Origin of the sequence: Gracilimonas sp. (genome assembly GCF_017641085.1) — a bacterium.
Classification (GTDB): domain Bacteria; phylum Bacteroidota; class Rhodothermia; order Balneolales; family Balneolaceae; genus Gracilimonas.
Map to the genome: position 1 here is coordinate 57,672 of NZ_JAEPPI010000001.1, position 57,671 is coordinate 115,342.

Here is a 57,671-nt window from a genome sequence, read left to right on the forward strand (position 1 = left end):
AACACCGTTCAGGCTGCGGCCTAAAAACCGTTCGGCCAGTTCATGAAAACGCTGGGGGCGATCGCTCACGTAGCAACGGAACTCTCCACCGGATTCATTCAGCAAACCTAATTCATCCAGTTTGGCTTTTGCGGATTCTGCGATGGATTCTGCCGAGTCAATAATTTCAATGTTTCCATCCTTCAGAACCTTAGGAATAATGTCCTTAAACAGCGGGTAATGTGTGCATCCCAAAATAAGAGATTGGATTCCGCTTTCATCAAAATGATCCAGGTAATGATGTAAAGTCTGCAGGGCCACATCGTTATCAATCCAGCCTTCCTCGGCCAATGGGACTAAAATAGGGCAAGCTTGTTGCGTTACCGTTATGGTTGGGTCATAAGCATGAATGGACTTGGAATACGCCTGAGAGTTAACGGTGGCTAAGGTGCCAATCACCCCAACATGATCATGATTTGGCAGAGAAACCGCATTTTTAGTTCCGGCAGTTATTACGTCTAAAACAGGAATGTCGCCGGCAGCCTGTATAATCTCTTCCTTGGCCGAGGCCGAAACTGTATTACAGGCAATCAGAATCATCTTTACGCCACGCTTCAATAAAAAATGGGTAATTTCAAGAGCATAGGAACGCACGGTTTCTTCCGATTTGATACCATAAGGAACCCGGGCTGTATCACCGAAATAAATGATATCTTCGTTGGGTAAAGCATCAATCACGGCCTTGGCTACGGTAAGTCCGCCAATACCTGAGTCAAAAATTCCAATGGGTGCGTTCTTTAAATCTTGCAAATGAGTACCTGGTAGTGAATTATTTGTTGCCAGAAGGTATTCAATTCTTAAATCTTAATACAAGGATTCGTAGATTGTTCCGAACAAATACCAAAGTAGTTATCAAATAATGAAAATCGAAGAAATCCAAAATGATGAGCTCAAATCCGCCTGCGAAAAGTTTGGCGTACTCAGGCTCTATGTATTTGGGTCGGTTGCAGCAGGGCTGTCTGAGGACAATAGCGATATTGATTTTCTTGTTGAATTTAAAAGATCTGACTTTGCCGGAGCATTTGATCAGTTTATGGGATTGAAAAATAGACTTGAAGAAATCTACAACTGCCCTGTGGATTTGCTGACTATGAAGAAGTTTCGAAATCCTGTATTTCATAAAGAAATTGATCGATCGAAATCATTGGTTTATGCCTCATAGTATCAGAAAGCTACTTATCGATATCGTTCTTTCCTGTGAAGAAATTACAGAATTCACGGAAGGCAAAAGGTTGGAAGATTTTCAAAACAACAGGATGCTACAGCTTGCTTTAGAAAGAGAGTTTGAAATCATTGGCGAAGCCTTGTCGCGATTGTCAAGAATTGATGAAGATAATCTGGAACAGAAAATTCCTGAATATAGAAAAATCATTGATTTCAGGAATATTATATCCCACGGATATGATGTAATTGACGAATTGGCACTATGGGATTTTGTAAAGAATAAAGTTCCCGAACTGCTTGAGAAGACCAGAAATTATTAGACCCAAAACCTGTTTAATGACATTACTTAGAATATTATTTCTGGCATTAATTCTTATCAACCCCGTTTTTGCTCAGGATATAGACACTCTCAAAGCCGATCTCGGAGATATTGTGGTAGTTGGTTATGAGGGGAACCGAAGCCTGATGGAGACACCCGGCGCCATCACCAATGTGAAGCCCGAACTTATCGGTGGATTTGATGAGGGATCTTTGCTGTATGGTTTGAATACAGTGCCCGGCGTTCGTATTGAACAGCGCGCCCCGGGAAGTTACCGGGTAGCCATACGCGGAAGTTCTCTGCGTGCTCCTTTTGGAGTCCGGAATGTGAAAATCTACTGGAATGGTATTCCATTTACGGAGCCTTCCGGAAGCACTTTCCTGAATCTTTTGGATGTGATTAATATGCAGGAAGTGGAAGTGATTAAAGGTCCGGCCGGTAGTATTTACGGAGCTGGAAACGGGGGAGCTCTTTTGCTGGAAAGCCGGCAGTCGAATCAAAATGAGGTGGGAGCAGGTTTGATGCTGGGTTCATACGGCATGCAGCGTTATACGGCTTATGCCCAAAATCAATTTGATGAAGGAAGCCTTCGGTTCAACTATTCCAACCAGCATGCCGATGGATACCGGGATCAAACATTTTTCAACCGGCAGACGGCTGAGCTTTCCGGACGGTTTCAGCTGAATGACAGGCAGATCATTAAGACCAGTTTCCTGTATTCGGATCTGAACTACGGAATTCCGGGAGGTTTGACGCTGGAGCAATATCAAAATGATCCGAGTCAGGCACGGCCGGGAAACCCCTTTGTTCTGGGGAGCGTGGAATCGAATGCGAGTATTGATCAGCAATCTTTTTTAGCGGGCATTAGTCATGATGTGCAGATCACCGATGACATTTCAAATCTGACTAATGTATATGGAACCTTCAGTGCCTTTGAAAATCCCTTCAATCTGGATTACAAAAAAGACAGCCGGAAATCGGGCGGTGGACGAACCCGCTTTTACTTTGACACGGATATCGGGGAGGTGAGAACGCGGTTTACGGTTGGGGGTGAATTTCAGGCGGCTAATTATGCGGCCCGAAATTTTGAAAATGACACCAGCAAAGTGGGCGCGTTAAACTTTGACGATGAAATTAAGATTGAATCTTCGTTGCTGTTCTTCAATACTGAAATGGACCTGCCCGCTGACTTTTATCTCACGGCCGGACTCAGTTACAACCGGCTGGAATACAGTTTGAACCGCCTGGTTACGAATCTTCCCGGTGATACAACCGGGCTTGCGCGCAAAACTTTTGATCCGGAAATCATCCCAAGAATTGGGTTGCTGAAGAAATTCAGCCCGGCGCTTTCCCTGCATGGGAGTATCAGCTATGGATTTTCACCCCCAACCATCGAAGAGTTCAGAACCAATGAAGGCAGTATCGCTTTAGATTTAGAAGCGGAACAGGGAACCAATTTTGAAGTTGGGGCCCGTGGTACCGTTGTTAGCGCGCACTTTACTTACGATGTTACAGCTTTCTATTTCAAGCTGGAAGAAACCATTGTACAGCAGCAGTCGGATCGTAATTCGACCGTTATTTTCAGAAATGCCGGGGCCACCGATCAGTATGGGGTGGAGCTGGCTGCCAACTGGCAAATGATTCGAAATCCGGCGGCCTTTCTCCAGCAACTTGATTGGAGCCTGTCGTACACCTACCACGATTTTGAATTTGTGAATTACGTGAAAGACGGAAATGATTATTCCGGCAATAAACTGACGGGCGTTGCTCCTCATACCGTTGTGTCAACGATTACAGCCCGAACGGAACCCGGATTCTACGGGAACCTGTCCTATAACTTCACCGATGAAATTCCCCTGAATGATGCCAATTCCGTGTATTCCAACCCTTATCACCTGGTGCAGACCAAAGTGGGACTCAGAAAGGAACTCATCGACAACTGGACCTTCGATTTCTTTGTGGGGATAGACAACCTGCTGGATGAAAAGTACAGCCTGGGTAACGACCTGAATGCTTTTGGTGAACGCTACTACCAGCCGGCCGCTCCCCGAAACTGGTTTGGCGGGGTGAAGGTGAATGTTGAATTTTAAATGATGAATGTTAAATGGAGCTTGCTCAAGCCCAATTTAACATTCAAAATTCATCATTTAGAATTTTTTTGCTAACACCACCGTCTTCTTAAACGTCTTATTCTTTCCTTCAGCACTATTGTAGGCTTCAAAGAGTACAATGTATATACCCACCCGGTTTTTGGAGCCGTTGTCTTTTAACCCATCCCAAATCAGGGAGCCTTCGAAGCCTGCTTGCTTGCCATCGGCCAGCTTGCGGACTTCCCGCCCATAACGATCAAAAATGCGGACGCGTAACAGGTAGTCCGGTTCTTCCAGTTTATAGTTAATGAAGAGGTTATCCTCGAAGCCATCATCATCCGGAGAAAAGGGATTTGGGGAGAAGGTGATACCGGTATTATCCGGGCCGGCTCCGGCTTGCTGAAAGATGGAGTTCTGTCGCCCCGGTGTTCCGCCACTTACAGCGGTGCTGGAGCTCCAGTTGGTTGCATCATTACTTGGTCCGTCAGGATCAATACGTTCCAGGGCCACACCGTCAACGTCATATAGATTCGGGTTGTGCCAGCTTTCATTATAAAACACCGAGTCGATGACCGCTCCGGTACTATCTGCCAGGTAAATGGCATCCCCAGAAGAAGCCAGGCTTAAATTCGACCGGTCGGCCCGGATAAAGAACGATTCACTTTCATCTTCCAGCTCAAAATATTTGGCCAGCCGACTTTCACTGAAAACCGAGGTTTGATCTTCAGCATAAAACACAACGGTTCCGCTAGCCGGAATCCATCGGAACTCAGAAGAGAAAGGATGCACAGACCGGATCTCGTTATTCTCGTCCGGTTTATCGTGAATAAAAAACCCTTCCAGAGAAACGGCGTAATCCGCCCGATTGTAGAATTCCACATATTCGGTTTGATCGGGGAGGTTGTCATCTGAATTAGCCAGAGGGTCGAACAGAATTTCGTTAATCACCACGTTGCCTTTGGAAAGAGGCTGAGACACTTCAATTGACAGCTCCCCGGACGCATTCCCCCGGAAATCAGTTGCCTGCCCAAAAGAAATGGTCAAAGGCTCTCCGGTTGGGTAGGCAACATCCCCGATGATGAGGATATTCGCATTTTCTTCATTGTATTCAGTGATGGTGGCGGGCTCATCATTTACAGTTATTGGTCCCGTACCGGAGGAGCGAACAAATTCTGAAAAAGCCACATAGATTTTACCGTCAGTCTGCAGCCTGGCAAAAACAATTTCAGGTGGGGTTTGGTCGGGTTGATAGATCGAACTTTGTGCACCGGCGCTGCTGCCTGATTCAGAAGTGCTGGAAGCCCAGTTGCCGGCATCGTTCGATGCCGATTCAGGATCTTTTCGTTCCAGTGAAACACCGGGTTCATTTCCTCCCCAGGTCTCCTTGTAAAACAAACTGTCAACAATCATCCCGTTTTCGTCTTTGATGACTATGGCATCTTCATCATCATTCAGGGAAGGAAATCCTGAAAGATAAACCACATTTCCATCTGCTTTAGCTTTGGCAAGGGCGCTGCCTGTGGCAAAATCTTCAGAATCGGTAAGCACCACATACTCATTACTTTTGATAATGGTTCCTTCCGGAATAGTGGCGGAACCGGTGGCATCAGAAAAAATCCAGCCGGTGAGGTTGAAATTATTGGCCGTTCGGTTGTAGAGCTCGATAAACTCTGCTGATTCTGCACTCGCCCTGCGGTATAGGATTTCATTAATAATGACATCCCTTCGGGTAACCGGAGAAAAAACCGTGTACTCAAGATCTGCTGAAGCTGAAGTCATGGTGTTTCCGAAAATATCCCGTTGATTCTGAACGGTAATGGTGAACGAGTCGCCACTGGATAAAGAAGTGCTCAGGACTAAGGTCACCCTGTCTCCACCATAGTTTGTCACTTCAGCAATCGATAAAGGTGAGGAGATGGTATAGTTGAAAATATCTGTGGCTAAAGCAGAATCAATCCGTTCATTAAAAATCAGTCGAACGGAGTCAGCCGAAGCGATAAACGCACTTTCAAGTACAGGCGCTTCAGTATCCTGTTCAATCTCGTTAGCGAACCCGGGGGTGGCTTTTACTTCGGAAGGAGAGTCGCCCCAGTTTTCTTTATAAATCGACGGGAAATCGGGACTTCTGCGCTCCAACGAAACTCCTTCTCCACCCCAGTCGGATGTATAGGTTAAAGAGTCGATCAATTCTCCGGCAGCGTTGCGGATTACAATGGCATCGGTGCTATTATTCAATGAAGGAAACCGGCTGCCGAGAATGATAGTTGGCCGGTTCGGGAAAAGTTCGAGAAAGGAACTGTCCGGGGCAAGAATGAGGTAGGAGTTAAGGGTGAGTTCAAGGCCGGAAGCGGTAATTTCCCTGCGATTTCCCGTATTGTCATTCACCGTCCAGTTACGCAGGTCGTAGTTTTTGTTGGTTGGATTATACAGTTCAATAAACTCGGTGTAATTTTCTTCCGGTTCATACATAAACTCGTTTATAACTACATCATCCCTTCCGGCTTCGGCCAGATCGATAAGGAAAAATTCAGCTACCAAATCCTCGGAGGTATTTCCAAACACGTCCATTTGACTGCCAACCCTGAGCTGATAGGCAGTTCCGGTTTCTGCTCTGGGGATTTTAGCCGGGAAAGAAATTATTACCGTGTCAGGTGCAAGGTAGTTAAATGAATCAGGGCTGACTAAATTACCGGTAGTATTTGAAACGGCGGAGAAATCGTAATTTTCGGGATTGGTGGCCGGCACCGGCTGCACCCGTTCGTTAAAAATAAGCTGAAGCGTGCTGTCATTTACAACTAACAACGATTGAATTTCGGGAGGCTCCTCATCTTGCGGGATTTGATTGGGAACCCCGGGTGTGGCTGCCTCTTCAGCAGGAGAAGTACCCCAGTTTTCTTTAAAAGTTGCAGCGAAATCAAACGACCTTCGTTCAACAGAAGCTTCGTCTCCGCCCCAGCCGGAGGTGTAAGTAAGGGAATCCAGAAGTGTCCCGGATGCGTCTCGGAATACAATGGCATCGGTGGAATTATTAAGCGAAGAAAACCGGCTGCCGATGACGAGAGCAGGAATGCCGGGATAAGATTCAAGCAGGGTACTGTCTGGTGTAAGCACCAGGTAGGAGTTGGGAGGGAAGGTATAGGTGGTATCCGAGATCCGTCGCCTGTTTCCCGTGTTGTCATTAAAGGTCCACTGTTTCAGGTTAAAGGCGCTGTCGGTTCGGTTCACCAATTCCACGAATTCCGAAAAACCTTCAGCGGGATCGTACATAAATTCACTGATGGCTACTTCTCCCGAATCAGGATGTGCATATTCAATCAGGAAAAATGAGGAACTCAGGGAAGACGATACATTGCCAAATACATCGGATTGACCGGAGATGTCGAGTTGATAGTTGGTGCCGGAAGGGTCACTCTCCAAAACGTTATCAAACTGAAGCAATACCGTATCCGGTGGAAAGAGTGTGGCTGATTGAATACCCGGGATGGCTCCGGTAAAGGAAGATTCGGCAGAGAGATCGTAGTTATCTGTTGCTGTAGCTGCTTGTGGACTGATTCTCTCTGAGTAGATTACACGGATGGCATCCTCAGCAGTAAGGGAAACATCGGTTATTTGTGGAGGGGATGAATCTGCGGGGATTTCATTTTCCCGGCCGGGGGTCGCCAGGTTCTCAGAAGGGGAGTTTCCCCAGTTTTCCCGGTAAATTCCGGTTACCGTTTCTGTTCTTCTTTCCAGGGAGATTTCCTCACCACCCCAATTGTCTTCATAACTCAGAGAGTCAATAACCAGTCCATTTTGGTTTTTGATGACGATGGCATCGGAGCTGTTATTCAGGGATGAAAAACGACTTCCCATATCAATGAGCGAAATGTTTGGAAAGGAAACGGCTAAAAGACTATCAGGAGCGAGGACAACATATTTGCCAGCGGGAAGAACAAAGCTGTTTGTGGTGAGTACTTCATCATCGCCGGTATTGTCACTGAAGGTCCAGTTTTGGAGGTTGAATGAACTGTCCGAATGGTTGTAAAGCTCCACAAACTCCGAAAATCCGTCACCGGGATCATACATAAATTCATTAATCACCACCTGATTGGGCTCGGCTGAAAAAATCACATAGTAATTGAAGTCCGTTTCACGATCAGCACTATTCCCAAAAATATCGGTGAGGTTGCTGACCGCTAATGTCCAGCTGCCATCGTATTCCTGAAGTTCGGTATCCAGCAAAATACGTAACGAATCCGGTGCTATTTGCTGAATGGATGATATTCCGGGTATGGGTGGTGTTAATGCATCTGCCTCAGGGTTTTGGCTTATGGAATAGTTGTTGAGGTCCTGCGCTGAGGAAGCTTCTGCCCGTTCAGAAATGACCAAAAGCAAAGTCTGACTGTCTTCCACTTCCAGAGATGAAATGAAAGGCGGTTTGTTATCGGGCTGAACCTGGTTGGGAAATCCCGGCGTTCCGAAATCTGCGCTCGGGCTGTCTCCCCAGTTCTCTTTATAAACAGAGGAAACCGTTGAGCTTCTGCGTTCCAGTGCCACATCTTCCCCTCCCCAGTCATCATCATATTCCAGGGAATCGATAAGGCCGCCGGATTCATCAAAAAGTCGAATTTGGTCTCCGCCATTATTGAAGGCCGGGAGAGAAGCCTGAAGATATACCGCTTCGCCATAGTATGTATTTAAGGCGGAAGTATCGGATGAGATGACTACAAAGCTATCGGGCAGGAGGGTGAAATTTGAAAAAGAAATGGTACTGAGTGAGTTATTATCTCCAAGCTGCCAGTTCCTCAGATTTAAAAATCGGGAAGAAGTATTTCGAAGTTCCACATATTCGGCTGTGCCCGGCGGCGGGTCTTTCATGAACTCATTGACGATTACATCCCCGGTTTGGTAACCATCATACACAAAAAACGAGAAGGTGGTATCGGCTAAGGTGGTTTCATTGGCGCTGTCATCAATACCGGAAATAGTAAGGGAATTTGGTCCGGTGGAGATGGCCGAAGAAAACGTAATACGTGCGGTATCGCCACTTTGATGACTCACAGATTGAGGAGTTAATTCGCCGGGATTCAAAATAAAATCAGAGGTTTGGACGGAGGAAAAATCAATATCCCTGGAAAAGATGATATCAACTTCAGTATCACTGACCAAAGAAACGGAAGTAACTTCAACAGGGGGAATGTCAATTTTGAAGTCGTAGTAAAACAGGTTAGAACGGGTAGAAGAATATGTGTTCTTAAATCCGAAATAAGAGGTGGAAGTATAGGTGTTGTCGGCTCCGGTATCTTCCACGGAAAGCACGCCTGCATAGCCTTCAGCAACTTCGAGCGTCCAGTTTCCGGAAGCATTGCGGGTTACTTTTACACGATAATCTCCGCCGGAGCTGATATCGGTAGTTCCGGTCAGCACTTCCGCTGATTCGCTGCCATTGCTGATTCTGAATAGCCGGAATACATCTCCACTGCCATTTTCGCCACCCCTTAGTTTGTATCCGTTCAGAGAAGATGTCAGGTCCTGATTGTCGCTCATCAGGTAGATCTCGGCTTTGTTACCGTTTGATGGGCTAAATCCGTCTAAACGAACGAAAAACTCCCAGAAGCCGATGGTATTGGTGGAAGGTATGCTCAGGTAAGAAATGCCGGCACCGGATACATTTTGCTGTAGCAGGATGTTTTCGTTTTCTTCTGTGAAGATGAAATTCCCCGTATCACCAGACCAGTCAGAGATATCCTGATCGGAAAAGTCATCCTCAAAATTTGCCGACTGCCCCAAAATGATGCAGGGCAATCCCCACAATATCATAAAAAAAAGTACCCTCATGCTCCCGAATATTTGTTTAGCCAATTAAAACAATTGTTTAATGACTTGCAGGAAAAAATATCCCGGTAAAAAAAAGAGGGTAAAAGGATGTTCCACCTTTTACCCCTGGAAGGACATTGAGAATGTTGTGTCATTCTCAAGGCAATGATTAGTTTTCTCTTTTGTTAGCTGTTTAGTTAGAGCGATGAAACGCGCACTCCTTACAGATTTTTTGTACTTTTTTAGAAGTTTTTTCAAACACACCTAAATCATTAAAAATCAGTAACGCATATGCGAAGTCTTCCTTTTTCTATCGAAAATTTAAACGGCGGATTCATGAAAGTGGAGGGAATTCTGCGCGTAGAAGGAGAGAATCTGGTGTTTGAATTCCAGAAAAAAGACGCTGTGGTTGAGGCCTATCAGTCTGAACTTCGGACTGAAACCATACCGCTATCGGAGCTGGATATGCTGGAGTATAAAAAGGGATGGTTTAGCGGGAAGCTGATTTTGCATGGCAAAAGGGCATCGTCTTTTGGGGATTTGCCGGGTAAGGAATTAACTGAACGTGTATTAAAAGTGAAACGGAAGCACCGAAATGTAGCAGCCAGCATCTCATCCAATCTGAACCTGAAGCTTTCCGAACAAAAACTAAACGAGCTGGAAGATTAAACCATGAGCATTCCTTTTAACTATTCGATGTATGAAACCGAAGATGTAAAAGTGGAGGTTAAGGAGGTAAAGGGAATTCTGAGCTTCCTGGATGGAGAATTGCTATTTGAATACAAAGTGTATGATATGATGGGGAACGGATTGAGTAACCTGAGCAAGTTTTCCATACAGCTCGACCACATCAAAAAGATACAGTACAAGAAAGGGCTCCTGTTTTTTACCGGAGGCAAATTGATTATCGAAGCCAACCAATGGGCATTTTTTGAACCATTGCCGGGTAGTGAGCAGGGAAAGATTAAATTGAATATCAAACGAAACGATAAGAACGAGGCAATCCGGTTTTCAACCAAATTAAACCTGTATATGTCGCAGAAACGCCTTGGGGATATGGAAGAATAATTCAGTTTGCCCCAATCAAATCATAGAGACACAAGATTTTCTGTCTCTACGATGGTTTTCAAGGGCAAAATTATTCTATTTCAGGAATCCTTTTTTAGTCAGCAATTCCGCATTTAAAATGGCACCGCCGGCTGCACCCCGAATGGTGTTGTGAGCCATAGCCACAAAGCTGACATCAAATACTTCGGCTTTTCTCAATCGCCCTAAATGCAGCTGCATCCCATTCTCCCAATCTGCATGGAGGCGGGGTTGTGGGTAATATTCATTGTCGTGAAGGTTATAGAGTGCTTTCGGTGAGAAAGGCAGATCCAATTCGGAAACAGGATTCTGGTAGTTTTGGTAGGCTTTTTTCAGCTCGTCCAAATCAGTCGGAGGGTTTTCCAGCTTCACGGTAGCTGAAATCATATGTCCGTTGATAGACGGAACACGGGTTGCTGTCGCCTGAACCTTAAATTCGGGAAGGTTAAGGGATTCGCCGGACAAAGTACTCAGTAATTTTCGTGTTTCAGGTCCAACCTTAGGCTCTTCTCCGGAAATAAAAGGAACCACGTTACCAAGAATATCCAGGCTGGCCACACCGGGATATCCGGCTCCTGAAACTGCCTGCATGGTTGTAAGGATAAGGGCTTCAATTCCAAATGAATCAAACAATGGTTTTAGCGCCAGCGATAACGGCACGGCCACACAATTCGGGTTGGTCACAATCCAGCCCTTCCCATCTTTACTGAACGACTGTGTTTTAATAAGGTCGGTATGATCCGGGTTGATTTCCGGTATCAGCAGCGGAACCGTGGGGTCCTGCCGGTAGTTTTTTGCATTGGAAATGACCGGAATCCCGGCTTCCGCAAAAGCTTTTTCGATATCACCGGCAACGGATGAATCCAGCCCGGAAAACACAAAATCCATGTTACTAAATTCGCCGGGTTCACAATTTTTGACAACGGTGTCCATGATATGCTCGGGCAACACCACATCTTCAATCCAGTTGGCAGCATCTTTATACTTTTTTCCGGCCGAACGTTCTGAAGCTCCAAGGGCTTCGATTTCAAACCAGGGGTGCCCCTGAAGCAAGCGAATAAATTTTTGGCCAACAGCGCCTGTAGCGCCCAGAATTCCAACTTTCATCATGATTGTTGAGTGAGTGGTTAAATCAAAATTTTGTGAGCCTTAAAAATAAACATTCTTCACCCTTTATGTGATAGTTTTATTGAAGGTTTTTTTGATTGACATAGGCAGGTAAGAAGGAGTGTATGTTGTTAAACTGGTCAGTAATAGAACGCGGATGAAACAGGTAGGGCAAATATTCGCGGACTATTAATAGGATATCAGCTATTCTTCATTCATAAACAACATTGTCGTCATTCCGGCCCTGAGCCGGAATCTGAAATAGCCCCGATATTTTGTTGAAACATGATTGGATTTTATCAGCGAACATCAGCCCTATCCACTCATCCGTGTTCTATAAAGAAGAGACTTGAACCCTGATTTACAGGATAAAGGGAATACAATGATGAATTAACCGTTCAACGCTCAATGTTGAATGTTCCTTGTTCGGTGTTATCTTTGGAGCCATGAAATTCATATATGAAACGCTCGAAGCTAAATCTCCCAAATTCTATGCCTGGCTGGTGTTGGGGTTACTATCCCTTATCTATATCTCCAGCTTTGTGGACCGGCAGATTGTGGCCGTGTTGGGAACGGCCATCCGTGATGACCTTGGCTTCAGCAATACGCAAATCGGGGTGTTGTACGGGCCGGCTTTTTCCCTGATTTATGCCATCTGCGGAATATTCATGGGATGGTTTGCCGATCAGTTTTCCCGTAAGCGAATTATCCTGACAGGTTTATTAATTTGGAGCCTGATGACGGTGGCCAGCGGATTTGCCAGCTCGTTCCTTTTTCTGGTTACGGCCCGGTTTTTTGTAGGGGTAAGTCAGTCGGCATTGAGTCCGGCGGTATATTCGTTGCTGGCCGATTACTTTCCGCCCGAAAAAAGGGCAAGGGTATTCTCATTATATGCATCCGGGATATTTGTAGGGGTAGGACTTTCATTTCTGATTGGCGGTTCTTTTGCTGAACTCTACGACTGGCGGATAGCCATGAAAACTGTAGGCTGGCCGGGACTGGTTTTAGTAGTCATTGGCTTTTTGTTAATTCGTGAGCCGAAACGCAATTCAGGCAAAAGTGAGTGCTCGGCAATGCAATTCTTCAGCGTGCTGAAATTCATTCTCCAAAAGAAAACGGTGCGTTATCATCTGGCGGGTTTTTCCCTTCTGGCCCTCAGCGGATACACCATTCTCGCTTTTATCGGGACGGTGCTTAACGACACTTTTGAAATGCCTTCGCTAATTTCTCAATACGGCTGGTTTATGTTTGCAACCGGGGTTAGTGTAAATGCATCCGGCTGGCTGGCTGATTACTTTGCTAAAAAATGGGGAGCTGAAAAGCGTTTTGTGATGGGAATCGTAGCAGCCCTGGGTGGACTCCCATTATATTATTTCGGGTTGATGGCCGAGTCGGCTTTGACGGCATTCTTACTGGTGGGATTCGCCAACGTCGTATCCTCTTCCTATAACGGAGTGGCCGCTGCGCTCATCCAATATTTTGTAAAATCCGATATGCGCGGGATGGCCGGCGCGGTGTATTTGTTTGTGGTGAGCATCGTGGGTTTTGGAATTGGTCCTCCCGTAACCGGCTGGATGATCGATCATATTTTTACCGGTGTTTACGGACCCTCGAAAGCACTGCTGTTGGTATTTACCGTTTGCGGGCTTTTAGCCACCTATTGCTTTATACAGGCTATGAAGAGCTACGCAAAAGATGTGTTGGAATAAGCGATTATGGTTTTGTATGGGAGTATTAAATTTAGCCAATGATAACGGTTATTATTTGTATTTCATCCCCTCCTGTGTATTTTTGCGGCCCATAATTGATGTATGAAGGAAGCAGTATTACCCCTTTTCTTATTGTTGGCTTTTCAGGTACTCTGTGCTACAGGTGTGCAAGGCCAAACTATAGGTGAACAGAATTTTGTAGTCACACAGTTTGGTCTTAAAGACGGGCTTCCCCAAAGCTCCGTTAATGATATCATTCAAACGAAAGATGGTTACCTATGGATGGCTACCTATGGGGGATTGGTGCGTTTTGATGGCAATTCATTTACGGTATTCAATAAGTCTAACTTAAAAGGATTGGCGACTGAGCGTATCCTCGAATTATATGAAGACCGGAAGGGGGGGATTTGGTTATTTCTGGAAGGTGATTTGGGGTATGTACAGCGATATATAGGCGGCAAGATAGAAACGTATGATTTTGGAAAGCAAGGAGGCAGCCGGATTGAGTTAAACGAAGATGAGAGGGGAGTGCTCTGGGCGACTGCGTATGGAGATACCTATCGTTTTACAGGAACTGAATTTGAAAAGAAAGAACTAATTGTTGATTCTGATTTAGCCGAAGTAATCAAGAATGATAGTTCAGGTATTTGGCTTGCATACGAGTATAAAATTGTGAAGACGGCAGGCGACAGTGTTATTCAGATAGAGGATTACGAGAACGAGGAAAAGAACGCCCATCTTGGATATATAGAAGTTATTGAATACCCAAAGCACTCAGGCCAGCTGTTCATCGGAACGGTTGATAATGGGGTGCTCATTCAAAATGGAAATTCCCGTCAGGTATTTGATACAGAAAACGGGGCAAGCAACAATAATTTTGTTCGGTTTGAGAGATTTGATGAAGAGAAACTCATCATTAATTTCCCCGGCGACATCCTTATTTGGGAAGAAGATAAATTCAGGCAAATGACCCCGATTCCCGGGCAGCTGAATGTTATTTATCGGAGTGTTTTAAAGGATAACGAAGGGAATTATTGGTTTGGGACAGACGGAGATGGATTATTTAAACTCCGGTCAACTCCAATTCATATGATCGACATAGATCAGGGCTTAAATAATGAGAAAATGCTTTCTCTGGCTCAATTAAACGATGGAAAAGCTCTTTTTGCAACTAATTGCGGGGGTATTTACTATTGGGACGGACTCAAAGCTACCTATCCAAATTTAAACGAAATATTCGAAGGAAAATGTAACTGGGCAGTATATCAGGATACAAAAGAAAGAATTTGGATTGGTTCAAATGATTTACGTTATCTCCCGACTTTGGAAGGACCGGCTAAAACTTTTGGTGATGAAGATGGATTCACTGCAGGTAGAGTTTTTGGAATATCAGAAGATACAAAGGGTCAAATTTGGGTGCTCACTGATGATGGGGTATTTGTTTACAAGGGAGATTATTTTAAGAATCTGACAATAGAAGACGGGCTTTACTACAATAGTGTCCGAACGATATTTGAAGATAGCCGTGGAAGAATGTGGATTGGTACAAGGGCCGGCTTAAACAGAATCGATGGCGGGGAAATGAAAAAAATTGAATTATTGAGTAATGAACCGGGCTCTTTTCAAGAAAAACAACCACCGGTTCGCGCAATTTTTGAAGATGGCAATGGCTACATCTGGGTAGGAACATATGGCAATGGACTTTTCAGGATTGACGGGAATGAGGTTTTAAATATTACCGAAGAGGATGGTTTATATGACAATATTATCTCACACATTGTTGAAGATGAAGAGGGTAATTTTTGGATGGGCAGTAATCGTGGCATATCGAGTGTTAATAGAAGCGACTTGAATGGCTTTTTGGACGGTGAAATTGATCACATACCATCCAATTCTTACGGAGCAGCTGATGGCATGAATTCTGCCGAAACAAACGGGGGATTTCAGCCAAGTACTTTTACCGATTCTTTAGGTCGTATTTATTTTCCTACCGTAGCCGGCGTAGCTGTGGTAAACCCCGGGTTAGTCAGGAAAAATGAGGTGTCACCGCGGGTTTATATCGAAAAGCTAAATACAGATGAGGGGCCTGTTGAGCTTTCTTCTGGTATATCACTATCCTACAACACTTCATATTTGGAAATTTTATATACAGCTATAAGCTTTTCAGAACCTGGAAAGGTGGAGTTCCGGTATAAAATGGAAGGTTTGAATGATGACTGGATCGAGGTAGGAAATCGAAGAGAAGCACTCTACTCAAAGATCCCGCCCGGCAATTATACGTTTAGAGTGATTGCCGGTAATAGCGATGGAGTTTGGAATATGGAGGGAGCTTCATTAGCCATTACGGTTATACCGCCTTTCTGGCAAACAGGCTGGTTCTATACCTTAATGGGGTTATTGATCATTGGTACAATTGGTCTTATCTATTATTTGAGAATAGAGCAGCTGAAAAGACAGAATGCACGACAAAAGCGCTTTACCGAACAGCTTATTGAATCGGAGGAGCAGGAAAGAAAGCGGATTGCATCTGAACTACACGATAGTCTTGGCCAGCAAATTTTAGTTATAAAAAACAGGGCAGAGCTTGCTCGAAAATTTGTTGATCAACCTGCGGAACTGGACGAACAGCTTGATGAAATTATGCAAAGTGCGGTTACCTCTATTGAGGACGTCCGGTCTATTTCTCATGGATTACGTCCGGTTCACCTTGAGAAATTTGGACTCACTGAAGCTTTGAACAATTTATGCAGTCAGGTTCAGGACTCCTCTTCTATAGAATGGAGTTACCATGTGGACGATATTGATGAGGTGATATCCAAAGACAAAGAAATCAACTTCTACAGAGTTATTCAGGAAGGGATAACCAATATTTTCAAACATTCAAAAGCTACAGAAGCATCTGTAATTATCCGAAGGGCAGAACCAGGATTAAAAGCTATGATATGGGATAATGGTATTGGATTTGACCCTGGCGATAAATTAAATGCAGGTGGGCTTGGTCTGTCAGGAATGAATGAAAGGGTTGAAACTCTCGGGGGTACCTTATCCGTTAATTCGGGAAAAACGGAAGAAACTACAATTACAATAGTTATACCGGTTAAAGAATGGGCAATGTCGTAAAAACGTTGATAGCTGATGACCATCCTCTGATGATGAAAGGACTTCAGCAGGTTTTGGAAGGCCATGAGGATTTTGAAATTATAACTGCCGAGAACGGGAAGGAGGCTTTGGATCATATTCGCAAACAAAGCCCTCAAATTGCCATACTCGATATTGAAATGCCGGAGCTAACAGGCTTTGAAGTAGCTAAACAGGTGCATCAAGAGGGAATTCAGATCGATATCATCTTTCTGACTATGTACAAAGACGAGTCCATGTTTAATAAAGCCATGGATGTTGGGGTAAAAGGGTACGTGCTGAAGGAAAACACCGCTTTGGAAATTTTTAAATGTATTAAAACAGTATTGAGTGGTAAACACTATTTGAGCCCGGCTTTGTCCGATTTTCTGATCAAACGAAATGAAAAGCTTCTTACCCCGGCCACTGACAAGGATGGTTTGAACCTGCTTACTAAAACCGAGAAAAAAGTCATCAAGCAAGTGGCCGATATGAAAACGAGCCAGGAAATAGCTGATGAATTCAATGTCAGTATAAAAACGGTACAAAATCACCGCAATAATATTTGCAACAAACTTGGACTTAGCGGAGCTCACGCCCTTCTGAAATTCGCAGTCGAACACGCTTCAAAGGTATAATTAACGAATTTATAGGTATAAGTACCTATGCGAATGAGTACTCCTGCCTATTGTATTCGTGGAGAGAGGAGAGCATTTTAGTTTGATATGGGTAAGGGTTGAAGCCGAAACGTTGGCTCTTTTCGTGTAAAACCCTTCAAAATAAATCCAATGAATGAAAACAAAGATCAGTCCGAAGTGCGTCGGTGATCCTTGGGAATCATCTCTCCTACGGTGGTCCAACCTTAATAGAAAAACAAATCTGTATGAGTTTCTATGGAAAGACAACCAAGGGAACTAAAAAGAACTACCAATTAACAATACATACTAATAGGGTATAAAATGAAAATCGATAACATGAAAAACGTTAAAACATTATTAAGCATGGTGTTATTTGCGGGGTTGCTGATTACATCCTGTCAAAAATCACCAACCTCTGCAGTTGATGAACCAGAGATGAATGCTGTAAGTGGATTATCTGGTGATAATGTTGCTCATAACGAGGCACCCTCAACGGCCTCTTCAAATGGAGTAATCATTATTGATTCTTTTGATGAGGGGGCACAATCTGTTGGCCCACTTACAGGATTTTTTGCAAGTCAAAGAACCGGTCGTGATTTATACGAAGGATCAGGTCCAATAGGTGACAGAAGAGAATTGGCCGGATCAGAAAACTCACCAGGAACAGTCAATTTATCTGTTTCCGGTTCAACTCCAGGGGAAATGGTTGCAGCATACAGCGGCTCATCGACTCACTCATCTTTAATTGACTTACGGTATGGAAGCTGTTCAGATCCGATCCTTAGCGGTCAAAAAAGAAGCATCGTTTGGGGCGAGGTTACTTGTGACCCTACTACGTATCAACTTAATCTTGATCTTTCGGGCTTGACAAGTTTTGAAATTGATTTCACCAATATGCAAGGCGGGTCAAAGTGGAGTGCAGGCATTTATCTTTCTTCAGGGACAGGAAATAATTTCTTCTATCGAGAAGTTGAAATTCCTTTTCAAACAACACCATTTACTTTTACTGTTTCAGCATCTGATTTTTCTGGTATAACAGAAGCAGACCTTGCTGATATAGACGGTATTATTGTGAATATGGGGAACAATGGTAATGTAGCCAGTGGTGGGAATGTGACCATCAGTGAAGTGCGGGCTAATGTGGAAAGTGCTGAGCCGGTTACAAATGTGTATATAAGCGATTCTTCGGTGGATACATATGATCCCATATTTCCTTCTTCAGCTGATCCAAATTGGGTAACAACGGTATGTTATCAGGAAAATGATTTTGGTCTGACAGCAAACTGGGTAAATCCACATAAAGCATATGAAGTTGGAACACATCCTTGGGAAAATGGAACCGTTGATGCTAAATGGATTAACTCATACAACAGCATTGATTCACGAGGTCCTGGTGGGCATAACTGGAGTAAGTACGAGACTAATGTATCCGGAAACGGGGATTTTGTTGTTCAACTAATAGCTGATAACTGCTCTTGGGTATATCTGTCTGAGCCCGATGGAAGTAATCCTGAATTAGTTGGTTATCAGGCAACATCAAGTCCTGGACAATTCAGCCTAGATTTAGATGGTGATCATAAACTTACATTTGTCATATTCGATGGTGGTGGACTTGCAGGGGGTAAATTCAGATTGGAAACTACTGAATCGTTCGGCGGAACGCCTCCTCCTCCAATTGAGCCAACCAATACAGCTCCGATAGCCAACGCCGGCTCCGATATTTCTAAAGATGCGACCGGTTCCACGACACCTGTAACCCTGGATGGTTCAGGATCTTCTGACCCGGACGGAGATACTTTAACCTACAGCTGGTCGGATGGTTCATCTGTAGTTTCAACAGATGCTTCCTTTACTGCAGACCTTGCTGATGGCGAATACACCTTTACCCTCACAGTTTCGGATGGCGAAGCTACTGACTCAGATGATGTGACTGTAACCGTTCTTAATACTACTCCTTCAGCCAATGCAGGAGCAGATCAAACAGCAGAAGCAACCGGCCCGACCACCCCCGTTACATTGAGTGGTAGTGGTACTGATGCCGACGGTGACGATCTTACTTACTCTTGGTCTAATGGTGACACCGGTGCAACTACGATTGTGAATCTGGGTGTAGGTGAACATACCTTTACTCTGACAGTTACTGATGAGCAAGGTGCTGCTGGCAGCGATGAAGTGATTATTGAAATCACTGATACAACTGCTCCTGTAATTTCTTACAGTCAGCAAACAGATAAGTTGTGGCCACCAAACCATAAAATGGTATTAGTTGCTACCGGAATTACCGCAACAGACCTTGTAGATGGAGCTGTTGATGTGGAAGTTACCGTGTCAAGCAGCGAATCTTCGAATGGAAAAGGAGACGGTAATACTGATTCTGATTATGAGATACAGGCTAATCCGAATGGTTCTTATGATGTATATGTACGAGCTGAACGCAGTGGAAAAGGCGGCGGCAGAACCTATTCCATTCTGATGACTACCATTGATGCAGCCGGAAATGAAAGTTCTGAAAGCTTTGATGTTAGCGTAGCCAAAAGTCAGGGTCGTACTAAATAAACAAGTTAGCAGAACTGGCACTATATATTTCTTATAGGCTATTGAAAGAGACATTTGCGTAAGCAGATGTCTCTTTTTCTTTATGAGGTACTTAGGTGAAAAATCAACTTCCTGGGTACAAGTACCTATACGAATGAGTACTCCTGCCTATTGTATTCGGGAAGACCTAAGGGGATTTTAAGTTCAAATGGGTAAATACCGAATCGTTGGCTCTTTTCGTGCATACGCCCTCCTCAACGAAATAATTTCATTGAATGAAAATCATGATCGTGGATGATCACGCAGCTATGCGACGACTTCTGGGAAACATCTTAACACTGGGCTATAAGGACTTCTCAAATGGCAAACACACGCTCGAGCTGGTTGAATGCGAGAGCGGTGAAGAAGCTATCGAGCAATTCCCAAAAACCCGGCCGGATGTTATACTCATGGATTTTCAACTGACAAAGATGAATGGGATTGAAGCGGCTGAAGCTATTCTTCAACAAGATTCATCAGCTAAAATCCTGTTTGTAACCAGCTACAATAGTTCCTCATTACGGGACAAAGCAAGACATCTATCCACGTTAGGCTTCATGTCAAAAAATAATCTTTCAGACATCATGCCCATGCTGTCTTCTCAACATCATATACCCGATACGTTATGAAAAAACTGATCCTTCTTTTATCTCTGTTATTGTTAAATGTTACTTCTTTATGGGCCCAGTTCGGGCCTCCGCCATCCGGGCCGATTGCTGATTTTGTTGAGATCAGTGGAACCCTGGAAGTCGGTGAAACCCTGACCGGCAGGTATGAATATAATGACCCGAATGGTTTTCCCGAAGATGGGTCAACCTACCAGTGGTACCGGGCCGATGACGAATTTGGAAGTGGGTGGACGGCAATTACCGGAGCTACGGATACTCTATACACCCTGGTAGTGGCCGATGATGGGAAATACATCAGTTTTGAAGTGACTCCTTCTAACGGCACGGACACCGGTATGCCGGCAGAAAGTATGTTGGAAGGACCGGTTGGTGGTGGTTCAGGCGGCGGAGGAAATACCCCTCCGGTGGCTAGCAATGTATCTTTTTCAGGGACTTTAGAAGTGGGATCAACATTAACCGGTTCCTATGATTATAGCGATGCCGATAGTGATCCCGAAAGTGGCTCTGTATATACATGGAACCGTAGTGATGATGGAGCAGGGAGCGGGAAGACTCCAATTCCGACAGCCGATGCAGCTACCTACACGTTGACAAGCGCTGATGAAGGTAAATACATTAGTTTTTCGGTGATCCCAGGTGATGGCACCGAAGCAGGTACTCAGGAGGAAAGTGCACTTCAGGGTCCTGTTGCAGCTGAGCCAACAACACCTGCGGTTAGCTTTGCCGGAGGTACCGGAAGTGAAGCCGACCCATACCAGGTGGGAACGCTCGAGCAGCTGCAAGCCTTGAAAGACAGCCCTTCTTTACATTTTGTATTGAATAATGATTTGGATGCATCAGCAACCTCCACATGGAACTCAGGGGAAGGATTTGTACCCATTGGCGGTAGTTCACCCTTTACCGGAAGTTTTGACGGACAGGGATTTGTAATTACAGGATTGACTGTTAACCGCTCCACGGAAGATTATGCAGGCCTGTTTGCCGTTATTGGTGATGGCGGATCAGTCAAGAACATTGGTTTGGAACAACTTTCAATAACCGGAGGTGGAAATACCGGGGGACTGGCCGGTGAGAATAACGGAACCATTTCCGGTAGTTATGCCGATGGAGATGTGGATGGATCAGCGATAGTAGGGGGACTTGTTGGGCTAAACAATTCCAGTATAACGGAAAGCTATTCAGCCGGAACGGTAGCCGGAACACAAGACATCGGCGGCCTGGTCGGACTTCATAGTCTGGGCACCATCTCAAAAAGTTACTCTGCCAGTAATGCCACCGGAAGCGCGAATAATGTAGGTGGGCTTATTGGTTTTAGTTATGATAATGTGGAGAACAGTTTCGCCACCGGTTCTGTAAGTGGAGATACTAATGTAGGTGGTTTTGCGGGTAATTATAACAGCGGAACTGTTACGAAGAGTTTTTCTGCGGGATCTGTTACAGGATCTTCTAATGTTGGGGGTTTTATTGGTCAAAAATATATCTCTGCAGCAGCCACTAATTCCTTTTGGGATACCCAAAGCAGTGGTCAGGCTGCCGCTACAGGTACTGGTAGTACTACCGGAATTACTGGTAAAACAACCACCGAAATGCAAACCCAAAGCACCTTCACGGGTGCCGGCTGGGACTTGACCGATATCTGGGTGATGAGCGGATATCCTTCGCTTAAGGCATTTGTGGGGAATACTGCTCCGGTTGTGACCAATGCCGTTGCGGACTTTTCGGTAAACGAGGATAGCTCTGTAGACCCCATCAATTTCACCGATGTATTTAGTGATAACGAAGAAAATGATGCGGATTTGACGTACTCATTGGTATCAAACTCCAATACCTCGTTAGTACTCACCTCGGTTGACAATACGCAGGATATCCTGGGCTTTCTTTTGCAATCGAATGCTAATGGAACAACTGATATCACGATTCAGGCTGAAGACAGCGAAGGGTTGACCGTACAGGAAAGCTTTACGATAACTGTGAACGCGGTTAATGATGGTCCTGTATTTACTTTAGCCGGAGACCAATCTTCTAACGAGGACGCTGGCGAACAAACAGTAGAAAACTTTTTGACGGTTAGTTCTAAAGGAGCAGCAGACGAGTCTGCGCAGGTTTTAAGTTTAGCTGTTGAGTCGGATAATGAAGCCTTATTCTCAGCTCAGCCATCCATTGATCTCAACACAGGAACTCTTAACTACACGGCTTCGTCCGATAGTAGTGGCACGGCTACCGTTACGGTAACACTGAGTGACGACGGCGGTGCAGGAAATGGTGGTACCGATCAAACGGTAAAAACATTTCTAATCACAGTAAACCCTGTTAATGATGCGCCATATGCGAAAATTACCTATGGAAACCCTGTTGTTCTAAATACTTCAGGGTTATTTTCACAGGCTCTTTTTATAGCATATTTTGAGCCAGGACCTTCTAATGAATCCGGTCAGAAGCCTTTGGAATATGCTGTTAGTACTGAGGATTCAAGTTTGTTTGAGGTCCAACCAGAGATCGTAATTGCTGGTACCGGATATTCAGGTGGTTACGAATACGCGGGTACGTTAACATTTACTCCTTTACAAGATACAACCGGAGTCGCTGTAGTTAGCGTTAAAGTAATTGATGATGGAGGTACAGATAATGGGGGAGAAGATAGTTATGAAATAGGATTTACCATCACTATTAATCAGGGTAACAGAGCACCTTTGGCATCCAATGCCGGAATAACCGGCTATCCAAAAACAGGAAAAACCATTGCGGCTACCTATGATTTTAGTGATGCTGATGGCGATGCGAATGCAGGAGCAAGTTTCCAGTGGTACCGACAAACTACAGAATGGGTTAATTCCAGTGAGGTTAAATCTGAAACAAAGATTGTCGGGGCGATAGACTCTTTATATACCATCACAACGGAGGATACTTTTAGCGAGTTACGTGTAGAGGTTATCCCATTTGATGGTACGGCTTATGGCGATACCGTTACAAGTGATCATGTAAAGGCAATTCCTTTTGAAGGCGGTACCGGAACGGAAGCTGATCCGTACCTGATCTCCACGGCAGCTCAGCTGAATGCAATGAGAGATGTGTATTCCGAACAACCCTATACTTTAGATGGACATTTTAAACTGATAAATGATATCAACCTTAATGTAGCCCCTTATAACCAAGGTGAAGGATGGGTTCCTGTTTCAAGAGGTGTGGGTATTAATTTTACAGGGACTTTAGATGGCAATAACCATGCGATTGATGGGCTATACATAAATAATAGTACCAATGAATATGTTGGGTTGATTGGGTTCCATTTAGGAACTGTACGCGATTTAAAGCTTACAAATGTAAATGTTACAGCCTCTAATGATTATGTTACTGGAGCCATTGGCTATGTATCGGGTGGTGTGGTTTCTAATGTGCATGTAACAGGTTCGGTTACATCTACATTCCCTTCCACAGGTGGTGTAGGCGGTATCGCCGGAGCGCTATGGAATGATGGATCTATTACAGAAAGTTCTTTTGATGGGACGGTTACCGGAACCGAAGTTGGTGGTATTGCCGGTGATATTGAATCTGATGGGGATGATAATACATTCATTAGCAAAAGCTATTCAACCGGATCAGTTTCAGGCGAAAGAGCTGGTGGTATTGTAGGTAGTGTAACTGATGGAGGTACAATTTCCGACAGTTATTCACTGGCAACAGTATCAGGAAGTACTTTTGAAGGCGGTATTGTTGGCTTTAATGGAGCAACCCAAACCCATAATTACTTTGCAGGCACACTTTCAGACGTAGAGTCCAACGCCTACTGGAACACAGGTGGTGAGCAAACTACTGATGTTTCCACCGCTGCCATGAAAGACTCTCTTACTTTTTCAAATGCAGGCTTTGATTTTGCCAATACCTGGGCAATTGTAACAGGAGACTCTGTGAGTTATCCGTATTTACGGGCCAACCTGCAAAACCCCAAGCCGGGAATTCAGTCTTCAAATACTCCACCGGTTATCACATCCGTGAGTATAGTTGGTGAATTTAAAGTAGGAGAGACGATTACTGCTGAATATACCTATACCGATGCAGACGGCGACGCTGTATACGCGAGTTATACTTGGAATATCAATGATGGAGGATCCGATACGGAAGTAGGTACGGGGTCAACCTATACGATTAAAGAAAATGATAAGTTTGATTATATAAGTGTAATAATTCAATTAAGTGATGTTAGATCAACTGTAGTTAAACATTCATCAGAACATTTAGTGCACCTTTTTGAAAGTGGATTAGGTACAGAGGAAAGCCCATATCTTATTGCCACGGCCGACCAACTCAATGCAATAAGAGATGTGAACAGAACTGGTTTTGGTTTTAATTTGGACCTTCATTATAAACTGATTTCGGACATAGATCTAAACGTTTCTCCTTACAACCAAGGTGAAGGGTGGGTTCCACTCTTCGATGAGAATTCTAATGATTTCACAGGTAACCTAGACGGAAATAATCACTCTATTAGCGGTCTTTTTATCGATATCAACGATGCTGGGAGTGTAGGGTTGGTCGGAAATCTGGAGGGAACAGTTAAAAACTTGAGGCTTATTGATGTGAATATTTCAAGCTATCAATCTTTAAATACTGGAGCTATTGGTTCAATAAATGGAGGTGAAGTTTCCAATATTCATGTAACTGGTACGATAAGTACAACAGGTGCAACAAGTGGATTTGTAGGTGGCATAGCAGGATATTTGAAGAGTAACGGATCCATCACAGAAAGTTTATTTTCCGGTGATGTTTCAGGTTCAAATATTTATAAATCGGTAGGCGGGCTGGCTGGTCAAATGGTTTCTCTAGATGGAAACACGACCATCAGCAAAAGCTATTCAACAGGATCAGTTTCAGGGGGGAAACCAGGAGCTATTGTAGGCGATTCCTATGGTGGAACGATCTCTGACAGTTATTCACTTTCCAATATTATAAACACCCTCACTAGTGATGGTAGTATAATTGGGTCTGGCGATATAACTCTGGCCAATACCTACTTTGCAGGCACACTTTCTGGCGTAGAAACCAATGTCCTTTGGAATTCAAACGGTATTGAAACTTCGGGATTAACAGAATCGGCAATGAGAGATTCGATTTCATTTGCCAATGCGGGTTTTGATTTCACAAATACCTGGACAATCATGACCGGAGACTCTGTGAGTTATCCTTACTTACAAAATAATCCTCAGAGCCCAATTCCGGGTAAAGTAGAAGCGATTACAGCTCCTCTTTCATTATCTTTATCAATCCCAATGAGTGCCGTTCCGGGTTCGGAAATTGTTCTGTATGGCTCCGGGTTTAGCAAATCACCCTCCGAACATTCAGTTATGTTAACAAAAGTTGGAGAAACTTCAGGTACCTCTGTAGTTCCCAAATCAGTTGCAGGAACAACACTTTTGACTATTAATCTGCCGGTAAATATGACGGGAGGAAAATATCAGGTCAGTGTTACCAATGAAAAAGGAACAGCTACTTTAGCAAAGACATTTTCCGTGATCGTTAAAGAAGGTAATGTAAGGTTAGATAGCCTGAATGCATCGGTGGCTGGTGTTGGTTTGTCAACTTCCAGTTTTGGAGATGTAGATGCAGATGGCGACGATGACCTTTTTATTTCCGGTGTAGATGGCGATAACTCATTTATATCTTCGATTTACCTTAATGATGGAGTAGGTCATTTTACCGAAAGCACAAGTGATCTGGTTGGTTTGTACTATGGCTCCTCTGAATTTGGTGATATGGACGGTGATGGAGATCTGGATATCATCATGACAGGGCAGGAAGAAAATGGTACTCCAAACGCATTAATCTATAAGAATACACCAAGCGGCTTCACAGCCCTGGAAGCAACTAATTTGGAAGGAGTATTTGGTGGAACATCATCCTGGGGAGATATGGATGGAGATGGTGACCTGGATCTTGTATTGACAGGTAACAATGAGAATGACAGTACGACAACAACGGTTTACCGTAATTTGGGCGATGATTCCTTTACGGCTAACCAATTGAGTGATACAGGATTAATTCTGGGGGCGACAACCTGGGGAGACATCGATGGAGATGGTGACCTGGACCTTATCGTAACTGGAAGCAATAATAAAAGCGAATTGTTAACGAACATCTATGAGAATGACGGATCAGGCGCCTTTACACTTTTAGAAGCTCAGCTTAAGGGTGTATTGAAAGGCGATATACAATTGGTTGATGTCGATCAAGATGGCATCCGTGACTTGTTACTTGCTGGTATCGATACTTCAGCGCAGTTAGTCTCCTACCGTTATAAAAACAACGGAGATGGTTCTTTTACCCTTTTGAACAGCCAAGTCAATTGGATAGAGTTTGATATATTTGCAGAAGCTGGTTATTCAAAACTAACTGATATCGATGGTGATGGTGATTTGGATATCATGGTCTCCGGTATGATTTCAAAAGAAACTGCCACTACACTTGTCTCAGGATATACTGACGTGTTTATCAACGATGGATCATATACCTATTCACCACTTGGCCTTGATCTTGAGGATATGTACTACAGTCATTTGAATGTGAACGATCTTGACAATGATGGAGATTTAGATCTTTTCATAACAGGGTCAAGTGAAGAAGGAGTTCAAGCTATTATTTATGAAAATACATACGGCGGTAAGTTCTATTTCGCAGAAAATGGGGTTACCATCAAGGCCTACCCGGGAACACAGGTAGATGAAAGCGATGTGCTAAACTATGATTTGGATAAAGATGGAGTGGCCGAGGAAGTGACTTTTACACTTAGAGACCGAGATGGAATTATAAAATTGTTTGAGGCTGGCACTAAAAATCCCGAATTGGCAAGAACGGTTACGACCGGGATAACCGATATGAGTGGCCTATTTTCTCCTTATACTAGTTTTAATCAACCTATTGGTCATTGGGATGTTTCTTCGGTAACCGATATGAGTTCTATGTTTAGCGGATCATATTTTAACCAACCAATTGGTGATTGGGATGTTTCTTCGGTAACTGATATGAGTTCTATGTTTAGAGGGTCATATTTTGACCAACCAATTGGCGATTGGGATGTTTCTTCGGTAACCGATATGAGTTCTATGTTTAGCGGATCATATTTTAACCAACCAATTGGTGATTGGGATGTTTCTTCAGTAACTAATATGAGTTCTATGTTTAGTGGTAGAACAAGTTTTGATCAACCAATAGGAAAGTGGAATGTTTCTTCGGTAACCGATATGAGTTCTATGTTTAGTTATAGAACAAATTTTGATCAACCAATTGGCGATTGGGATGTTTCTTCGGTAACCGATATGAGTTCTATGTTTAGTGATGAAGCACGTTTTGATCAACCAATAGGAAAGTGGAATGTATCATCTGTAAAGAGCATGAGATCTATGTTTTCTTCCAATTATCTTTTTAATCAAGATCTAAGTTCTTGGGACATATCTGGAGTTGAAAATACTAATTTTATGTTTTCAGGGGCATGGTCATTCAACAACGGAAATGCACCTCGGCAGAAAACAAAAATAGTAAATGGCAAAGAATTTGTAAGCACCTTGAATTGGAATGTCTCGCAGGTTACCAACATGGCCAGCATGTTCCAGGGAGCGAGAGCGTTCAATCAGGACATAAGTTCCTGGGATATTTCCAATGTGAAGTATTTTGATGCAGCACCGGATACCACAAATAAGCAGGTAAAAGTAAATACTACGACTCCAGGTTCTATTTCCGGATTCCTCGTAGGTTCAGGCTTAAGCTCTGAGAATGCCAGCAAGATGTTCGTTGGCTGGAAAGACAAGATTAATAAGGCGGTTCAAAGTATTAATATCGGTAAGATTGAGCTGGATGCGCTGGGTGCAGCAGCATTAAACGAAGTGCAGCAAGCTACAGGTATTCAGATCTCATGGGGTGGACAAGAAGGCGTGGACGATGAGCCGGTGTTTGCTGAACTTCCCAATCCGTACGAAATTGCTACTGAAGATACCCGGATCCTCAAACTCTGGGAGTATGTAAGTGATGTGGCTACACCAGACAATGAGCTGGAGTTCAAATTCGATATCATTTCCGACTCGGTAGAAACGATTGGCTTCGATAACACCAACGGAGAACTGGCCATCACGGCCCGGGCCGATGCCGACACTTTCTTTGTAGCTATACAGGTGGCTAACAACGAGAACATCGTTTCGCTGGATACCCTGGAAGTACGCACCGACCCGAACTTTATAACTTCAGCTGAGCTTATGGCTCAGATTCCGGAGGACTTCAAATTGCATCAAAACTACCCGAACCCGTTTAACCCGACTACGGTAATTCGATACGGCGTACCGCAAAGCAGTGAGGTCCGCCTTGAAGTATTCGATATGCTGGGCCGTAAAGTAGCCACCCTGGTGAACGGTGAACGGCAGCGGGCCGGCTGGCATCAGGTTAACTTCGATGCCTCCCGACTGGCTTCGGGCATGTACCTCTACCGAATCGTGGCCGGTAAGTATGTGCAAACCCGCAAGATGATGCTGATCAAGTAAGCCGAATTCTGATCACAGATCAATTCAAGCCTCACTCATTAATTTGAGTGAGGCTTTTTTATAATCATTAAGTGAAATATAGGTACTTGTACCTATACGAATGAGTACTCCTGCCTATGGAATAAAAAGCTGATTAGTCGCATCATTAAATGGGTATAAACCGGTTTGTTGGCACATAGGGTCAGCCCTTCATTAAATAAATGCTTCCTGAATGCATTAGATGTGATGTAACTCTCCCTTAAAGATCAAGCATTCCTCCCGCAATAAAGTAGTCACTAAAAATGTCGGGACTTTACTCATTTTTTCTAGAATAAATACATACCAAAGATTATGAAAACCGTTATTACGTTGGCGCTTAAGTCTCTCTTTTTTCTGTTATTCATTGGGGCGAATCCGGCCTTTGCTCAGTTCTCGGGCGGGTCCGGAACCGAAGGTGATCCCTATCAGGTAGCAACGGCAGCCGACCTGGACAACGTCCGGAATTACCTGGGCAGCCATTTTATTATGACAGCCAATATTGATCTGACTACGGCTACCGGTGATCCTTCGGGAGCCTACTGGAACGGAGGAGCCGGCTGGCGAGCCATCGGGGCGGATGATACAGAACTGTTTATGCCCATCCCGTTTACCGGAAGCTTTGACGGTAATGGCCATACCATCCTTGGTTTACATATGGATCAGGCCGATAGCGTAGGTGTTGGGTTATTCAAATACCTGGGGAGTCCGGGAGCCATCACCAATGTAGGGCTGGCGGAAGTGGATATTACCGGTTTTACCAATGTTGGGGGCTTGATTGGCTCAACGGTAGTGGATAACCCGGAAACAGACCCGCTGCCAACGGTAGATTCGGTGTTTGTGACGGGTTCAGTAACCGGTGGTGATAACGTAGGAGGGGTGATCGGGAACCAGTTTGCCACAAACCTGAGCCACGCATGGTCTACAGCCACAGTAGTGGGAACCGGAGGGTTTGCCTATTACGGTGGACTTGTTGGATATATCGACGGGGGAAGTATTTCGGAAAGTTATGCCACAGGTACTGTAACCGAGACATCAGGTTTTGGAGCTCAGGTAGGTGGACTGGTAGGTGGTGCCGGTGGTGGTATCGCCCTAACCATCAGTAACAGCTTTGCAACCGGGGCGGTAACGGGTTATGATGATGTAGCGGGCTTGGTTGGTGCGGTATTCGGAGGCGTAACCATTACCAATTCCTATGCCACCGGAGCGGTAAGTGGGGATGTTTCGGCGGTGAACCTGGGCGGGCTGGTAGGTTTTGAAGATGACTACACGCTGGGAGGCTTAGGCAATACCTACACCAGCAGCTACTGGGACTCTACCACAGCCGGGCAGGGAAGCAGCACAGGCGGTATGGGTAAAACCACGGCCGAAATGCAGACCCAGGGAACCTTCAGTGGCTGGGACTTTAGTGGCACCTGGGAGATGGACGGCTACCCCGCCTTGCGGAATCTGGGCTTCGGGCCAACCAATTTTGCCCCCACAGCCAGTAACCTGGTGGTAAGCAATGACAACGATCCGGGACAGGCTCCCGAGGAAGGAGATGCCCTGTCGGTAAGCTATGAGTACAACGACGTGGAAGGCGACCTTGAATCGGGAACCACCTTCCAATGGTACCGGGCCGATGACGGAGCTGGCGCCAATGCGGCAGCTATATCTGGGGCTTTCAGTGACAGTTACACGGTGGCGGGTGCTGATGCCGGGAAGTTCCTGCGGGTTGATATCACCCCGAATGACGGCACCGATGCGGGAGCCACGGTCTCCAGCAGTTATGTGGAAGTAGTGGCCATAAACTCAGCACCTACTGTTACCAATGTCATTGAAGATTTTTCGGTAGAGGAAGATGCTACTCTTAGTCCTGTTGACCTTACGTTTATATTCAGTGATGCAGAAGACAACGATGCGGATCTGAACTATTCGGTAACTAACAGCAACTCATCCATTCTGAATGCAATCATTGATGGTAATAATAACCTGGTAGTGACCCTGGTAGCCGATTCATCAGGAACTGCAGGTGTTACTATTCAGGCGGAAGACAGTGAAGGACTTACCGCGCAGGATACATTTACCATTACTATCAATCCTGTTAATGATGCACCAGTAGTAAGCACACCAATTGCCGACGTAGCGGTTGATGAAAACTCTGGGGAATATCAGATTATCCTTAGTACTAGTTTTAGTGATGTTGAGAGTTCACCGGAAACGTTAACCTATAGTGTATCAGCAATTGATAATCCATCGTTAGTAGGTGGCTTAATACAAACAGATACACTTCGATTATTCCCACAACAAGATCAGTTTGGTGTAGTAAATATTACGATCAATGCAAGTGATGGTGAACTTTCGGTTGAAGACACCTTTAAGGTAACCGTGAACGAAGTTCTTTCCGTAGATCCTGCAAATGCTTTCATCACTACATGGACTACTACGGGTGTAGATGAAACAGTAACTATACCAACAACTGGTGGCACAGAAATTACTGATTTTGAGTTTATTGTTGACTGGGGTGATGGTTCTATTGAGCGAATTACAGGAGATGATCCGGATCCTTCCCATACTTACGCTACAGCGGGTACGCATACCATACAAATAGAAGGGACTTTCCCTTACATGAATGCGGGTGCAGATGGAGATCTGAATCAATTATCTTCTATTGAGCAATGGGGTAATAATGCATGGGAAAACATGGTGAACACCTTCGCCTGGGCACGAAATATGGTATACAATGCCACAGATGCACCTAATCTGACGAACGTAACGTCAACTGCGGGAATGTTTTTTTCCGCTGAAAAAGTGAATAGAGATTTAAGTAATTGGAATACCTCCACCATCACCGACATGAGCTTTATGTTTGATGGAGCCACCATATTTAATGGCAATATTACCACTTGGGATGTATCTAATGTTACCAATATGAAGGAAATGTTCCAGAATGCGGATTCCTTGAATCAGGACTTAAGTCAATGGAATGTATCTGCTGTAACCAATATGCAAGGAGTGTTCCAGGATACCGATTCTTTTAATGGCAATGTTTCCACTTGGAATACATCGGCTGTAACAAACATGTTTGGTATGTTTGCAAATGCGGCTGCTTTCAATCAGCCTTTAGCAAATTGGGATGTAAGCCAGGTAACCGACTTTGGGGCAATGTTTTTGAATGCTGTTTCTTTTGATCAAGATATAAGTGATTGGGATATAAGTAGCGCCACCCGCTTGGATAACGGATCTTTCGGTTTTCTACAAGGAAGTAGTTTCTCTCAACAGAACTATGACATGCTCCTTCATAAATGGAATCAGTTAGCTAACCTGCCTGAAAATCTTTCGTTGAATGTAGGCACTGCAAAATATGGCCCCGCTTCCGCAGCTCATGGTAATTTAACTGGATTTAAAGGTTGGACACTGACCGATGGGGGTCGATACAATATGTTCATCTCTATCTGGGAAGTAACTTCAGAGCAACCAACAATTCAACTTGGAGCTAAAGGAGGAGATCAAATTTCTGATTTTGATTTCACTATTGATTGGGGAGATGGAACGGTAGAAAAATTTACCGGCGATGCACCGATTATATCTCATACCTATACCGAATTTGGTACCAAAAACATCAGAATAGCCGGCGTTTTTCCTGAGATGAATGCAAGTGTGGAAGGAGCTACTATTTCAAATCTTCGCAGTGTGGTTCTATGGGGAGATATCCATTGGGAAAGTATGGCATCGATGTTTGCAGGGGCTGACAGCCTGGAGTTAAGAAATCTGGATACACCGGATCTTTCCTCCGTTTCAAGTATGGCGTGGATGTTTGCATCATTCACAGAAAATTCAACTTTCAATGCAGATATTTCTGATTGGGATGTGTCATCGGTCACTAATATGGAACTGATGTTTGGGGGAGCTAAAGATTTTAATCAGGATATTTCAAGTTGGGAGGTAAGCTCCGTGACCAATATGGGGGGGATGTTTGCGGCGGCACAAGCATTTGATCAGAATTTGGGCGACTGGGATATCCGAAATGTAGAAACCTTTGATTACTATGGTACCATACCGGGTTATTCTGAGCCAATATCTGTTGGTTTTATGACTAACAGTGGTTTAACAACATCAAACTATGATTCTACCCTTATTGGCTGGGCCGAACAAATCACATCCAACTCCGATATTGAGATTTCGTTTGGGAATTCTTTGCGTTCAATCATTTCAACCTCAAGCTATAATAGCCTTACCGATTTGGGTTGGACCATTACCGATGGGGGTTCAGCTAATGAATTTACAACGAAATGGGTAACCACTTCGGCAAATGAAACAGTTACCATTCCAACAGGTGGTGGTACCGAAATTACTGATTTTAATTTCACCATCGATTGGGGGGATGGAACACTGGAAACTTACACCGGCGATGACCCTGATCCTTCACATACGTATGCAACGTCAGGAACTTATACGGTTACAATTGGAGGAATTTTTCCCCATATGATGCCGGATACCGATGGTGACCTCGATCAGTTGGTATCTTTAGAGAGCTGGGGCTCGATTAAGTGGGAAGATATGACGCGTATGTTTGCCTGGGCACGAAATATGGAATACAAAGCCACAGATGCTCCTGATCTTAGTAATGTATCTTCGTTAGCCGCTATGTTCTTTGCTGCTGAAAATGTGAATGCTGACCTAAATGACTGGGATGTTTCTACCATTACAGACATGAGCTTTATGTTTGACGGGGCAACGGCATTCAATGGAGACATCACCGGGTGGAACACAGGGAATGTGACCACCATGCGAGATATGTTTCAGTTTGCATCGGCTTTCAATCAGGATATTTCAGACTGGGATGTAAGTAAGGTTACAGACCTGAGAAACATGCTGAACAATGCATCGGCATTTGATCAGGATCTGGGTGACTGGCAGATAGAGTCTGTAGAATTTATGCAGGCTGGATCGCAAGGTTTTCTTGAAGGAACGGCCCTATCGATTATTAACTACGATTCGCTTCTTATCAAATGGTCGGAGCAAGCGCTACCTATGAATCTGACACTGGATGTAGACAGCACCTATTATTCCCGAAGGTCTGCAAGCAGCCGGCAGAAAATAATCGATGATTTCAACTGGACGATCATTGACGGCGGACTGGGTCTAAGTGAGGTCACGTTGAAGGTAACTCCGGATAGATTTTCTGCAGATTCCATACTCACAGTTGAACTATTAGGTGATGATGTGCCACTTAACAATGAGGAAGCGACTATTACATGGAAAGCAATGAATATTGCAGAGGGGATTGATCTGATTGGTTTTAGTGCCCCAACCTATAATGCTGAAAAAGAAATATGGGAGTTGGTTATGAGAGGAATTCAGATTGCCTTCCCGCAGGGTATTGATTTTAAAGTGGAAGTAACGGTAGAAATACCGGAGTTAAGTGTACTGGAAGTTGCTGAGTCTGATACCCTAGAGTTATACACAAATTTCAAAGTCCTTGAAAATGGTGTTACTATTGTTGGCAATGATGCCGCAATAGGTGAGAAGGGGTATGCTATTGTTGGAAAGGGTGATGACAAGGAGGTTTGGGTTGTTACGAGAAGGGATCGAAAGGGAATAGAATCGCTTTTGGAAAGTAATCACAATCATCCTGAACTTGCGAGAAGTGTAACTACAGGTATAACGGATATGTCCAGGTTATTTTATGGATACAGAATTTTCGACCAGCCGATAGGTAGTTGGGATGTTTCAGACGTCACCACAATGGAAGAGATGTTTTCGGGTCCGTTAGTTAGTTCCTCTGGTTTGGTTTGGAATACTTCTACTGCCAATGCCCCTGATTTTAATCAGGATATACGTCACTGGGATGTATCTTCAGTTGTAAACATGCGTGCTATGTTTCAATATAGCACGAAATTTGACCAACCAATCGGCGAATGGGATGTGTCTTCTGTTACAGATATGTCAATGATGTTTAGTAGTGGTGGAGTATTAGTTAACAGAGGTAGAGTAATCTTTAACCAAGATATAAGCAGTTGGGATGTATCTTCTGTTACAAATATGTCAAGTATGTTTGTTTTTAACCTTGACTTTAATCAACCTATCGGTGGATGGGATGTGTCATCCGTTACAAATATGACTCAAATGTTTACTGCCACAACTTTTAATCAACCTATCGGTGAATGGGATGTTTCATCTGTAACAACCATGAAATACATGTTTTTGGCTGCTGTTTCTTTTGATCAACCATTAAAAAATTGGGATGTTTCAAATGTTACGGATATGACTCAAATGTTTGATCGTGCTGCTAAATTCAATCAGGCTTTACATTGGGATTTAAGTCATGGCCCAATAATGGATGAAATGTTTTTAGGTGCAATATGTTTTAATTTTGGATTCACCCCAAAATATGATGATTGTAATGAAGTAATGGCAAAAGAAATTAGCAGTACATCTTCGATTCAGGGAATCGGTGACTGGGATGTATCCCAAGTAACAAACATGGGGAGTATGTTCCAGGGGGCCACATCCTTCAATCAGGATATAAGCAGCTGGGATGTTTCCAATGTAAAATACTTTGATGCAGCTCCGAATGAGGACACTGATGGCACAGATAGCAATCAAAATGCATTGGCTAAAGCCGGCAGCTCAAAAGAGCAGGCAATGAACGGTTCGACAGAGATTGACCCGGTGACCGGTAAATTTGCCAATGGCAGAGCCATAAATGGTAAACCTGAAATTACCTCTCCCACAAATCAGAACAGTTCGGATCTGAACCAAAACAATAACTCTGATGCTAAACCGGATTCCATCGCCGGCTTCCTGGTGGGTTCGGGCTTAAGCTCCGAGAATGCCAGTAAAATGTTCGTGGAATGGTCGAAACGAGACCTGCAGGATGGGGTGAGCATTAATATCGGTGCTATCGAATTGGATGAAGCCGGTACCAACGCCATGAAGGCACTGCGTGAGGCCAACAATATGATCGTTGCCTGGGGGGGGCAGCAGGGGGTAGATGATGAGCCGCAGTTTGAAGGATTGCCAAATCCCTATGAAATAAGAACCGAAGATACCCGTATTCTCAAACTCTGGGATTACGTAAGTGATGTAGCCACTCCCGATAATGAGCTGGAATTCAAATTCGATATCATTTCCGATTCAGTTGAAACCGTGGGCTTCGAGAACACCAACGGAGAACTGGCCATCACCGCCCGGGCCGATGCGGACACTTTTTATGTAGCTATACAGGTGGCTAACAACGAGAACATCGTGTCGCTGGATACCCTGGAAGTACGCACCGACCCGAATTTTATAACTTCAGCTGAACTTATGGCTCAGATTCCGGAGGACTTCAAATTGCATCAAAACTACCCGAACCCGTTTAACCCTTCCACCATAATTCGCTATGGCGTACCGCAAAGCAGTGAGGTCCGCCTTGAAGTATTCGATATGCTGGGCCGTAAAGTAGCCACCCTGGTGAACGGTGAACGGCAGCGGGCCGGCTGGCATCAGGTTAACTTCGACGCCTCTCGCCTGGCTTCGGGCATGTACCTCTACCGAATCGTGGCCGGTAAGTATGTGCAAACCCGCAAGATGATGCTGATTAAATAAATCATCTTCTTAAACATGACCTTTACAAACCCTGCTCATTAATTTGAGCAGGGTTTTTGTTTTGTCAATATTTTCTTCGCACTGAGTTTTATACTATTGGTGGCTGAGGGTAATTTTGATAAAACCATTCTGATGGATGCCTGCCTGTAAGGCCGTTTGACCCTGCTATCAATCAGTAGAAATGATAATGAGACAAGGCAGTCGTCTTACTCCCGGCCTTATTCTCTTTGAATCTTTTCCGGATTTTATCACATTGGCTTTAGTTAAATACTGTTTAGTACACATGCATCTCGTTGTCAGCAGTAGAAATTAAAAGATAATCTGCCTGAAAAGGCTTCGTAACAAGGAAAGACAAATGACTAAACTTCATGCAATTGATGATCTTGAAGACCGAAAACCTGTACATAGCCTGCTAAATGGGCTAGACCTTGTGACAATAAAGTATGATGGCAAAATTTCGGTACTGTATGGCAGATGTTTGCACCGGGGAGCGCTTATGGCCGACGGATATATTGAAGGTGATAACATTATTTGTGGTGTTCATGGGTGGGACTACCGATACGATACAGGCGTTTCGGAATATAATAATGAGGAGGTGCTTCATAAATTTACAGCTGGAATCAAAGATGGATATGTATGGGTAGATGAAGCGGAAATCAATGAATACCTTGAGGAACATCCTCAGCCCTTTAACCGGGATGAATACCTTGGACAGTACGCAGATACCCACCCAGAGGATACTGAACCCTATACCGGTTATATTAAAGAGCTCGCCCAAAACGGGCTGAAGAATTATGGACACCATGGTCCTTCTGCTGCTATGGGGGTAGATCGAAACACTCTGCCCAAATGGGAGAGTATCCAGTTTCTGCCGGCTCAGCTCGCAACCAGACCGCTCATGGATGAAGAGGAAGTGGACACTACGGTTGTAATTGGCCCTCAGGCAAAAAAACCGCTAAAACTGAAAATTCCGTTATTTGTATCTGATATGAGTTTCGGAGCATTATCCCGAGAAGCAAAGATTGCTCTTTCCAAAGGAGCAGAGCTTGCAGGTACAGGAATCTGCAGTGGTGAAGGAGGTATGCTACCCGAAGAACAGGCCAATAACTCCAAATATTTTTATGAGTTGGCATCCGGTAAATTCGGTTTCTCCTGGGAAAAAGTTCAAAAAGCTCAGGCATTTCATTTTAAAGGAGGGCAGGGGGCAAAAACCGGAACGGGAGGACATCTGCCTGGAGATAAAGTAACGGAAGAAATTGCTGAGGTAAGAGGGTTAGAGGAAGGTGAAACGGCTGTTTCACCGGCAGCTTTTCCCGACTTAAAAACTATTGAAGACTTCAAAGGATTTGCCGATGAGGTTCGCAAGAAAACTGGAGGTATTCCAGTGGGTTTTAAGATTGCAGCCAGTCATGTTGAGGCCGACCTTGATTTTGCTCTGGAAGTAGGAGTGGACTATATAATCCTGGATGGAAGAGGGGGTGGGACCGGTTCTGCACCTACGGTTTTGCGCGATAATATCAATGTGCCCACCATTCCTGCACTGGCCCGGGCCCGTAAACATCTGGATACATCCGGAGCCAGTGATGTAACGCTGATTATTACGGGGGGATTAAGGGTAGCCGAAGACTTTGCTAAAGCAATGATGCTCGGGGCAGACGCCGTTGCAGTTTCAAATGCAGCACTTCAGGCAATTGGATGCCTGGGTATGAGGGCCTGTGACTCCAATAACTGCCCGGTCGGGATAGCTACTCAGAAAGAAGGCTTGAGAAAAAGACTCATCATAGATCAATCAGCCAGCCAGCTGCAGAATTATTTTGAAGCATCCAGCGAATTGGTCAAAGTTATAGCCCGGGCTTGCGGTCACGAAAGAGTGAGTGGCTTTAATAAAAACGATCTTTCCACTTATGATTACGAGATGCATCGTCTTACCGGTATCCGTTATGCCGGGGTTATACCTTAGTAGGTGGTGCCTCATAAATCATACTAAAAATTTTTCCATCCCTCTTGCAGAACTGATATTTTTCATCTACTTTTAAATAAAAAGTACTTTGTATGAAAGAAGAACAAGATTATATCAAGGACATTGCTGAGATACGCTCGATGATGGAGCGGTCTTCTAAGTTTTTATCACTTTCAGGCTGGGCAGGGATCATGGCTGGTTTGTATGCCTTGGCCGGTGCCTACATTGCTTACAGCTTATTAGGCTTTAACCCGGATGAGCTTTTTTATACATCCCCGAATTTGGCAAACGTAGTCTGGCTGGCCATTGGGATTTTAGTGCTGGCTTTGGTGACGGCCATTTACTTCTCCAAACGAAAAGCAGATGGAAACGGAGAAAATATCTGGAATGCCACATCACGAAGACTATTGAGCAGCATGGCAACCCCTTTGGCTGCAGGAGGGGTATTGGTTTTGGTGCTCCTCGCAAAAGGACTTATCGGTCTTCTCGCCCCACTGATGTTATTGTTCTATGGACTTGCATTGGTAAATGCCGGGCGGTACACCATCCCGGAAGTGAAAATTATGGGCTTTGTGCAGATCGCATTGGGATTGGTGAGCACCTGGTTTATTGAATATGGCTTGCTGTTGTGGGCAGTGGGCTTTGGTGCAGTTCATATGATGTATGGAATTTACATGTATTTCAGCTACGAGCGGTGATTAGCAGTGAACGTATCTTTTGATGATTTACATAAAGCATTCGAGAGCAGGGTCAGGCTGGGGATTATGTCGGCGCTGGCCGTGAACGATTCGCTCGATTTCAGTGCGCTGAAGGAGTTCCTGGATGTAACCGACGGCAACCTGGCCACACACATTAAGAAGCTGGAAAAGGAGGGGTTCATTGAAGTGGAAAAATCTTTTATCGATAACAAGCCAAACACCAAATATTCCATGACACCGGACGGAAAAAAAGCATTCGGTGACTACCTGAACGTGATGGAAGAAATTATAAAAGCCCAGAAGAACAGCTAAATTCGCCAACCAAAAAAATTTAACCACTAACTTTGTAATTCAAAGTGCTTTAAATAAATAAACTCTTAAGTGAGGTCAAAACATGAATACAGAACAACCCTTATCTAAACACCTAATATATCTTTCTGCCGGAACAGCGATCATTTTGCTGATCCCTTTCACCGCTATGCAATTTACGTCAGAAGTGATGTGGACCTTAAGCGATTTCATTTTTGCCGGCATACTTATTCTTGGAACAGGTTATACATACCTGTTCGTAACCCGTAAATCCGGTTCCTCTGCTTATAGTGCAGCAATAGGACTGGCACTGGGAACAGGATTTGTTCTCACCTGGTCAAACCTGGCGGTTGGAATCATAGGTTCTGAGGACAAACCCATCAACGTATGGTATTTTGGGGTGATAGCCATTGGTATCATAGGATCTGTTATTTCTCGATTCAAAGCAGAGGGAATGGTCATCACTCTGTTTGTGGCAGCCTTTACACAGGCACTAATTGCGGCCATAGCAATATTCGGAGGTTATTACCAATCGCCTCCAAGCTCAGTGTTAGAAATTTTGGGAGTAAATGGCTTCTTCGTCACACTTTGGATTGTGTCTGCCTTGATGTTCAAATACGCTGCACAGAAAGAAGCTGAAGACCATCAATCAGAATAAGCTAATAGCGGAAACAGTGTTACTTCTTAAATTCAAAATGAAAAATGAAAAATTCAAAATGAGGGATTTGTTATTTCTCGATCAGCTCAATATGACAAAAAGAGCCCCCATTTTTAATTTTGAATTTTTCATTTTTCATTCCTCACTCTCAACCCAACCATCATGAAAAACCTCAGAAAATCGCTCGGTACCCGTTTATTCATCATCGCGTTTTTAACGCTGATCCTGCTTATTCCTTCCCTTTTAATTCAGGGACTGATTTCAGAGCGGGAATACAGAAGGGATTCCGTAGCTGATGAAATCAGCCAAAAATGGGGTGATGAACAAGTTGTTGTAGGACCTATTATCAGTGTGCCTTACAGGTATTATTTCAACGGCGAGGATAAGGTAGAGCAAACCATTCGTTATGCTCATTTTTTGCCGGAGAACCTGAATGTAGAAGGAGCCATAACCCCGGAAATTCGGTATCGGGGCATTTATAAAGTGATTGTATATAACAGCAGCTTGTCGGTATCCGGAAATTTCCCGGCCATTGATTTGAGCGGGTTTAAAGTGCCGGTGGAAGACTTCCTTATTGAAGATGCCTTTGTTTCGGTAGGGATTTCAGATATGACCGGAATCAAAGACTTTGTGAATATAAAGTGGAATGAGAGTGAATTTTTGGCGAATCCGGGTATTGAATCCAATGATGTTCTGGCCTCCGGAATTTCTATTGCACCCGATCTTACCACCGGCGAGGCCTATGATTTTAGCTTTGATCTGAATTTAAACGGAAGTACAGGGCTTCATTTTTCACCGGTAGGTAAGCAAACAAATGTCGCACTCAAATCAGACTGGTCAAACCCAAGCTTTACGGGTAATTTTTTACCAGCTGAGCGGGAAGTCACAGATGCCGGATTTGATTCCGAATGGAATGTATTACACCTGAACCGGAATTTTGCTCAGCAATGGCAGGGACCCAATCAGGAAGTGACCAATACGCTTTTCGGGGTTGAACTGCTGCTGGCTGTGGATGAATATCAGAAAACCATGCGGACGGCAAAGTATGCCATCATGTTTATCTCGCTGACTTTCCTGACCTTCTTTATGATCGAATTGCTGAGCAAGAAAATCATTCACCCCATTCAGTATTTATTAATCGGCTTCGCCCTGCTGATATTTTACACACTGCTTCTGTCAATTTCAGAATATGTGGTGTTCCAGTTAGCATATATAATTGCTGCCGCCGCTATCATTGGGTTGATCACGATCTACTCCTACAGCGTTTTATCCGATAAGCTGAAATCAGGAATCATCTTTGGGGTGTTAATCATCCTGTATGGCTACCTCTACATTCTGCTGCAATTGCAGGATTATGCGCTCTTGTTAGGAAGCCTTGGATTATTTGTCGTGCTATCTGTGGTGATGTACCTGACCCGAAACATCAACTGGTTTGAAATTATGAGCACCGAGGATGAACCAACCGCTTAGTAGAACCTGCAAGCATCCAAAGATCCTTGCAGCGTTCTGGGGTAAGAATAGTGCTATTTGGTGTATTGTTTAATCTCATTAGCCCGGAACATCGTGTCGGCTGCCTGAAGAATTTTCATTTTCAGCTGATGATTGTAATCCGGGTTATTATCCAGAAATGTGCGCACCGTTTTCACAGCTTCATCTGATGAATGGTTGCCAAGGGTAACATCCAGCCAGCGCTTGGGGAAGAAGATGTCTCCGGTAGTTTGAATTTCCCGAAGCAGCTTCAGGCTTGGCAGAATATATTTTTCTGATTCATCTACACGAAGCGGGTGGTGCAGGTATCCGATCGCACTTAAAACCCAGGATTCTGTTTTTCGGTTTTCCTCATCCTTTAAAGATTCAAAAAAGGAGTCGCGTACATTTTGATCTGCTGACAGAGCAGGCTGAATAAACTCAAACCGGCGTTTGCGGTCAGGGTTTTCAATTCGGCTGAGTTGTTCCGAAATGATAGATGTTGCTAAATCAGGTCGTTTAATTGCAAGGTCTCCGGCCATGCTGATGAAATCTGTTTCCGCAAGATTAAGCCCATCAATTTCAAGTTCCCCGCTCCAGATATCATATACTTTTTGGACCTGATTATCAGACAGGGCAATATCTCTGAAGGTGTTGAAGAATGTTTTCTTTGTACTGCTTTCGGTTTGTTCCAGCATCTCATTCCAGAGCAAATCTTCAAGATCAGCCTGAACTTCATTTCTCTGTTCTTCCGTTAGCAGTTTCCAGTAAATGGTTTCAATATGCCCAAGCGCCAGATTCAGCAATAACTGGTTCTCCTCGGTTTGAACAATCCCGACCAATTCATCCAGGTATGAATCCGGAAATACTTCATTCTGCTCCAGCATATTCTCATACAGGTTGATGAGGTGAGAGCCTTTCCGTACATCCCGCATGTGTTCCCAATGCTGAAGGGTTTTAAGGTCTGCAGGGAACAGACCATAGCCGCGCCCATTGGCATTAAACACTCTTGTTTCTGCCCTAAGCTTATTCAGGGTAGCAAATTTCTTCTGCCCGTCACTCAGAATATCAAAAAATTTGAACGAGCTGTCTTTCGGGCTGATGGTCCAGATACCCACCTGTTGTGGCCACACTCTTTCCAAACCGGCCGGGTCGCTTTGCACCAAAACGTCATACTTCAATGGCTCGCGGCCGGGAAGGTCATCTTCATGGAACTCCACAGAAAAATGAGGACGGCCGGCGGTATTCACCCAAACTTCACTCCATGCATGCAGGTCCTGTTCGGTCTTTTGATCCAGAATGGTAATCAGGTCTGGCCAGGTGGCATTGCCGAAAGAGTAGGTGCTTAAATATTCACGTAATCCTTCTTTAAAAAGTTCTTCCCCAACCAGTAACTCAAGCTGGCGCATCATGATGGGTGCTTTATTATAGATGATGGCTCCATACATCTGCCCGGCTTCGTTCAAATTCTTAAGATGCTGGCGGATGGGATTAGCACCTTCAGTTCGATCCACGGAATAAGCGCTGGGATGATGACGAAGTACAAAATTCAGATCATGATCAATATCGGGGAAGTTGGGATTCATGATTTTGGCAGCCATGAAATTGGCAAACACTTCTTTAGTCCATACGTCATTAAACCACTCCATGGTGACCAAGTCTCCGAACCACATGTGGGCGGTTTCGTGGGCTATGAGGCTGGCCCGGCTGAGGAGTTGAGACTCAGATGGATCTTCATCCAGGAACAAGGAGGATGCACGGTATTGAATGGCCCCCACGTGTTCCATGCCTCCATATTGGAAGGTAGGTATGAGAGCGAAATCGAACTTCTGAAAGGGGTAGTCTATACCGGTGTATTCTTCCAGCCAGTTGAGTGAGGCTGCGTGGAGTTCAAAAATGTCATCGATATTCCGGGCTACTTTTTCCTCGTCCGTTTCACGGTGCAGCATGGTCATTTCACGACCGTCCACCGTACGTGATACAGCTTCAAAATCGCCGGCAACAAAGGAAAAAAGGTAGGAACTGATTAAATCTGACGTAGCAAACTCAAGGGTTTTAGCAGAATCGTTTTCGGTTACGGAAGCCAGCGGTGCATTTGAAATAGCCTCCCAGGATACCGGGATTTCTAAGGTCAGATCATAGGTTGCTTTCAGGTCAGGCTGATCGAAAAGGGGAAAGGCGGTTCGGGCACGATCCGGAACAAACAGGGTATAAAGGTAATCAGGGTTTCGGTTGAGTGAAGATTCACCCGCAATAAAATCAATGGTTACCGAATTCGGCCCTTCTTTCAGCAGGTGGGACGGTAAAATCAGATGTTCGTGCTCAAACTGAAACTCACTTTCCGTTCCGTTTATGGTAAGTGATTTCAGTAATTCAGCAGACTCGCGAAAATCCAGCTGAATGTTGTGCCCACTTTCTTTAAGGGTAAAGGTGATGGTTTCAGAAGCAGATATTTCCTGGGTTTCTTCAGCAGGGATGTGAAAGAATAACTCGTAATTAACATCCGAGATCAGGGCTTTTCTGAATTTTGCGAGTTCAAGGGAAACACCGGGCTCAACCTTTGGGGATGTTGAGCATCCCAGGGTTCCAAAAATCAAAAGAGAGATAAACAGGGTGTAAATCTTAGGCATTTTCATAAGTCTGATTTTAATTTTTGGACGCAGGCAAAAGTACCAACATTCATAAAGAATTCAAGCCCCGATTTTGTAAAGAATAGTGACAGGCTGATAGGAACGAGCGCCAATAACACTAAAGGTTGTCATTCCGGACTTGATCCGGAATCTGAATATGCATGGACGTGAAAACTGAGTACATTTCAGAATAAAATAAAAAAAGCAGCCTGAACTAAATCAGGCTGCCTTTAAAAGTATTGTTGAGATATGAAGGATCAGATTACTTCAGATCAAAGCGGTCAAGGGTCATAACCTTGTTCCATGCTTTAACGAAGTCCTTCACAAACTTCTCTTCGGATTCCTCTGTGCCGTACACTTCTGCAAGTGCCCTAAGCTCAGAGTTGGACCCGAATATCAGGTCGGCGCGGGTTCCGCTCCATTTCACATCTCCGGTTTTGCGGTCACTGCCAACAAACACATCCTGCTTGTCGGTTGTAGCCTGCCAGGTTGTATTCATATCCAGCAGATTCTTGAAGAAATCATTGGAAAGAGTACCCGGCTTGTCCGTAAATACACCCTTCTTGGAACCGTCATAGTTGGTTTCCAACACGCGCATTCCACCTACCAGCACCGTCATTTCCGGTGGGGTCAGAGAAAGCAGCTGAGCTTTGTCAACCAGCATCTCTTCCTGTGTGGTATTGTGCTTGGGGTTGTAGTAATTACGGAATCCATCCGCTGGTGGCTCCAGCCAGGCAAATGACTCTTCGTCGGTTTGCTCGGCGGTAGCATCGGTTCGTCCGGGTGTAAACGGTACGGTGATGTCATGACCGGCATCTTTGGCTGCTTTTTCAATTCCGGCAGCTCCACCCAATACAATCAGGTCAGCAATAGAAATCTTCTTATCGCCGGACTGATTTTCGTTAAACCACTGCTGAATGGTTTCATAGGTATTCAGCACTTTGTTTAACTGCTCGGGGTTGTTTACTTCCCAATCTTTTTGAGGAGCCAGTCTAACTCGGGCACCGTTAGCACCTCCTCGTTTGTCTGATTGACGATATGTGGAAGCAGATGCCCACGCTGTAGAAACCAATTCTGATATGGATAGTCCGGAATCGAGAATTTTCTCTTTCAGTTCGGCAATGTCATTCTCATCAACTAATTCATGATTAACTTCCGGAATGGGATCTTGCCATAACAGCTCTTCTTCAGGTACTTCCGGCCCTATCAGGAGTGATTTTGGCCCCATATCACGGTGAGTAAGTTTATACCACGCACGTGCAAAAGCATCAGCGAATTCATCCGGATTCTCGTAGAAACGGCGAGATATTTTCTCATATGCCGGATCTTCTTTCAGAGAAAGATCGGTAGTCAGCATAAACGGTGCATGCTTTTTCTCCGGATCGTGAGCATCAGGAATAGTGCCTTCACCGGCTCCGTCTTTAGGTCTCCATTGCCAGGCACCGGCCGGACTTTTATACTTTTCCCATTCGTACTCAAAAAGGTTTTTAAAAAAGTTGTTACTCCATTCTGTAGGAGTCTGCGTCCATGCACCTTCAAGGCCACTTGTAATGGTATCGTTGCCTTTTCCGGATCCGTGAGAGCTCTTCCATCCAAGCCCCATTTCTTCAATACCTGCCGCTTCCGGTTCCGCACCTAAGTGTGATTCAGGAGCTGCTCCGTGCGTTTTACCGAAAGTGTGACCACCGGCTATAAGGGCAACGGTTTCTTCATCATTCATGGCCATACGGGCAAATGTCTGGCGAATGTATTCTGCGGCTTTCTTTGGATCAGGTTCTCCGTTGGGCCCTTCAGGATTTACATAAATCAGTCCCATATGGTCGGCCCCTAAAGGTTCTTCCAATTCACCGTCTTCGGTGTGGCGCTGGTCTCCAAGCCATTCACCTTCAGAACCCCAGTAAATATCTTCTTCCGGTTCCCACACATCTTTACGTCCGCCACCAAAGCCAAAGGTCTCAAAACCCATTGATTCGAGGGCTACGTTTCCGGCGAGAATCATCAGGTCTCCCCAGGAAAGTTTGTTGCCGTATTTCTGTTTTACAGGCCACAGTAATAGACGCGCTTTATCAAGATTCACGTTATCGGGCCAGCTGTTGAGGGGAGCAAAACGCTGATTTCCGGTGCTTCCTCCGCCACGGCCGTCAACTACACGGTAGGTTCCGGCGCTGTGCCATGCCATTCGAATCATAAGTGGACCATAGTGACCAAAGTCGGCCGGCCACCATTCCTGGGAGTCAGTCATCAGGTCGTTAAGATCTTTTTTGACTTCATCCAGGTCCAGCTTCTTAAATTCTTCTGCGTAATCAAAATCTTCACCCATAGGATCTGATTTGGAAGAATGCTGGCGAAGAATATTCAGGTTTAATTTATTGGGCCACCACTCGCGGTTTCCGGTACCGCCACCGGCCGTCTCACGCAGGGATCCATTGTGAAATGGACATTTACTAATGTCTCCGTCTCCGTGAGCTTTAGAATCATTAGCTTTATACGTGCCTGCCTTATTTGCAGAGCTTTCATTTTTATCAGCCATACTATCTCCGTTTAATTTCTTTTCAATATAACTGAAAGAAAGGAAATCCCCGGATGCCGGTAAAATCAATAAAGCTTTAAGCTGTGATAGGTTTTGTTTATTGGAAGGAAAAAACTAAAAAACCCGGGCCAGGCTGACTTCAAAAATAAGGTTGGCGTTAGGTGGGATATCATCCCCGGCGCCCCGGCTTCCATATCCATAAGAGGATGGCACGTAAAGGGTAATGCTTCCGCCTTCTTCAATTAAAGGAATGCCAACCTGCCACCCGATGATCAATCGGCTGAGGGGGAAGGCTACATTTTTGCCGTCACTGTCATCAAATACACTGCCGTCCGAAAGCAAACGTCCTTCATAACTGATCGTGATTTGGTCGCAAAGGGTGGCTGTTTTACCGTCCCCGGGTTCATTGATCACATACCGCAGGCCGGATTCATGAACTTCAGCTTCAATATTATTTTCGGTGAGATAGGCTTCAATTTCATCAATATCTAACTGCAGCTGGGCCTGATTTACTGCCGTATTGGGCTTCTGATTGCACCCGCTGTCATCAGAGCAGGAAACGGTGACAAAAAACAGAAACAGTACCGGAATAAATAGTCGGATAAATTTAGTAGATGGCATGTGTGATAATCTAATAGTCAGTTTGTCTTGAAATGCTGAAATGAAAAGATAAGCGGTTCTGAAATAAGAATGGCAATTATCTGTAAAAACCTCACTTCAATAAAGAACGCAGGAGCGAGGCTGAAGTAAGTACTTGAGTGTTGTTTGACTGGGGTGATTCGCAAAATCAGCGATATGCGTGTTCCATTCTAAACGTTATTCAATGCTTCATTCAGAGCCTGCAAACTCTTCTTGGCATCCCCAAAAAACATTTGGTTCTTCTCGTCATAAAACAACGGATTATCGATGCCGGCATAACCGGGGCTTAAACTTCGCTTAAAGACCACCGTTCGTTTGGCTTCATCCACATTAAGTATAGGCATACCATAGATGGGGCTGCCGGGCTCGGTTTTAGCGACAGGATTTACGACATCATTGGCTCCAATCACCAATACCACATCCGTCGATTTAAATTCCGGGTTGATTTGATCCATGTCCAACAGCTGGTCGTAGGGGACATCGGCTTCGGCTAAAAGTACGTTCATGTGTCCGGGCATGCGTCCGGCTACAGGGTGAATCCCGTATTTAACCTGCACACCGCGCTCTTCGAGTTTTCCGGCCACTTCTTTAATAACATGCTGGGCCTGGGCAACAGCCAATCCATATCCCGGTACAATCACAACTTTTGAAGCATACGCAACCTGAATAGCTAAATCTTCCGCAGAGGTTTCGCGAACAGTTTTGTCTCCTTCTTCGCCACTTGCAGTTCCGCCTGCTTCGCCCCCAAAGGCTCCAAATATTACGTTGGTTAACGAGCGGTTCATAGCCTTGCACATAATTTGGGTAAGGATGAGTCCGGCTGCACCAACCAGCGCTCCGGCAATAATCAGGAGGTTGTTGCCAATAACAAAGCCGGCCATGGAGGCGGCAATGCCTGAATAGGAGTTAAGCAGGGAAATAACAACCGGCATGTCTGCTCCGCCAATGGGGATGACGGAGGTGATTCCAATCAATAGTGAAAGCCCGAGAATAATCCAGAAGATGGTTTGATTAGTGGGATCGAAAGTGAAGACTCCGATCAGAACCACCACACCAATCATGGACCCGATATTAATAACGTTCAGTCCTGGAAAGGTGATGGCGTTTCCGGAAATAAATCCTTTCAGTTTACCAAAGGCGATAAAACTGCCGGTGAAGGTTAAGGCTCCGATGAAGATGCCTAAGCCTGTGGTAACCAAACTGTCAGGTGTCATAACGGTGGGATCGGTCAGCCTGGAAAATTCTCCCCAGGCGACTAAAGCTGATGCACCACCACCAAATCCATTAAACACAGCTACAAGTTCCGGCATGGCTGTCATAGCTACTTTTTTGGCAAGCACAGCGCCGATCAAACCGCCAATAACTACACCGGCTACAATCCATTCAAAAGAAATAATTTGCTGATCGAAAAGAGTGACGGCAATACCAATTAACATCCCAATAGCTGCATATTGATTTCCCTTTCGGGCTGTGGCGGGAGAGTTCAGCAACTTCAACCCACGAATAAAAAAGAAGGTCGCAATCAGGTATATAATCTGGATGACATCGGGTACAAAAGGCAAAAAGCTTTCAGGTAAAAACTGGCTCATTTGTCATCCTCCTTTTTCTTGAACATCTCCAGCATGCGATCGGTAACCATAAAACCGCCCACCACATTAATAGTGGCAAATACGATGGCAACAAAACCGATGATTTGACTCATCTGAGAATCCACACCCGAATGGCCGGCTACAATTAGCGCCCCTACAATGGTGATGCCTGAAATGGCATTTGCCCCAGACATAAGCGGAGTATGCAGGGTTGGGGGTACTTTTGAAATAAGTTCAAACCCAATAAAACAGGCCAGAACAAATATGAATAAAGAAAAAATTAAAGCTGACATAGCAGTATGAGTTTTGAACTTCGAAGTTCGGTGTTCCTTGTTCGATGTTTATTTCAACATTGGACTGATTGTTTTGCCCTGATGGGTAATGGTGGTTTTAAGCAGAATCTCGTCTTCAAAATCAAAATTTGCTTTTCCTTCTTTAATAAGAAGATTTAGTAGAGCGTACATATTCTTTGAATAAAGCTTGCTGGCATGATGAGAAAGCCGGCTCGGTAAATTTACAGGGCCCACAATTTTAACATCATGTTTGATGACAGTTTTTCCGGCCTCGGTCAGTTCACAATTTCCGCCGTTTTCAGCAGCTATATCAACGATCACAGAACCCGGGGCCATATCTTTCACCATCTGCTCGGTGATAAGAAGCGGTGCGGGCCTGCCCGGTATCAAAGCAGTAGTGATGATGATGTCTGACTTCTTCGCGTGCTTATGTATGGCTTCACGCTGGAGGTCTTGCTTACTTTTATCCAGCTCTTTGGCATAACCTCCTTCGGTTTGTGTGTCTTCTTCACCAAGTTCAACTTCAACGAACTTGGCCCCCAAGCTTTCTACCTGTTCTTTTACTTCCGGGCGGATGTCAAAAGCTTCAACCACAGATCCCAGTCGTTTGCAGGTTGCAATAGCCTGAAGACCGGCAACTCCGGCCCCTAAAACGAGGGCTTTGGATGGTGGGATAGTTCCGGCTGCGGTCATCATCATGGGTAAATATTTGTCCAGCTCATTGGCCGCAATCAGAGCAGACTTATACCCGGCAATGGAGCTCATGGAAGACAATGCATCCATATTTTGCGCTCGCGATATGCGGGGGATGGCATCCATCCCAAGCGAAGAAATTTCCAGTTCTTTGAGATCTTTTACCAACTCAGGGTGCTGTAGAGCCCAGAGAAAGCAAATGAGAATGGCTCCTTTTTTTAACTTCTTAAGTTCTTCTTTGGAAGGAGTTTGAATAGTAAGGAGGATGTCTGTTTGGGTGAGGATTTCATCCCTGCCGGACACTACTTTAGCTCCTGAATCTTTGTAATGTTGGTCTAAAAAGTTGGATGCGAGTCCGGCATCTTCTTCAACCCAAACTTCCAGGCCCTGTTTAATCAGTTGGTCAGTGACTTCGGGCGTAAGTGCAACCCGACGTTCATGTTCAGCCGTTTCCTTTAAAACTCCAACAATCACTTTTTTATCCTCCGTTAAAACATTTTGATTAACATAATGAAATCGGTGAATATCACAAATGCTATTGGGTATGCTTTTTTGTGAGAATTGAAAAGGGGTTGATACTCTTTGAGCGTGGGGTCTTAAGAAAAGTAAGAACTCGTGTTGGAAATGCATCTCTAAAGCGAAAATATAAGCTGAGCAGTTTGAGGTTTAGCATAAGCTTGATCTATGAATACAATAGAGAATTAGACAGATTATTTTGTTCTCAAAACCTTATAATTGGAGTCGAATTAACCAAAGATTTGAGATATGGAAGATATTGCCGGAAAAACATTTGACGTTGTAATTGTGGGAAGTGGTCCTGCAGGTTTAACTGCTGCTTTATATGCAGCCAGAGCCGATTTAAGTCCATTGGTATTTGAAGGTCCTGAGCCCGGTGGTCAGCTTATGACAACCACCGATGTAGAAAATTTTCCCGGCTATCCGGAAGGAGTAATGGGACCGAAAATGATGCAGGACTTCCGAGAGCAGGCTACCCGATTTGGAGCCGATTGTCGCTACGGTTTTGTATCTGATATCGACTTCAGCAAACGTCCCTATAAAATCACTGTTGATGAAAAAACCGAGGTGTACGCGAATGCAATTATTGCATCCACCGGCGCTTCAGCTAAATGGCTGCACCTTGAAAGCGAGCAGAAGCTGAGAGGTAAAGGCGTATCAGCCTGTGCAACTTGCGACGGTGCATTCTTCCGGGATCAACATGTAGTAGTAGTTGGTGGCGGTGATACAGCCATGGAAGAAGCCACCTTCCTGACTAAATTTGCCAGTAAAGTTACCGTGGTTCATCGTCGGGACGAACTCCGTGCTTCCAAGGCAATGCAAACCCGCGCATTCAATAACGATAAGATTGAGTTTATGTGGGACAGCGAGCTGATTGAAGTACTCGGCGACAAGGTTGTTGAGGGAGTGAAAATAAAGAATAATAATACCGATGAAGTAACTACTCTGGATGATGTGACCGGCGTTTTTGTAGCTATCGGTCACAAGCCAAACACGGACCTTTTTAAAGGTGTGGTGGAAATGGATGACGTAGGCTACATCAAAACAAAAGGTCAATCAACCGAAACCGACCTACCCGGATTGTTTGCTTGCGGAGATGCTATGGATGCCGTTTATCGACAGGCAGTAACTGCAGCAGGAACCGGATGTAAAGCCGCTCTTGATGCCGAACGCTATTTAGGTGAGCTTGAAAGCGAAGAAGCCATCGCCGAATCTCATTGGAAGTAAGTGATCAGGTGGTTAGGTGATTAGGTGATAAAGTGGTTAAGTGATTTGTTGAGGAGTTTATGGACATCACCTAATCACTTTATCACCATGTCACTACATCATCACTTCTTTTTCTTCCCAACCGTTTTTTCTTCCTTTTCCTCTTCTTCTTCGGAATCCGAATCTTCTTTTTTAGACTTTGACTTGGCTTTCGGCTTTTCTTCTTCCGCCTCGTCCTCATCTTTAATGTCTATAAATTCAGCATCCACCGAATACTCATCATCATCGGTAACTTCGCGTTCTACAATAATCTGGTAATCGTTGATGAACATGGCAAACATCCCGATAGCTGAAATGACGGGTGCCATCGCTCCTATAAGTGCAGCCCCGCTTACACCAAAAGCCAGCTGAGTCTGAAATTTAATTTCGCCTTCCTTGTCCTTAATAATCAGCTTACGGGCGCTTCCTTCTTTAATCAAATTCCGGATCTGCTTGATCACCTCATTTACGCCGCCCTGTATTTCCTGATAAATGGTTTTTGCCTTCTCTTTAGCTTCTTCTTTTTTCATGATATGTATGATTTATGAAATTTTTTTGTAAGGAATTGGATTCTCACCGCTCTAACTACGTAAACACAATAAAAAAGATTCAGGTACAAAACATGCTTTCAAGAGTTTACTGTGCATCTACAGTGGGGGTGGATGCAAAGATTATTGACGTAGAAACACATCACACCAATGGAATGGTTAAGTTCTTTTTGGTGGGATTGCCGGACCGCGCCGTAAAAGAATCAAGAGACCGGGTAGAAGCAGCCATTCGGAATACGGGCTCTTATTATCCATTGGGAAGAATCACAGCAAACCTGGCTCCGGCCGACTTACCTAAAGAAGGAAATGGATTTGATCTGCCACTGGCCATCGGAATTTTGAATATGTCTGGGCAAATCCATACCGACAAACTGGACGATACCGTAATGCTGGGAGAGTTGGCACTGGATGGAAAAATACGTCCGGTCAAAGGAGTACTTCCGGTTGCCGTTGAGGCTGCCAAAAAAGGATTCAAATACCTGGTTGTTCCCAAAGAAAATGGCGGAGAAGCAGCAGTTGTGGAGGGGATTGAAGTGTTCCCGTTTGAGCATCTGAACCAGGTGAAAGACTGGCTCGAAAACCGCGGGAATATCGACCCATTGAGAAGTAATGTGCAGGAATATTTTCACCAGAACGGGAAACACAACCCGCTGGATTTCAGTGATGTCCGTGGACAGGAAAATGTAAAACGAGCCCTGGAGATTGCTGCTGCCGGTGGACATAATGTAATTATGGTAGGTCCTCCGGGTTCAGGAAAAACCATGATGGCCCGCCGAATACCAACGATTCTGCCGCCGCTGACTTTAGAGGAAGCGCTCGAAACAACCAAAATCCATTCGGTTTCAGGGATTTTAGAATCGGGAAAAGCACTGATTACCAAACGTCAGTTTCGGTCTCCTCATCACACGGTATCGGATGTGGCTTTAGTGGGAGGGGGGAGCATCCCCATGCCCGGCGAGATTTCGATGGCGCATAACGGAGTTTTGTTCTTAGATGAACTGCCGGAGTTTAAGCGTAGTGCGCTCGAAGTAATGCGCCAGCCGCTGGAAGATGGCAGTGTATCCATTTCACGGGCCCGAATGAGCGTGACCTATCCGAGCCGGGTGATGCTGGTGGCTTCGATGAATCCTTCTCCATCAGGTGATTGGTATGATCCACAAGAAATGAATGGCACCAGTTCGATGCAGATGCAGAGATATCTGAGCAAAATCAGCGGGCCACTGCTGGATCGGATTGATTTGCATATTGAAGTGCATAAGGTGAGTTATGAAGAACTATCGGGCAAGGCAAAAGGGGAGTCTTCTAAAGATATTCGGGAGCGGGTAGTGGAAGCCCGAAAAATTCAGTCCAAACGGTTTATGGGGATGAAAGGTGTTTATTGCAATGCCCAAATGAGTACCCGTACCGTCCGGAAAGTCTGCAAGCTGGATGATGCCGGCTCATCCATCCTCAAAAAAGCGATTACCTCCCTGGGACTTTCGGCCCGTGCCTACGATCGTATCCTGAAAGTATCAAGGACAGTAGCCGATCTGGATCACTCCGAAGAAATCAAATCAAACCATGTGGCTGAAGCCATCCAATACAGAAGCCTGGACCGAGAAGGATGGCTGGGGTAGAACACTGAACAAGGAACATCGAATGTTGAACTTTAAACTATAACTTAAACGAAGACTTATGAGAAATGTGAAATATGATTTACAGGAAAGGCTGATAAATTTTTCAGTTATGGTACTGGAAATTGTTGATCAGCTGCCTAAAACAGTTATGGGAATCCATTTTGCTAAGCAATTAGTAAAAAGTGGAACATCACCGGCATTTCATCATGGTGAAGCTCAAAGTGCGGAATCAAGAAAAGATTTTATTCATAAACTGAAAATTGGCGCCAAAGAACTTAGAGAGACGCAGGTAAATATTTCTATTCTCAAAAAGAGAAGAATACTTGCTGACCTAATCTTGGATGAAACATTGAAAGAAAACAATGAACTCATTGCAATATTTGTGAAGAGCATCCAAACAGCAACGCACAACTTTAGAAAAGAAACTTAAACGTTGGGTGTTCCTTGTTCAATGTTCACATGTTCATGTGGTGTTTGGAGAGAATGATTTAATTAAAATTGGAGTTGATGAAACTAAATCTGTCATCAGCGGTAAATAGTTAGACAGGAGACGGTTATGAGAAACAGAACGGCATATTGGAGAGGCGGACTGGTATTTAGCTTACCGGTACTTATTATTCTGATTTATTTACTGGTGGTTCTATAAATTGGTTGATTCAGGCGTTGAAATTGGATAAGCTTTCCTTCCTTTATTCATGAAACCAAGATCACACCGATATTTTGTCCACTTTTGTTGATGTAGCTTTACCGGCAGCGGTCCGAAAGCAGTTTACTTATCACGTACCTAAAGAGCTTATGGCTTCTGTACAGCCCGGACAGCGCGTGTGGATACCATTCAGAAACTACTATGCCATTGGTGTGATTGTGGGTGTTCATAATCAAACTCCTTCTTTCAAAACAAAGCCCCTGCGAAAAATACTGGATGAGGATCCTCTTCTGTCGCAGGAGCTTTTGAAGCTTACCCAATGGATTTCAAGGTTCTATTATAGCAGCTGGGGAGAAACCATTCAGGCTGCACTGCCCGCGGGTTTGAACTTCGTTTCCCGCAAATACCTGAGAGTATCTGAATCGGTTGATGATGCAGGATTGAGCGAAGATCAAAAGGAAATTATTGAAGACCTTCAACAATCAGAAACAACGCTGAATGAAGCCAAGAAAAGGTATAAGGGAACGGGTTTAAATAAAGTATTCTCAAAGCTGCTTAAAAAGAAAGTAATCGAGATTTGGGAAGAGCCAGACCTGAAGGTGACGGTAGCTACAGAGCGGCAATGGATATGGGCTGAAGGGAGAAATAAAGAGGCAGCACAAGAGTTTTTAGAAAGTGATGGTGCTAACAGTGAATTGAAGTGGATAGAAGCACTTGCTCATATCGCAGAAAAAATTCCTATCCGACAATCTGAGATTTCCGGGGAGTCGGTTCTGACTTCATACACTCTTAAAAAGCTGCGTGACGAAGGCTGGATTACCTATCAGGATGTGGAGAAGAAAACCGAAATCGATCACCTATCTCATGAACCGGAATCCATAAAAACCCTGAATGAAGACCAGGAAAAAGCCTTTGAGAAAATAAGTGAATCACTGACGAAAGAAGAGTTTGCCAATTATTTGCTGTTTGGAATTACAGGAAGTGGAAAGACCGAAGTATATATCCATGCGCTCAAACAAGTGGTGGAGAATGGTAAAGGCGGCATTGTTTTAGTTCCTGAGATTGCACTCACCCCGCAAACGGTATCCCGGTTCTACCGCATTTTTGGTAATCAGATTGCTGTTCTGCATAGCCGAATGACAAACCGTGAACGGCTGCAGGCGTGGAAAGATCTGAATTCAGGGAAAAAGAACATCGCCATTGGGCCACGGTCAGCAGTGTTTGCTCCGGTACAAAATCTTGGGCTTATTATTCTGGATGAAGAACACGACAGCTCGTACAAGCAAATAGATCCCGCTCCCAGGTATCATGCCCGGGAAACGGCGATTGTGAGAGCCAGAGAAAATGAAGCCGTTGTCATTATGGGGTCGGCTACGCCAAGTATGCAGGCATTGAATATGGCGGCCAAAGGGAAGTGTGATATGCTGGAGCTTAAAAAGCGCCATGCAGAAGCAAAGCTACCCGAAGTGGAGGTGCTGGATCTAAAACAGTATAAAGGAGCGATGCGAGGCGAACTGGCGGTTCCTCTTTTTATGGAGATGGAAGAAGCTTTGGAAAAAGGAGAGCAAATTATCTTGTTGTACAACCGGCGCGGCTATGCCAGTTATCTGCAATGTGAAGATTGCGGGCATATCCCCCAAAGCCCGGAATGTTCGGTTAGCCTGACGTATCACAAGCGAAAAAACCTGTTGATGTGCCACTACTCCGGGTATTCCCGTAGGGCTGACACCAACTGCGAGCATTGCGGTTCTTCAAACCTGAAAGTACAAGGATCGGGAACGCAAAATATCGAAGAACAACTCGGAGATTTGTTCCCTGAGGCAAGCGTAATCCGGTTTGATCGAGACTCTACCTCCCGAAAAGGGGCCCATGAACAGATTCTGAATACATTCGGGGAAGGTGAAGCAGATATATTAATAGGAACTCAATTAGTGGCCAAAGGACTCGATTTCCCAAATGTAACGGTGGTAGGGGTGATTGATACCGATACGGAATTGGCCTTTCCTTCATTCCAGGCAACGGAAAGGATGTACCAACTGCTGAGCCAGGTTTCGGGAAGGTCGGGGCGAGGAGAGAAGGCCGGCACCGTATTTCTGCAAAGCCGGCAGCCGGAAAATCCGGCCATCCAGTTTGCTAAAGAACACGATCACCGGGGTTTTGCAAGGCAGGAGATGGAATTCAGGAAACCGCTTTATTATCCGCCTTATTCACGCCTTATACAGTTTGAGCTTAAATCAACAAAGGAACAAGAAGTGAGTCAGGCGGCCCATCAGCTAACCTCATCAATTGGCAGAGTGGTTCCTGAATTAGCTGTTTTAGGGCCTTCGCCGGGTGCCATTCCCTGGATGAATAAGAAGTACATTTGGGAGGTAACGCTGAAGATTGACCCTGAAAAAGGAGCGGGTTATATCGAAGCGGTGGTGGAGAAAATTATGGGAGTATATGAAGCAGAAACCAAAGGCAGATTCTCATCGGTGAGGGTAAATGTAAACGTGGACGCCATTCAGTAAAAAAGCTCCTTCAAAAAACTTGCAAAAGGGTACGCAAAGTCGGTATTTAAGGGTGAATGAAATTCAACCCATCTAACGGAACAGACTATGGGAGAAGAGCGCGTAAAGCTTGCTGACGATAACGAACAGGTGCAGAACTTCATGAAGCATGTGTTCCGCGATATGCGGGCCTTGAAAACCATGCTTGAAAATGACTGGTTTGAAACCGATACCATTCGAATTGGTGCTGAACAGGAGCTTTGTTTAGTAGATCAAAACGTAAAAGCTTTTCCAAAGTCGATCGAAGTACTTGAGAACCTGGGGGAAGGAAATTATACCACCGAGTTTGCCAAGTTTAATCTTGAGATTAACATGGACCCGCTGACTTTTACAGGGAACTGTTTGTCTGAGATGGAGCATAATCTGCATAGAGATGTGGAGCATGTCAGAAAAACCGTCAGGGAATTAGGTGGAGACATATTGCTGACCGGAATCCTGCCAACTATCCGGAAAATGGATGTGGATATGAAAAACCTGACTCCACTTCAGCGATATGAAGCCCTGTGCAAAGCCATAAATAAATTGCGGGGCAAAGAATTTGAGCTTCGGATTCAGGGAATGGATGAGTTATTGATGCGGTTTGACTCACCCTTATTGGAAGCCTGTAATACAGGTTTTCAGGTTCATTTGCAGGTTAAACCTGATGAATTTGTGAATCGATACAACATTGCACAAGCGGTTACCGCTCCGGTTTTAGCTTGTGCAGTAAAT

The 57,671-nt window shown here is 44.5% G+C and carries 32 protein-coding genes (2 of these 32 cut by a window edge); 22 read left to right on the forward strand and 10 right to left on the reverse strand.

Going from position 1 to position 57,671, the window contains the following annotated elements; genetic code table 11:
* Window positions 1-789, reverse strand: partial view of a glutamate racemase gene (murI, locus tag JJ941_RS00250; protein ID WP_290960723.1) — the 5' portion only. Its footprint begins 21 nt before the window's first position; only the first 789 of its 810 coding nucleotides appear in the window; it begins with the start codon at window positions 787-789; its stop codon lies off the left edge, out of view.
* Window positions 790-898: 109 nt separating this feature from the next.
* On the opposite strand from murI, the gene JJ941_RS00255 reads away from it, so the two are divergent.
* The 3 genes from JJ941_RS00255 to JJ941_RS00265 are packed head-to-tail and all read left to right on the forward strand — an operon-like array spanning window position 899 to window position 3,612.
* The gene (locus tag JJ941_RS00255) at window positions 899-1,201 is read left to right on the forward strand and encodes a nucleotidyltransferase domain-containing protein (protein WP_290960725.1); all 303 of its coding nucleotides are present in this window, start codon (window positions 899-901) and stop codon (window positions 1,199-1,201) included.
* The gene (locus JJ941_RS00260) at window positions 1,191-1,523 is read left to right on the forward strand and encodes a HepT-like ribonuclease domain-containing protein (protein ID WP_290960727.1); all 333 of its coding nucleotides are present in this window, start codon (window positions 1,191-1,193) and stop codon (window positions 1,521-1,523) included. Before JJ941_RS00255 ends, JJ941_RS00260 begins: the two co-directional genes overlap by 11 nt.
* Before the next feature lie 16 nt (window positions 1,524-1,539).
* A complete protein-coding gene (locus JJ941_RS00265; RefSeq protein ID WP_290960730.1) occupies window positions 1,540-3,612 on the forward strand; it encodes a TonB-dependent receptor in 2,073 nt (690 codons plus the stop codon).
* Window positions 3,613-3,669: 57 nt separating this feature from the next.
* On the opposite strand, the gene JJ941_RS00270 is transcribed toward JJ941_RS00265, so the two are convergent.
* On the reverse strand, window positions 3,670-9,429 hold the full coding sequence (locus JJ941_RS00270; protein ID WP_290960732.1) for a lamin tail domain-containing protein: 5,760 nt from the start codon (window positions 9,427-9,429) through the stop codon (window positions 3,670-3,672).
* A 270-nt stretch (window positions 9,430-9,699) separates the two neighbouring features.
* On the opposite strand from JJ941_RS00270, the gene JJ941_RS00275 reads away from it, so the two are divergent.
* Window positions 9,700-10,077 carry a hypothetical protein gene (locus JJ941_RS00275; protein ID WP_255133225.1) on the forward strand — a complete coding sequence of 126 codons (378 nt, stop codon included), beginning with the start codon at window positions 9,700-9,702 and terminating at the stop codon, window positions 10,075-10,077.
* A 3-nt stretch (window positions 10,078-10,080) separates the two neighbouring features.
* Window positions 10,081-10,476, forward strand: coding sequence for a hypothetical protein (locus tag JJ941_RS00280; RefSeq protein WP_290960734.1), 396 nt, complete (start codon window positions 10,081-10,083; stop codon window positions 10,474-10,476).
* A gap of 75 nt (window positions 10,477-10,551) precedes the next feature.
* Here the strand turns inward: JJ941_RS00280 and asd are convergent, their stop codons facing one another.
* Complete coding sequence (gene asd / locus JJ941_RS00285) at window positions 10,552-11,604, reverse strand: aspartate-semialdehyde dehydrogenase (protein WP_290960737.1); 1,053 nt, start codon at window positions 11,602-11,604, stop codon at window positions 10,552-10,554.
* A gap of 443 nt (window positions 11,605-12,047) precedes the next feature.
* Between asd and JJ941_RS00290 the strand changes: the two genes are divergently transcribed.
* The 12 genes from JJ941_RS00290 to creD all read left to right on the forward strand — a co-directional run bounded on the left by JJ941_RS00290 (window position 12,048) and on the right by creD (window position 41,469).
* Entirely contained in the window at window positions 12,048-13,310 is a 1,263-nt protein-coding gene (locus JJ941_RS00290) for an MFS transporter (protein ID WP_290960740.1), read from the forward strand.
* Window positions 13,311-13,412: 102 nt separating this feature from the next.
* Window positions 13,413-16,430: a sensor histidine kinase gene (locus JJ941_RS00295; protein ID WP_290960743.1), complete on the forward strand. Its 3,018-nt coding sequence runs from the start codon at window positions 13,413-13,415 to the stop codon at window positions 16,428-16,430.
* Window positions 16,415-17,065: a response regulator transcription factor gene (locus tag JJ941_RS00300; RefSeq protein WP_290960745.1), complete on the forward strand. Its 651-nt coding sequence runs from the start codon at window positions 16,415-16,417 to the stop codon at window positions 17,063-17,065. Before JJ941_RS00295 ends, JJ941_RS00300 begins: the two co-directional genes overlap by 16 nt.
* A 336-nt stretch (window positions 17,066-17,401) precedes the next feature.
* Window positions 17,402-19,621, forward strand: coding sequence for a PKD domain-containing protein (locus JJ941_RS00305; RefSeq protein ID WP_290960748.1), 2,220 nt, complete (start codon window positions 17,402-17,404; stop codon window positions 19,619-19,621).
* Between the two features lie 254 nt (window positions 19,622-19,875).
* The gene (locus JJ941_RS00310; protein ID WP_290960750.1) at window positions 19,876-20,268 is read left to right on the forward strand and encodes a response regulator transcription factor; all 393 of its coding nucleotides are present in this window, start codon (window positions 19,876-19,878) and stop codon (window positions 20,266-20,268) included.
* On the forward strand, window positions 20,265-28,787 hold the full coding sequence (locus JJ941_RS00315; protein WP_290960753.1) for a BspA family leucine-rich repeat surface protein: 8,523 nt from the start codon (window positions 20,265-20,267) through the stop codon (window positions 28,785-28,787). The genes JJ941_RS00310 and JJ941_RS00315 overlap by 4 nt, the downstream gene beginning before the upstream one ends.
* A 330-nt stretch (window positions 28,788-29,117) precedes the next feature.
* The gene (locus JJ941_RS00320) at window positions 29,118-36,374 is read left to right on the forward strand and encodes a BspA family leucine-rich repeat surface protein (RefSeq protein ID WP_290960756.1); all 7,257 of its coding nucleotides are present in this window, start codon (window positions 29,118-29,120) and stop codon (window positions 36,372-36,374) included.
* 355 nt (window positions 36,375-36,729) lie between these two features.
* The gene (locus JJ941_RS00325) at window positions 36,730-38,334 is read left to right on the forward strand and encodes a glutamate synthase-related protein (RefSeq protein WP_290960760.1); all 1,605 of its coding nucleotides are present in this window, start codon (window positions 36,730-36,732) and stop codon (window positions 38,332-38,334) included.
* A 92-nt stretch (window positions 38,335-38,426) separates the two neighbouring features.
* Entirely contained in the window at window positions 38,427-39,032 is a 606-nt protein-coding gene (locus tag JJ941_RS00330) for a hypothetical protein (protein WP_290960763.1), read from the forward strand.
* A 6-nt stretch (window positions 39,033-39,038) separates the two neighbouring features.
* Window positions 39,039-39,344 carry a transcriptional regulator gene (locus JJ941_RS00335; protein ID WP_290960765.1) on the forward strand — a complete coding sequence of 102 codons (306 nt, stop codon included), beginning with the start codon at window positions 39,039-39,041 and terminating at the stop codon, window positions 39,342-39,344.
* Between the two features lie 166 nt (window positions 39,345-39,510).
* A complete protein-coding gene (locus JJ941_RS00340; protein WP_290960768.1) occupies window positions 39,511-39,999 on the forward strand; it encodes a hypothetical protein in 489 nt (162 codons plus the stop codon).
* 162 nt (window positions 40,000-40,161) lie between these two features.
* A complete protein-coding gene (gene creD / locus JJ941_RS00345) occupies window positions 40,162-41,469 on the forward strand; it encodes a cell envelope integrity protein CreD (protein WP_290960771.1) in 1,308 nt (435 codons plus the stop codon).
* 53 nt (window positions 41,470-41,522) lie between these two features.
* Here creD and JJ941_RS00350 read toward each other — a convergent pair whose 3' ends face one another.
* The 6 genes from JJ941_RS00350 to JJ941_RS00375 all read right to left on the reverse strand — a co-directional run bounded on the left by JJ941_RS00350 (window position 41,523) and on the right by JJ941_RS00375 (window position 50,314).
* Window positions 41,523-44,096: a M1 family aminopeptidase gene (locus JJ941_RS00350; protein ID WP_290960774.1), complete on the reverse strand. Its 2,574-nt coding sequence runs from the start codon at window positions 44,094-44,096 to the stop codon at window positions 41,523-41,525.
* Between the two features lie 262 nt (window positions 44,097-44,358).
* Complete coding sequence (katG, locus tag JJ941_RS00355; RefSeq protein WP_290960777.1) at window positions 44,359-46,626, reverse strand: catalase/peroxidase HPI; 2,268 nt, start codon at window positions 46,624-46,626, stop codon at window positions 44,359-44,361.
* Window positions 46,627-46,740: 114 nt separating this feature from the next.
* A complete protein-coding gene (locus JJ941_RS00360; protein WP_290960780.1) occupies window positions 46,741-47,247 on the reverse strand; it encodes an FKBP-type peptidyl-prolyl cis-trans isomerase in 507 nt (168 codons plus the stop codon).
* A gap of 188 nt (window positions 47,248-47,435) precedes the next feature.
* A complete protein-coding gene (locus tag JJ941_RS00365) occupies window positions 47,436-48,854 on the reverse strand; it encodes an NAD(P)(+) transhydrogenase (Re/Si-specific) subunit beta (protein WP_290960783.1) in 1,419 nt (472 codons plus the stop codon).
* A complete protein-coding gene (locus JJ941_RS00370; protein ID WP_255133190.1) occupies window positions 48,851-49,147 on the reverse strand; it encodes an NAD(P) transhydrogenase subunit alpha in 297 nt (98 codons plus the stop codon). Before JJ941_RS00370 ends, JJ941_RS00365 begins: the two co-directional genes overlap by 4 nt.
* 48 nt (window positions 49,148-49,195) lie before the next feature.
* Complete coding sequence (locus tag JJ941_RS00375) at window positions 49,196-50,314, reverse strand: Re/Si-specific NAD(P)(+) transhydrogenase subunit alpha (RefSeq protein ID WP_290960786.1); 1,119 nt, start codon at window positions 50,312-50,314, stop codon at window positions 49,196-49,198.
* 291 nt (window positions 50,315-50,605) lie between these two features.
* Between JJ941_RS00375 and trxB the strand changes: the two genes are divergently transcribed.
* Window positions 50,606-51,583: a thioredoxin-disulfide reductase gene (gene trxB, locus JJ941_RS00380; protein WP_290960789.1), complete on the forward strand. Its 978-nt coding sequence runs from the start codon at window positions 50,606-50,608 to the stop codon at window positions 51,581-51,583.
* Between the two features lie 101 nt (window positions 51,584-51,684).
* On the opposite strand, the gene JJ941_RS00385 is transcribed toward trxB, so the two are convergent.
* Entirely contained in the window at window positions 51,685-52,131 is a 447-nt protein-coding gene (locus JJ941_RS00385) for a DUF4342 domain-containing protein (protein ID WP_290960793.1), read from the reverse strand.
* A 92-nt stretch (window positions 52,132-52,223) separates the two neighbouring features.
* On the opposite strand from JJ941_RS00385, the gene JJ941_RS00390 reads away from it, so the two are divergent.
* The 4 genes from JJ941_RS00390 to JJ941_RS00405 form a co-directional block, all read left to right on the forward strand.
* Window positions 52,224-53,765, forward strand: coding sequence for a YifB family Mg chelatase-like AAA ATPase (locus JJ941_RS00390; RefSeq protein ID WP_255133183.1), 1,542 nt, complete (start codon window positions 52,224-52,226; stop codon window positions 53,763-53,765).
* Between the two features lie 58 nt (window positions 53,766-53,823).
* Entirely contained in the window at window positions 53,824-54,195 is a 372-nt protein-coding gene (locus JJ941_RS00395) for a four helix bundle protein (RefSeq protein ID WP_290960797.1), read from the forward strand.
* Between the two features lie 290 nt (window positions 54,196-54,485).
* Window positions 54,486-56,921: a primosomal protein N' gene (gene priA / locus JJ941_RS00400; protein ID WP_290960800.1), complete on the forward strand. Its 2,436-nt coding sequence runs from the start codon at window positions 54,486-54,488 to the stop codon at window positions 56,919-56,921.
* 87 nt (window positions 56,922-57,008) lie between these two features.
* On the forward strand, window positions 57,009-57,671 hold the beginning of the coding sequence (locus JJ941_RS00405) for a CBS domain-containing protein (RefSeq protein WP_290960803.1). 1,257 nt of this gene lie beyond the right edge of the window; only the first 663 of its 1,920 coding nucleotides appear in the window; its start codon is at window positions 57,009-57,011; its stop codon lies beyond the right edge, outside the window.

What these genes read in the sequence shown, in the direction of transcription:
- creD (WP_290960771.1), top strand. Translation starts at nt 40,162, where the DNA reads ATGAAAAACCTCAGAAAATCGCTCGGTACCCGTTTATTCATCATCGCG.
- JJ941_RS00310 (WP_290960750.1), top strand. Translation starts at nt 19,876, where the DNA reads ATGAAAATCATGATCGTGGATGATCACGCAGCTATGCGACGACTTCTG.
- JJ941_RS00305 (WP_290960748.1), top strand. Translation starts at nt 17,402, where the DNA reads ATGAAAAACGTTAAAACATTATTAAGCATGGTGTTATTTGCGGGGTTG.
- JJ941_RS00320 (WP_290960756.1), top strand. Translation starts at nt 29,118, where the DNA reads ATGAAAACCGTTATTACGTTGGCGCTTAAGTCTCTCTTTTTTCTGTTA.
- JJ941_RS00295 (WP_290960743.1), top strand. Translation starts at nt 13,413, where the DNA reads ATGAAGGAAGCAGTATTACCCCTTTTCTTATTGTTGGCTTTTCAGGTA.
- JJ941_RS00265 (WP_290960730.1), top strand. Translation starts at nt 1,540, where the DNA reads ATGACATTACTTAGAATATTATTTCTGGCATTAATTCTTATCAACCCC.
- JJ941_RS00290 (WP_290960740.1), top strand. Translation starts at nt 12,048, where the DNA reads ATGAAATTCATATATGAAACGCTCGAAGCTAAATCTCCCAAATTCTAT.
- JJ941_RS00385 (WP_290960793.1), bottom strand. Translation starts at nt 52,131, where the DNA reads ATGAAAAAAGAAGAAGCTAAAGAGAAGGCAAAAACCATTTATCAGGAA.
- asd (WP_290960737.1), bottom strand. Translation starts at nt 11,604, where the DNA reads ATGATGAAAGTTGGAATTCTGGGCGCTACAGGCGCTGTTGGCCAAAAA.
- JJ941_RS00315 (WP_290960753.1), top strand. Translation starts at nt 20,265, where the DNA reads ATGAAAAAACTGATCCTTCTTTTATCTCTGTTATTGTTAAATGTTACT.
- JJ941_RS00350 (WP_290960774.1), bottom strand. Translation starts at nt 44,096, where the DNA reads ATGCCTAAGATTTACACCCTGTTTATCTCTCTTTTGATTTTTGGAACC.
- JJ941_RS00330 (WP_290960763.1), top strand. Translation starts at nt 38,427, where the DNA reads ATGAAAGAAGAACAAGATTATATCAAGGACATTGCTGAGATACGCTCG.
- JJ941_RS00300 (WP_290960745.1), top strand. Translation starts at nt 16,415, where the DNA reads ATGGGCAATGTCGTAAAAACGTTGATAGCTGATGACCATCCTCTGATG.
- JJ941_RS00260 (WP_290960727.1), top strand. Translation starts at nt 1,191, where the DNA reads ATGCCTCATAGTATCAGAAAGCTACTTATCGATATCGTTCTTTCCTGT.
- JJ941_RS00325 (WP_290960760.1), top strand. Translation starts at nt 36,730, where the DNA reads ATGACTAAACTTCATGCAATTGATGATCTTGAAGACCGAAAACCTGTA.
- JJ941_RS00270 (WP_290960732.1), bottom strand. Translation starts at nt 9,429, where the DNA reads ATGAGGGTACTTTTTTTTATGATATTGTGGGGATTGCCCTGCATCATT.
- JJ941_RS00360 (WP_290960780.1), bottom strand. Translation starts at nt 47,247, where the DNA reads ATGCCATCTACTAAATTTATCCGACTATTTATTCCGGTACTGTTTCTG.
- JJ941_RS00370 (WP_255133190.1), bottom strand. Translation starts at nt 49,147, where the DNA reads ATGTCAGCTTTAATTTTTTCTTTATTCATATTTGTTCTGGCCTGTTTT.
- katG (WP_290960777.1), bottom strand. Translation starts at nt 46,626, where the DNA reads ATGGCTGATAAAAATGAAAGCTCTGCAAATAAGGCAGGCACGTATAAA.
- JJ941_RS00395 (WP_290960797.1), top strand. Translation starts at nt 53,824, where the DNA reads ATGAGAAATGTGAAATATGATTTACAGGAAAGGCTGATAAATTTTTCA.
- JJ941_RS00280 (WP_290960734.1), top strand. Translation starts at nt 10,081, where the DNA reads ATGAGCATTCCTTTTAACTATTCGATGTATGAAACCGAAGATGTAAAA.
- JJ941_RS00255 (WP_290960725.1), top strand. Translation starts at nt 899, where the DNA reads ATGAAAATCGAAGAAATCCAAAATGATGAGCTCAAATCCGCCTGCGAA.
- JJ941_RS00340 (WP_290960768.1), top strand. Translation starts at nt 39,511, where the DNA reads ATGCAATTTACGTCAGAAGTGATGTGGACCTTAAGCGATTTCATTTTT.
- JJ941_RS00275 (WP_255133225.1), top strand. Translation starts at nt 9,700, where the DNA reads ATGCGAAGTCTTCCTTTTTCTATCGAAAATTTAAACGGCGGATTCATG.
- JJ941_RS00390 (WP_255133183.1), top strand. Translation starts at nt 52,224, where the DNA reads ATGCTTTCAAGAGTTTACTGTGCATCTACAGTGGGGGTGGATGCAAAG.
- trxB (WP_290960789.1), top strand. Translation starts at nt 50,606, where the DNA reads ATGGAAGATATTGCCGGAAAAACATTTGACGTTGTAATTGTGGGAAGT.
- JJ941_RS00365 (WP_290960783.1), bottom strand. Translation starts at nt 48,854, where the DNA reads ATGAGCCAGTTTTTACCTGAAAGCTTTTTGCCTTTTGTACCCGATGTC.